At 60.2% G+C, this 56,971-nt stretch carries 51 protein-coding genes and 17 pseudogenes; 29 read left to right on the forward strand and 39 right to left on the reverse strand.

What is annotated here, in order from left to right; all coding sequences use genetic code 11:
* The 12 genes and pseudogenes from X760_RS0139685 to X760_RS68920 all read left to right on the forward strand — a co-directional run.
* Positions 1-152: pseudogene (locus tag X760_RS0139685) on the forward strand (amino acid ABC transporter ATP-binding protein); the annotation flags it as partial.
* A gap of 24 nt (positions 153-176) precedes the next feature.
* Positions 177-1,004 (forward strand): transporter substrate-binding domain-containing protein, encoded by an 828-nt coding sequence (locus X760_RS68870; protein ID WP_023722145.1) that lies wholly within the window; start codon positions 177-179, stop codon positions 1,002-1,004.
* A gap of 69 nt (positions 1,005-1,073) precedes the next feature.
* Positions 1,074-1,790, forward strand: coding sequence for an amino acid ABC transporter permease (locus tag X760_RS68875; RefSeq protein WP_031194989.1), 717 nt, complete (start codon positions 1,074-1,076; stop codon positions 1,788-1,790).
* A 19-nt stretch (positions 1,791-1,809) separates the two neighbouring features.
* Positions 1,810-2,490 carry an amino acid ABC transporter permease gene (locus tag X760_RS68880; RefSeq protein WP_023722147.1) on the forward strand — a complete coding sequence of 227 codons (681 nt, stop codon included), beginning with the start codon at positions 1,810-1,812 and terminating at the stop codon, positions 2,488-2,490.
* A gap of 859 nt (positions 2,491-3,349) precedes the next feature.
* Positions 3,350-4,261 (forward strand): sugar ABC transporter permease, encoded by a 912-nt coding sequence (locus tag X760_RS68885; RefSeq protein WP_245278732.1) that lies wholly within the window; start codon positions 3,350-3,352, stop codon positions 4,259-4,261.
* Positions 4,261-5,160, forward strand: a complete 900-nt coding sequence (locus X760_RS68890) for a carbohydrate ABC transporter permease (protein WP_023722149.1) — start codon at positions 4,261-4,263, stop codon at positions 5,158-5,160. The genes X760_RS68885 and X760_RS68890 overlap by 1 nt, the downstream gene beginning before the upstream one ends.
* A gap of 47 nt (positions 5,161-5,207) precedes the next feature.
* Positions 5,208-6,737 (forward strand): extracellular solute-binding protein, encoded by a 1,530-nt coding sequence (locus X760_RS68895; RefSeq protein WP_023722150.1) that lies wholly within the window; start codon positions 5,208-5,210, stop codon positions 6,735-6,737.
* 65 nt (positions 6,738-6,802) lie between these two features.
* The gene (locus tag X760_RS68900) at positions 6,803-8,332 is read left to right on the forward strand and encodes an FGGY-family carbohydrate kinase (protein WP_023722151.1); all 1,530 of its coding nucleotides are present in this window, start codon (positions 6,803-6,805) and stop codon (positions 8,330-8,332) included.
* On the forward strand, positions 8,325-9,650 hold the full coding sequence (locus X760_RS68905; RefSeq protein WP_023722152.1) for an iron-containing alcohol dehydrogenase: 1,326 nt from the start codon (positions 8,325-8,327) through the stop codon (positions 9,648-9,650). Before X760_RS68900 ends, X760_RS68905 begins: the two co-directional genes overlap by 8 nt.
* A gap of 80 nt (positions 9,651-9,730) precedes the next feature.
* Positions 9,731-10,813 (forward strand): sn-glycerol-3-phosphate ABC transporter ATP-binding protein UgpC, encoded by a 1,083-nt coding sequence (gene ugpC / locus X760_RS68910; protein WP_023722153.1) that lies wholly within the window; start codon positions 9,731-9,733, stop codon positions 10,811-10,813.
* Entirely contained in the window at positions 10,814-11,869 is a 1,056-nt protein-coding gene (locus X760_RS68915; RefSeq protein WP_023722154.1) for a hypothetical protein, read from the forward strand.
* A gap of 99 nt (positions 11,870-11,968) precedes the next feature.
* On the forward strand, positions 11,969-12,967 hold the full coding sequence (locus tag X760_RS68920; protein WP_023722155.1) for a sugar-binding transcriptional regulator: 999 nt from the start codon (positions 11,969-11,971) through the stop codon (positions 12,965-12,967).
* Positions 12,968-13,019: 52 nt separating this feature from the next.
* On the opposite strand, the gene X760_RS68925 is transcribed toward X760_RS68920, so the two are convergent.
* The 5 genes from X760_RS68925 to X760_RS68945 all read right to left on the reverse strand — a co-directional run bounded on the left by X760_RS68925 (position 13,020) and on the right by X760_RS68945 (position 17,902).
* On the reverse strand, positions 13,020-13,751 hold the full coding sequence (locus tag X760_RS68925; protein ID WP_031194992.1) for an ATP-binding cassette domain-containing protein: 732 nt from the start codon (positions 13,749-13,751) through the stop codon (positions 13,020-13,022).
* A 2-nt stretch (positions 13,752-13,753) separates the two neighbouring features.
* The gene (locus tag X760_RS68930) at positions 13,754-14,734 is read right to left on the reverse strand and encodes an ABC transporter permease (protein WP_031194994.1); all 981 of its coding nucleotides are present in this window, start codon (positions 14,732-14,734) and stop codon (positions 13,754-13,756) included.
* Positions 14,735-14,938: 204 nt separating this feature from the next.
* Positions 14,939-15,922: a sugar ABC transporter substrate-binding protein gene (locus X760_RS68935; RefSeq protein WP_031194996.1), complete on the reverse strand. Its 984-nt coding sequence runs from the start codon at positions 15,920-15,922 to the stop codon at positions 14,939-14,941.
* A gap of 39 nt (positions 15,923-15,961) precedes the next feature.
* Positions 15,962-17,167, reverse strand: coding sequence for a mandelate racemase/muconate lactonizing enzyme family protein (locus tag X760_RS68940; RefSeq protein ID WP_023722159.1), 1,206 nt, complete (start codon positions 17,165-17,167; stop codon positions 15,962-15,964).
* 15 nt (positions 17,168-17,182) lie between these two features.
* Complete coding sequence (locus tag X760_RS68945) at positions 17,183-17,902, reverse strand: FadR/GntR family transcriptional regulator (protein WP_023722160.1); 720 nt, start codon at positions 17,900-17,902, stop codon at positions 17,183-17,185.
* 345 nt (positions 17,903-18,247) lie between these two features.
* Here X760_RS68945 and X760_RS68955 point away from each other — a divergent pair, with 345 nt between their 5' ends.
* Entirely contained in the window at positions 18,248-19,252 is a 1,005-nt protein-coding gene (locus X760_RS68955; RefSeq protein WP_084643047.1) for a Tim44 domain-containing protein, read from the forward strand.
* Positions 19,253-19,528: 276 nt separating this feature from the next.
* Here the strand turns inward: X760_RS68955 and X760_RS68960 are convergent, their stop codons facing one another.
* On the reverse strand, positions 19,529-20,644 hold the full coding sequence (locus X760_RS68960; protein WP_023722163.1) for a Fic family protein: 1,116 nt from the start codon (positions 20,642-20,644) through the stop codon (positions 19,529-19,531).
* A 271-nt stretch (positions 20,645-20,915) separates the two neighbouring features.
* A pseudogene (locus X760_RS75505) lies at positions 20,916-21,260 on the reverse strand (MarR family transcriptional regulator); the annotation flags it as partial.
* A 42-nt stretch (positions 21,261-21,302) separates the two neighbouring features.
* On the opposite strand from X760_RS75505, the pseudogene X760_RS78360 reads away from it, so the two are divergent.
* Positions 21,303-21,543 (forward strand): annotated as a pseudogene (locus X760_RS78360) (RES domain-containing protein); the annotation flags it as partial.
* A 9-nt stretch (positions 21,544-21,552) separates the two neighbouring features.
* Here X760_RS78360 and istA read toward each other — a convergent pair.
* From istA to X760_RS77455, 7 genes and pseudogenes are all read right to left on the reverse strand, one after another.
* Positions 21,553-22,107 (reverse strand): annotated as a pseudogene (istA, locus tag X760_RS68965) (IS21 family transposase); the annotation flags it as partial.
* Positions 22,108-22,243: 136 nt separating this feature from the next.
* Positions 22,244-22,456, reverse strand: a pseudogene (locus X760_RS78365) (integrase); the annotation flags it as partial.
* A gap of 369 nt (positions 22,457-22,825) precedes the next feature.
* Complete coding sequence (locus tag X760_RS78370; RefSeq protein WP_245278733.1) at positions 22,826-22,954, reverse strand: DUF982 domain-containing protein; 129 nt, start codon at positions 22,952-22,954, stop codon at positions 22,826-22,828.
* A gap of 123 nt (positions 22,955-23,077) precedes the next feature.
* Positions 23,078-23,323: a DUF982 domain-containing protein gene (locus X760_RS68975; RefSeq protein ID WP_023722167.1), complete on the reverse strand. Its 246-nt coding sequence runs from the start codon at positions 23,321-23,323 to the stop codon at positions 23,078-23,080.
* An 8-nt stretch (positions 23,324-23,331) separates the two neighbouring features.
* Positions 23,332-23,577 (reverse strand): DUF982 domain-containing protein, encoded by a 246-nt coding sequence (locus X760_RS68980; RefSeq protein WP_023722168.1) that lies wholly within the window; start codon positions 23,575-23,577, stop codon positions 23,332-23,334.
* Between the two features lie 198 nt (positions 23,578-23,775).
* Positions 23,776-24,027, reverse strand: a complete 252-nt coding sequence (locus tag X760_RS68985; RefSeq protein ID WP_023722169.1) for a DUF982 domain-containing protein — start codon at positions 24,025-24,027, stop codon at positions 23,776-23,778.
* Positions 24,028-24,377: 350 nt separating this feature from the next.
* Positions 24,378-24,620: pseudogene (locus X760_RS77455) on the reverse strand (hypothetical protein); the annotation flags it as partial.
* A gap of 27 nt (positions 24,621-24,647) precedes the next feature.
* On the opposite strand from X760_RS77455, the pseudogene X760_RS68995 reads away from it, so the two are divergent.
* Positions 24,648-25,438: pseudogene (locus tag X760_RS68995) on the forward strand (methyltransferase domain-containing protein).
* A gap of 55 nt (positions 25,439-25,493) precedes the next feature.
* Here the strand turns inward: X760_RS68995 and X760_RS69000 are convergent.
* From X760_RS69000 to X760_RS76765, 15 genes and pseudogenes are all read right to left on the reverse strand, one after another.
* Positions 25,494-25,838, reverse strand: coding sequence for a hypothetical protein (locus X760_RS69000; protein WP_023722173.1), 345 nt, complete (start codon positions 25,836-25,838; stop codon positions 25,494-25,496).
* Positions 25,839-25,964: 126 nt separating this feature from the next.
* Positions 25,965-26,141, reverse strand: coding sequence for a hypothetical protein (locus tag X760_RS76750; protein WP_023722174.1), 177 nt, complete (start codon positions 26,139-26,141; stop codon positions 25,965-25,967).
* A 193-nt stretch (positions 26,142-26,334) separates the two neighbouring features.
* A complete protein-coding gene (locus tag X760_RS76755; RefSeq protein ID WP_156948257.1) occupies positions 26,335-26,469 on the reverse strand; it encodes a YHYH domain-containing protein in 135 nt (44 codons plus the stop codon).
* Between the two features lie 125 nt (positions 26,470-26,594).
* Positions 26,595-26,822, reverse strand: coding sequence for a hypothetical protein (locus X760_RS69005; protein WP_023722175.1), 228 nt, complete (start codon positions 26,820-26,822; stop codon positions 26,595-26,597).
* A 444-nt stretch (positions 26,823-27,266) separates the two neighbouring features.
* A pseudogene (locus tag X760_RS78375) lies at positions 27,267-27,531 on the reverse strand (hypothetical protein); the annotation flags it as partial.
* Positions 27,532-27,535: 4 nt separating this feature from the next.
* A complete protein-coding gene (locus X760_RS69015; RefSeq protein WP_023722176.1) occupies positions 27,536-27,817 on the reverse strand; it encodes a hypothetical protein in 282 nt (93 codons plus the stop codon).
* A gap of 75 nt (positions 27,818-27,892) precedes the next feature.
* Positions 27,893-28,842 (reverse strand): annotated as a pseudogene (locus X760_RS69020) (IS481 family transposase).
* 984 nt (positions 28,843-29,826) lie between these two features.
* Entirely contained in the window at positions 29,827-30,036 is a 210-nt protein-coding gene (locus tag X760_RS75535; protein ID WP_084643038.1) for a hypothetical protein, read from the reverse strand.
* A gap of 271 nt (positions 30,037-30,307) precedes the next feature.
* Positions 30,308-31,156: an ammonia-dependent NAD(+) synthetase gene (gene nadE / locus X760_RS69030; RefSeq protein WP_023722179.1), complete on the reverse strand. Its 849-nt coding sequence runs from the start codon at positions 31,154-31,156 to the stop codon at positions 30,308-30,310.
* A gap of 20 nt (positions 31,157-31,176) precedes the next feature.
* Entirely contained in the window at positions 31,177-31,800 is a 624-nt protein-coding gene (locus X760_RS69035; RefSeq protein ID WP_023722180.1) for an isochorismatase family cysteine hydrolase, read from the reverse strand.
* The gene (locus X760_RS69040) at positions 31,797-32,108 is read right to left on the reverse strand and encodes a hypothetical protein (protein WP_023722181.1); all 312 of its coding nucleotides are present in this window, start codon (positions 32,106-32,108) and stop codon (positions 31,797-31,799) included. Before X760_RS69040 ends, X760_RS69035 begins: the two co-directional genes overlap by 4 nt.
* Positions 32,105-32,335: a hypothetical protein gene (locus X760_RS69045; protein ID WP_023722182.1), complete on the reverse strand. Its 231-nt coding sequence runs from the start codon at positions 32,333-32,335 to the stop codon at positions 32,105-32,107. Before X760_RS69045 ends, X760_RS69040 begins: the two co-directional genes overlap by 4 nt.
* Before the next feature lie 16 nt (positions 32,336-32,351).
* Positions 32,352-33,128, reverse strand: a complete 777-nt coding sequence (gene xth, locus X760_RS69050; RefSeq protein WP_031195004.1) for an exodeoxyribonuclease III — start codon at positions 33,126-33,128, stop codon at positions 32,352-32,354.
* 123 nt (positions 33,129-33,251) lie between these two features.
* Positions 33,252-33,434: a DUF3606 domain-containing protein gene (locus tag X760_RS0139715; RefSeq protein ID WP_031195005.1), complete on the reverse strand. Its 183-nt coding sequence runs from the start codon at positions 33,432-33,434 to the stop codon at positions 33,252-33,254.
* A 131-nt stretch (positions 33,435-33,565) separates the two neighbouring features.
* On the reverse strand, positions 33,566-33,778 hold the full coding sequence (locus X760_RS76765; RefSeq protein WP_156948261.1) for a hypothetical protein: 213 nt from the start codon (positions 33,776-33,778) through the stop codon (positions 33,566-33,568).
* A gap of 311 nt (positions 33,779-34,089) precedes the next feature.
* On the opposite strand from X760_RS76765, the gene X760_RS69060 reads away from it, so the two are divergent.
* A complete protein-coding gene (locus X760_RS69060) occupies positions 34,090-34,350 on the forward strand; it encodes a hypothetical protein (RefSeq protein ID WP_156948263.1) in 261 nt (86 codons plus the stop codon).
* Between the two features lie 758 nt (positions 34,351-35,108).
* Here the strand turns inward: X760_RS69060 and X760_RS75540 are convergent.
* Both X760_RS75540 and ligD read right to left on the reverse strand, forming a co-directional pair.
* Positions 35,109-35,992: pseudogene (locus X760_RS75540) on the reverse strand (hypothetical protein).
* Positions 35,993-36,626: 634 nt separating this feature from the next.
* A complete protein-coding gene (gene ligD / locus X760_RS69075; RefSeq protein WP_023722190.1) occupies positions 36,627-38,405 on the reverse strand; it encodes a DNA ligase D in 1,779 nt (592 codons plus the stop codon).
* Between the two features lie 157 nt (positions 38,406-38,562).
* Here ligD and X760_RS69080 point away from each other — a divergent pair, with 157 nt between their 5' ends.
* From X760_RS69080 to X760_RS0139725, 7 genes are all read left to right on the forward strand, one after another.
* Positions 38,563-38,793, forward strand: coding sequence for a DUF982 domain-containing protein (locus tag X760_RS69080; RefSeq protein ID WP_023722191.1), 231 nt, complete (start codon positions 38,563-38,565; stop codon positions 38,791-38,793).
* Between the two features lie 372 nt (positions 38,794-39,165).
* A complete protein-coding gene (locus X760_RS0139720; protein ID WP_031195006.1) occupies positions 39,166-39,408 on the forward strand; it encodes a type II toxin-antitoxin system prevent-host-death family antitoxin in 243 nt (80 codons plus the stop codon).
* Entirely contained in the window at positions 39,408-39,824 is a 417-nt protein-coding gene (locus tag X760_RS69085) for a type II toxin-antitoxin system VapC family toxin (protein WP_023722194.1), read from the forward strand. The genes X760_RS0139720 and X760_RS69085 overlap by 1 nt, the downstream gene beginning before the upstream one ends.
* A complete protein-coding gene (locus X760_RS69090) occupies positions 39,814-40,986 on the forward strand; it encodes a site-specific integrase (protein WP_023722195.1) in 1,173 nt (390 codons plus the stop codon). The genes X760_RS69085 and X760_RS69090 overlap by 11 nt, the downstream gene beginning before the upstream one ends.
* 192 nt (positions 40,987-41,178) lie before the next feature.
* On the forward strand, positions 41,179-41,853 hold the full coding sequence (locus X760_RS69095) for a protein-L-isoaspartate(D-aspartate) O-methyltransferase (protein WP_031195007.1): 675 nt from the start codon (positions 41,179-41,181) through the stop codon (positions 41,851-41,853).
* A 462-nt stretch (positions 41,854-42,315) separates the two neighbouring features.
* Complete coding sequence (locus X760_RS69100; protein WP_023722198.1) at positions 42,316-43,020, forward strand: Crp/Fnr family transcriptional regulator; 705 nt, start codon at positions 42,316-42,318, stop codon at positions 43,018-43,020.
* Positions 43,021-44,080: 1,060 nt separating this feature from the next.
* Positions 44,081-44,743 (forward strand): response regulator transcription factor, encoded by a 663-nt coding sequence (locus X760_RS0139725; protein ID WP_245278738.1) that lies wholly within the window; start codon positions 44,081-44,083, stop codon positions 44,741-44,743.
* A gap of 927 nt (positions 44,744-45,670) precedes the next feature.
* Here the strand turns inward: X760_RS0139725 and X760_RS77460 are convergent.
* From X760_RS77460 to X760_RS76770, 5 genes and pseudogenes are all read right to left on the reverse strand, one after another.
* The gene (locus X760_RS77460; protein ID WP_023722200.1) at positions 45,671-45,967 is read right to left on the reverse strand and encodes a hypothetical protein; all 297 of its coding nucleotides are present in this window, start codon (positions 45,965-45,967) and stop codon (positions 45,671-45,673) included.
* Between the two features lie 232 nt (positions 45,968-46,199).
* Positions 46,200-46,459, reverse strand: a pseudogene (locus tag X760_RS69110) (PIG-L family deacetylase); the annotation flags it as partial.
* Between the two features lie 90 nt (positions 46,460-46,549).
* A complete protein-coding gene (locus X760_RS69115) occupies positions 46,550-47,371 on the reverse strand; it encodes a response regulator transcription factor (RefSeq protein ID WP_023722202.1) in 822 nt (273 codons plus the stop codon).
* A 411-nt stretch (positions 47,372-47,782) separates the two neighbouring features.
* Positions 47,783-47,952, reverse strand: a pseudogene (locus X760_RS78380) (IS630 family transposase); the annotation flags it as partial.
* A gap of 53 nt (positions 47,953-48,005) precedes the next feature.
* Positions 48,006-48,282 (reverse strand): annotated as a pseudogene (locus X760_RS76770) (DegT/DnrJ/EryC1/StrS family aminotransferase); the annotation flags it as partial.
* Positions 48,283-48,614: 332 nt separating this feature from the next.
* Here X760_RS76770 and X760_RS73920 point away from each other — a divergent pair.
* From X760_RS73920 to X760_RS78390, 4 genes and pseudogenes are all read left to right on the forward strand, one after another.
* Positions 48,615-50,390 carry a right-handed parallel beta-helix repeat-containing protein gene (locus X760_RS73920; protein ID WP_023722204.1) on the forward strand — a complete coding sequence of 592 codons (1,776 nt, stop codon included), beginning with the start codon at positions 48,615-48,617 and terminating at the stop codon, positions 50,388-50,390.
* A 386-nt stretch (positions 50,391-50,776) separates the two neighbouring features.
* Positions 50,777-50,965, forward strand: a pseudogene (locus tag X760_RS78970) (hypothetical protein); the annotation flags it as partial.
* Between the two features lie 998 nt (positions 50,966-51,963).
* Positions 51,964-52,374, forward strand: coding sequence for an ATP-binding cassette domain-containing protein (locus X760_RS78385; RefSeq protein ID WP_023722206.1), 411 nt, complete (start codon positions 51,964-51,966; stop codon positions 52,372-52,374).
* A 166-nt stretch (positions 52,375-52,540) separates the two neighbouring features.
* Complete coding sequence (locus X760_RS78390) at positions 52,541-52,846, forward strand: hypothetical protein (protein ID WP_245278734.1); 306 nt, start codon at positions 52,541-52,543, stop codon at positions 52,844-52,846.
* Here the strand turns inward: X760_RS78390 and X760_RS77465 are convergent.
* A pseudogene (locus tag X760_RS77465) lies at positions 52,815-52,924 on the reverse strand (IS630 family transposase); the annotation flags it as partial. The gene X760_RS78390 and the pseudogene X760_RS77465 overlap by 32 nt on opposite strands.
* A 71-nt stretch (positions 52,925-52,995) precedes the next feature.
* Here X760_RS77465 and X760_RS75555 point away from each other — a divergent pair.
* Positions 52,996-53,467: pseudogene (locus X760_RS75555) on the forward strand (ATP-binding protein); the annotation flags it as partial.
* Between the two features lie 7 nt (positions 53,468-53,474).
* Positions 53,475-54,512 (forward strand): annotated as a pseudogene (locus X760_RS75560) (IS110 family transposase); the annotation flags it as partial.
* An 841-nt stretch (positions 54,513-55,353) separates the two neighbouring features.
* On the opposite strand, the gene X760_RS69140 reads toward X760_RS75560, so the two are convergent.
* Positions 55,354-55,608, reverse strand: coding sequence for a hypothetical protein (locus tag X760_RS69140; protein WP_023722213.1), 255 nt, complete (start codon positions 55,606-55,608; stop codon positions 55,354-55,356).
* Positions 55,609-55,649: 41 nt separating this feature from the next.
* Positions 55,650-56,597, reverse strand: coding sequence for a polysaccharide biosynthesis/export family protein (locus tag X760_RS69145; protein WP_031195018.1), 948 nt, complete (start codon positions 56,595-56,597; stop codon positions 55,650-55,652).
* Between the last annotated feature and the right edge of the window lie 374 nt (positions 56,598-56,971).

Here is a 56,971-nt window from a genome sequence, read left to right on the forward strand (position 1 = left end):
ACGAGATGCAATTCGCAAAGAACATCTCGAACCGGATCGTCTTCATGGATCGTGGCGTGGTTGCCGCCGATGGCAGTCCAGCTGAGATCTTCGATGCACCATCCAGCCCACGACTTGCTCAATTCCTGCAGTCAGAACTCGCTTTTCAATAGCTCAACAAGAAGGGAACCTAAGAAATGTCTGCAATCACATCCAGTTTTTCCCGTCGCGCTGCCCTGGCTGTTGCCGGCGGCATCGCAATTGCTCTTGCAACCGCGGGGATCAGCAATGCTCAGACCGTTCGCACGATCAAGATCGCGACGTCTGCCGAATCCAAGCCGCTGGCATGGGGCGCGATCGGCGTAGAGCCGCAAGGCTATGAACCCGATCTTCTGAGAGCGATCAACGCAAAGCTGCCGCAGTATAAGTTCGAAATGGAAGGTGTTTCGGATATCGCGCAGGAAACCGGCCTCGCCACGGGCAAGTACGACATCGCCGTCGGTGGCTACTACAAATCCCCTGAGCGCGCCAAGCAGTTCTTCATTCCGGAAAACCCCATGGGCGCCAGCCTGATGAAGATCTACAGCAAAAAAGGCAGCGGCATCAAGGAAATGAAGGACCTGGTCGGCAAGAGGATCGTTCCGACCACGGCCGGCGGCGGCACCTACAAGTTCATCATGAACTGGCAAAAAGAAAATCCACAATACAAGCTTGATGTTACGGCATCGAGCGCCGGTATTCCCTATCCCAACCGATTGGACGAAGTTCAGAACGGCAAATTCGACGCGCTTGTTCTGCCTTCGAATCTCGGTGAGCAGACCGTCATCGAGGAAAAGAAGCTCGATATCGTGGCGTCCGATCCGGTCTTCAGCAACAACACCTACATGCTGATTCATAGGTCGGACGAAAACAAGGTTTTAGCCGACGATGTGAACAAGGTTCTCAAGGAATTAAAAGACGATGGCACGATCGAAAAGCTCTCGCAGAAATGGTTCGGCGAGGACATCGTCAAATACATGAAGTAACAGGACCTTTTCCCAACCATGTAGCGATAGCCAGCGGTAAGGCTGAATTGCAAGAAGGAGCGTTTCAAAGTGGATGTTTCTGCTATGATTCCCGAGTTGCTCTCGGCGTTGCCGCTGACTCTCGCCATCACCGTTACGGCCATGGTCGTCGGCTTTTGCTTGGCTCTCGTCGCGACAACACTCCGAGTTCAGAGGATACCGGTGATCAGTCACCTGACTGACCTCTACGTGTCCTATGCCCGGAGTGTTCCCGTCGTCCTGCAGTTATTCGTCGCGTTCTACGGGCTGCCCTTGTTGGTGATCCTGTTCGGCGCCGAGGATTTTATTTCTGCAACGATCGCTGCGATGGTGGGGCTGAGCCTCTATCATGGAGGGTATCTGTCGGAAGTCATGCGACCTGCATACCTGGCCGTCGATCGCGGCCAGCATGATGCGGCCGACAGTCTGGGATATACCTTCCGACAGAAGATCACCCGCGTAGTCGGCCCGCAAGCGGTGCACTTCGCATTGCCGGGCTATGGAAACGCCATCATCTACCTGATCCATAACGTTGCGCTGGTCATGTACATCGGGGCAGCGGATGTGATGGCGACCGCGCACTTGATCATGGAGCGCGACTATAACCAGTACCAGTTCGAAACGTACCTCGTGCTGGCGGTTATCTATTCGCTGATGTGCCTCGTCGCGTGGCTCATCGTGCGCTTCTTCGAGCTTCGCTCGCCAATGCAAGCGCCAGAGGCGACGACAACAGCTCAGATCAAGAACGCGGCCGTCGCGAGCGTGTGACGTAAGGGGTAATCCGACCATGTTTGATACCGATATTCTGCTCCAGGACTCGCAGGAAATTCTGGGCGCCGTACCCGTGACGCTCGGCATGGCTTTCACGATTTTCATCCTGTCCACGATCGTCGGCAGCCTTTTTGCGCTCGTCGAACATAGGCGGATCCCCGTGCTGCGACAGCTCATCATGGCCTATAAGGTCGTCTTCAAAGGCGTTCCGATGGTGATCGTGATTTTCCTCGCCTATTTCGGTCTGCCCCCGGCATTCCAGTTCCTGCTCTCGTTGCTCGCGATCAACTTCAACGCCCACGAAACGCCCAACTGGGTAATCCTTGTCATTGCAGTCACCGGCTGCGTTGCGGCGTTCCAAGCGGAAATCATCAAAGGAGCCCTGAACGCCTTCGACACCGGTCAGTCGGACGCCGCCCATTCGCTCGGTTATACAAGCGGCCAACTGTTCCGACGGATCCTATTTCCCCAGGTGGCCCTCACCGCAATTCCCGACCTGACAACCTCGATGATGGTCATCATGAAGGCGCTTTCCCTCGGGTTCGCCATCGAGGTTGTCGATATCTTCGCCCAGTCCCAATTGACCGCCGCGCTGAACTACTACTACCTAGAAGCCTTCGTGATTGCCGTCGTGATCTACATGGTGATTGCCTATATCGTCACCCAGATTGCCGACAGGCTGGNGAAGCCTTCGTGATTGCCGTCGTGATCTACATGGTGATTGCCTATATCGTCACCCAGATTGCCGACAGGCTGGAGCAGGCGCTGAGGGTGCGGACGTGATAAGGATGCGGGATAGAATCGCCAAGCTTCGGATATCGAGCCGCACCTGGGAGACAATTCTTTCGGAGATGAAAAGCTTGAGGCGAAACCCGAGTAGCCGATGTATGTACAGATGATTTTGGTGCGATTTGATTGACCGCATTGTTTGCGCTGCTGGCTGGCTTCATGCCGACTGGAGCCACCGATCGCCCCGACGCAACGTTGCGCATGTACCGACGATAGCGGCAACCCGTAGGAAGATCAGCTTCTCCTCAACTGAAACGCGCGTTCGATTATGTCTCCCATTTGCGCAGCAAATCGACCGGCGGTCCTCGGAAGCCCACCATAAATCAACAATATCAATGCGCTACTCGAAGGTTCGCCAGCTATGACTTGGCTAACTGAGCCAAAATATAGCGCTAAACCATTGATAAATAGCGACAATGATGGGCCCGGAGGGAGTCCAAAAAGCCCCGGCGTGTCCTCCCAATCTCCTGGACGCGTTCCGTAGCTTCTTGGGCCGCCAAGTTGGCGGCGGCCCTCGCGCTTTTGATGCTGATACACGGCATTGCCAGCGGCGTTCCCTACAAACGGAACTCCATATCCGGCGATGACGGCGTCCCGTGGGACCGCGAGCAATCCCTTGAGCACTGATGGAACCGACTTGACAAATCGGCGGCCGTCCGACACGTTCTTAACAAAAGGCACAACAAACTTACAAAAGTTCAAGTTGGCACAATCTGGCCGATAGGGAGAAGGCCGATGCATCTCGGTCACCGAGCGGAGACTTGCGCGTGAGCAGCGCAGCCCTCACGCGGCCGACCTCCAGGTGGGCGCTACCCCGGTTCATGACGGCCGAGCATCCTTTCCCCTGGCTCGCGCCGATCACGGTGATGCTTCTCGTTTTCGGCATCTATCCCCTCGCCTATTCGGTCTGGCTATCGTTTCACAAACGCAATGTCGTCTCCCGGCAGCTTGACTTCGCCGGGCTCCACCAATGGACGCGCGCCTTCTCGGATGCGCGTATGTGGCATTCGCTGGAAACCACGCTGATCTACACCTTCGTCGCGCTTGCGGTTCAGCTTGCGCTCGGCATCCTCATCGCGCTTCTGCTTGACACCGATCGCAAAGGTTACGGGGTGCTGCGGGCGCTGATGACACTGCCGCTGGTGGTGCCGCCTGCGGTGACCGGAATGATGTTCCTGCTGATGCAGGACGGCTCTTTCGGCGTCCTGTCGTTCTACCTCTATGGCGTCGACCTGATCTCGCCGGCGCAGCCGATCCTGACGCAGCCCGGAACCGCATTGGCGGCGATCCTGCTGGCAGACATATGGCAATGGACGCCGTTCATGGTGCTCATCATCCTGGCAGGGCTCAGGGCGCTGCCGAAGGAACCTTTCGAAGCCGCGGCGATCGACGGCGCCAGCGGCATCCAGACGTTCTTGCGGCTCACATTGCCGATGCTGCGCAAGGTGATAGCGGTCGCGGTGCTGATCCGCGGCGTCGATCTCTTTCGCATCTACGACTACGTCTACATCATCACCGCCGGCGGGCCTGGCACGGCCACCGAGACGCTTTCATTCTACGCTGGCCGTATCTATTTCACCGGAGACTTTCCCTATGCCGCGACCCTGTCGCTGATCGTGCTCGTCGTCTTGATCGTCGTGTCGAACCTGTTCGTCAGGCTGTTCAAGGTGAGGTTCTGATGGAGTCGTCGCGCGCCCAAACCATCGCCCGTGACGTGCTCGCCGTCCTGGTGGTGGCGATCTTCATGTTCCCGATCGCGTGGTGGGCGCTGTCGTCCATCAAACCCTATTCGGCGATCTTCGACCGCAGCGGACCGGTCTACGTCGATTTCACGCCGACGCCGGACAATTACCGTGTGACCTTGCTTGGCGTTTCGCGCGTCGACATCGGCATGGAACAGGGCGGCGAGGCGGCCGGGGTCATCAAGGGTGGCGCCAGCTCCTACGATTCCCGCCAGTCGCTGCTCGACAGCGCCGTCATAGCCGTCGGATCGACGGCGCTGACGCTGCTGCTGGCCACTCTGGCCGCCTATTGCCTGTCGCGAATGCAGTTCAGCGGCCAGCAGTCCTTCCTGTTCTGGATTCTCTCGCAGCGCTTCATGCCGCCAATCGCGATCGTCATTCCGATCGTTTTCATGTTCCGCGATCTCGGCTTACGCGATACTTATACGGGGCTCATCCTCGTTCACAGTTTGATCAACCTGCCGCTGGCGGTTTTGCTTTTGAAGTCGTTCTTCGACGATGTTCCGCGCGAGGTTGACGAGGCGGCGCTGATTGACGGCGCGACGCGCTGGCAGACGTTCCGACGCGTGGTCCTTCCCATGGTCAAGGGCGGCATCGCTGCGACGGCTGTGCTGTGTTTCATCTTTTCGTGGACCGAGTTCCTGCTCTCACTGTTCCTGACAACGTCGATCCGCACTGTGCCGGTGAAGATCTCCACCTTTGTCACCTCGACCGCGACCGAGTGGGGCTACATCACAGCGCTCGGCACGTCTGCGATCATACCCAGCTTCATCTTTATCCTGCTGGTTCAACGGCATCTGGTCCGCGGCCTCACCCTCGGGTCCCTGAAGGAGTGAGGCGCAGGCGAGAAGAACGACGACAAAAACGCAACGGAGGAACGATCATGAGCTTCAGAGAACACGACAAGAAGACATTCGTCGCCGATACCTGCAATGACTTTACGGCGCGCCGAATAACCAAACGCGACTTCATGAGGAAGATGGCGCTCGCTGGTGTCGGCTTTTCTGCCTTCGGATCGGCTATGCTAGGTGGTGGCCGCACCAATCGGGGGATGCTGGGCCTCGGGGTTGAAGAAGCCCGCGCCCAGGACGCCGATATGCTGAAGTGGCTGGCCGACGTCGGCAAACCATACGCCGGCACCAAAATCCGCTACACTTCGGAAGCGACGCCGCCAACGATCGTGGCCAACCAGCTTGTCGCGGGTGAATTCACCAAGGCAACCGGCATTGAGGTGGAAGTCGAGATCGTGCCGCTGGAGCAGGTTCTCGCCAAGGCCACGCAAGACGTGCAGGGCCAGCTTGGCACCTACGACGTCTACTATCTCGACCAGTCCTGGATGGCGACATTTGCACAGGATGTCGTCGATCCGCGCGAGTATTATGACCAGAACAAAGAACTGGCGATGCCCAACTTCGACTGGGACGATTTCTCCAAGCCGCTGGTCGACGGCATCGCCATGTACAACGGCAAACAGTGCGGAATTCCATTCGATATTCCGATCTTCATCCTGATGTACCGCAAGGATCTTTTCGACAAACACAATATTGCGCTGCCGACAGATCTCGACGCCTACCTCAAGGCCGTGCAGGCGCTCACAGAGGCAGAAAAAAGCAACGGCATCTTCGGCACAGCGTGCCAGGCGAAGTCCGGCCACTATTCGCTGGAATGCGACTGGACCTTCGCATTGTGGGGCCATGGCGGTTCGATCTTCAACAAGGACAAGAAGTTTGTCGGCAATGACGAGCGCGGCGTGGCCGGACTGCAATTCTATCAGGAGCTGGTCAAAAACTCGCCGCCCTCGGCGACGACTTGGACCTGGGACGGTCAGGGACAGGCGTTGACACAGGGTCAGGCCGCCATGGCAATCACCTGGGGCGAGGATTTCCCCGGCTTCGACGCCAACGATTCCAAGGTCAAAGGCCTGTTCGAGGCCCTGCCCGCGCCCAAGGAGGTTCCTGGCCGCCGCGCCGCCGCCGATTGCGGCTTCAACGAAATCCCGGCCGTCGGCCACCAAGGTGGCTCGACGATCTCGCTGTCGCAATATTCCAAGAACAAGGAAGCAGCATGGCTGTTCATGCAGTGGGTCTGCTCGAAGGATGTGATGGCGCGGGTATCGACGCTCGGCGGCGGCGCCTCGCCGATGCGCAATTCCTCTTTTACAGATCCTCGGGTCAAGGCGAAGGCTGTTGTCGGGCCCGGAACGACACGCCATTTCGAGGCGATCAAATACACTATCGACAACCAGATGGGATCGGAGCCGGACATGCCGATCTGGGCGGATCTGTCGAACAACGACATCCCGGTTGAACTCGGCAAATTGCTTACGGGCCAAGACTATGGCGGCGACGCCAAGGCATGCCTGGATGCCATTGCCGGCATTGTCGACGGCAAAGTCAAGGATGCCGGTCTTTAGCGGCTAGTCGGTGATTTGGGCGAAGGCGGCTTCGGCCGCCCTCGCCGTTTGGCAATGTGGCGGCAATGGTTCCGGATCTCGTCATCGGCATCGATTCCTCGACCTCGGCAACCAAGGCGATCGCCTGGGACCGCAATGGTCTGGCCGTGGCTGAAGGTCGTGCACCGCTTGCAATGTCCAACCCGCGTTCGGGCTATTTCGAGCAGGATCCGGCCGAATGGTGGGCCTCGACGGTCACGGCGCTTCGTTCTGTCGCGGCAACAGTTTCGCCCGCACGCATTGCCGCCCTTGCGATTGCCAACCAACGCGAGAGCTTCGGCCTTTTCGACGAGCAGGGCCAGGCCGTCGGGCCGGCAACGCTCTGGCTCGATGAGCGCGCCCGGCGGAAAGCACGCCGCTTCGGCGAGAGCTTCGGCGCGGCACGCGTCCACGCAATATCCGGCAAGCCGCTGGACGTCATTCCTTGCCTTTACCGCATGATCTGGTTTCGCGAGGAAGAGCCCGAGGTTTTTGCCCGCGTGGAGCGAATGGCCGAAGTCCACGGTTATCTGGTCTTTCGCTTGAGCGGCCGGTGGGTGACGTCCACCGCATCCGCCGACCCGATGGGCATACTCGATATGCGAGCTATGGACTGGTCGAACGAAATACTCGCCGCAGCGGGCATCGCCCGGCGCATGATGCCGGACCTGGCAAGGCCCGGCACCGTTCTGGGCCAACTGACTTCGGAAGCGGCCATTTCGACCGGCCTGCGCGAGGGCACGCCGATCGTCGCCGGCGGCGGCGACGGTCAATGCGCCGGAACGGGCGCTGGTGTGTTGCAGCCGCGATGCGCTTACATCAACCTCGGCACAGCGGTCGTCTCCGGCAGCTTCGGCACGGACTACGTCCACGACCAGGCCTTCCGCACCGAGACGGCGGTCGCCGATGACGGCTATATCTATGAGACGTGCCTTCGCGCCGGCACTTTTCTCGTCGACTGGATGGCGCGCGAAATGCTTGGCGTCGATCTGCATGGCGCAAGCGATGCTCTGGAGGCGCTCGAGGCCGAAGCCGCTGCCAGCCCGATCGGCGCAGGCGGCATAATGCTCCTGCCCTACTGGCAGGGCGTCATGGACCCGCACTGGGATAGCGCGGCCCGTGGTGTGATTGCCGGGCTATCCGGCTCCAGCCGCCGCGGCGACATCTATCGCGCCGTGCTGGAAGGCATAGCGCTGCATCAGGCCGCGACAAGTCAGCGGGCCGCTGCGGCTGCCGCCCAGACCATCGATCAGTTCATAGCCATCGGTGGAGGAGCGAAGTCCGACCTGTGGATGCAAATTCTGGCGGATGCACTCGATCGTCCCATAAAGCGTTCGACGACGGTGGAAGCCTCCTCGCTTGGCGCGGCGATGGCGGCGGCAAAGGGCGTGGGCTGGTTTTCCACCATCGCCGAAGCGTCCTTGGCAATGGCCAGCGAGCCGGCCAAAACCTTCGAACCGGACACGAGACGGGCCGAGCTCTACGCCGAACTTCTTGCGATCCATGCCGATCTTTGGCCAACGCTTTCAGCCTGGAACCAGCGCCTCGCGGCCTTCATGGAGGCCGATCATGGCTGAAACGACCAACTGGAACGCGTTGATCGAGGACGTTGTCGCGGGACGCTGGACAGATCCCAAGACCGGCGCGGCCACGATCCTGCCGTTCCAGACGATCGAATTGCTGGAGACGACGGAGGGCCGCGAGGCGGATCTCGTTGCGCCCCTGGCGCTCGGCCGTCGCATCGCTGTTGTGTCCGATGTCAACACCGTCGATGTGATGGGCCGGCGCGTCGCGAAGGCGCTGCGCGCCATCGCCGACATCAGTGAAATCGTGCTGCCTGACGGCCTCGACTGCGATGAGGCAACGATCCAAATGGTCAGGGAGAAGACGCGTCACGCCGACGGGGTCGTGGCCGTCGGGTCTGGCGTCCTCAACGACAGCTGCAAGCATGCAACCTTCCTCGACGAGCGGCCCTATGCCGTCTTCGGCACGGCCGCCTCGATGAATGGCTATGGCGCTTCGACAGCGTCGGTGACCTTGGCTTCAGGGCTCAAGATCTCGCTGCCCTCGCACGCGCCGCGGGGCATCTTCCTGGACCTTGGCGTTTCGGCCGCAGCGCCCGCCTGGCTCAGCGCCGCTGGGCTCGGTGACAGCCTGTGTCGTCCCACCGCCCAGATCGATTGGTGGGCTTCGCATCGGCTGTTCGACACCTACTATTCTGCCGTGCCCTACCTGCTGCAGGCGGGCGATGAGGGACCGATGCTGGCCCATGCGCCTGGCCTTGCCAGGCATGACGTCACCGCTGTCGGGCATCTCCAGCGCGTCTTGACGCTGTGCTCGATGGGTGTGTGCTTTGCCGGCGTTTCCCATCCTGGATCCATGGGAGAGCACCAGATTTCCCATTGGGTCGACATGTTCGCGCAAGACCATCATCCCGGCACCACGCACGGTCAGCAGGTGGGGGTTGCCTCGATGGTCATGGCGCGTCTGCAAGCGCGGCTGCTGGACATGAAAGAGCCACCGCAGGTGAAGCCGACCGCCATCGACGAGGCGGCGATGCTGGCCCGCTATGGGGCACAACTTGGACCACTTTGCATTGCCGAGATGAAGAAGACGGCACTCGACGCCCGCCAGACGGAAATCTTCAACCGCAGGCTTGCGGAAATCTGGCCGGCACTGCGCCAGGAGGTTCGGCCGATGGCGATGCCGGTTGCCCGCATGGAGGCAGCACTCAAGGCTGCCGGGGGGCCGGTCACCGGCACAGAACTAGGCCTGCCGCGCGCGCTTTGGCACGACGCCATTCGCTATTCGCGGGAAATCCGTGGCCGATGGTCCTTTGTCAATCTGGCCGCCGATGCAGGGCTGCTGGAGGAGTTTCTGGAGAGCGAATGGTGAGACCGCATCCGACCGTCGCCAATGACTCGCATGGCGAAAGTTGAACCCAACCGGCAAGGGCAATCGAAGGATAACAATTTATGGCGTCTGTCACCATCAGCAACATAAAGAAAGACTATGGCGCCCTCTCGATTATCGATGGACTCGATCTCTCGATCGAGGATGGCCAGTTCGTCGTTCTGTTGGGGCCGTCCGGGTGCGGCAAGTCCACACTGTTGCGCATGATAGCCGGGCTCGAGCCCATCACGTCCGGTGAGATCACGATAGGAGACAGGGTCGTCAACACACTTCATCCCAAAGACCGCAATATCGCGATGGTCTTCCAGAATTACGCGCTTTACGCGCATATGACCGTCTTCGACAACATGGCGTTTTCCATGCAGTTGAAGAAACGCCCCAACGAAGAAATCAAACAGAAGGTCGGATGGGCGGCATCGATCCTCAATCTGACCCCTTATCTGGAACGATATCCCCGCCAGCTTTCGGGCGGCCAGCGGCAACGCGTCGCCATGGGTCGCGCTATCGTGCGAGACCCAACTGTCTTCCTGTTCGACGAGCCGCTGTCCAACCTCGACGCCAAGCTGCGCGTGCAAATGCGCACGGAAATCAAGGAGCTCCACCAGCGGCTGAAGACCACCACCGTGTATGTCACGCATGACCAAATCGAGGCCATGACCATGGCCGATGTCATCGTCATCATGCGCGACGGCCAGATCGAGCAGATCGGGCGCCCGCTTGATGTCTACGATCGCCCGGCAAACCTCTTCGTCGCCTCCTTCATCGGCTCGCCCGCAATGAACATGTTCCATGGCGAGGTGGCTTCCGAGCGCGACGCCTGGGTGGTGCGGACCGACGAGCTATCCCTCCCGCTTCCGCCAGAGGCTGCGGTCCGGCCCGGCCAAAAGGTGATCTATGGCATTCGGCCCGAACATCTTCGACCTGTGGCAGACGGGCGCGGCATCCCGGCGAGAATTACGGTTGTCGAGCCGACTGGCCCCGAAATCCATATCTTTGCCGCCATGGGCAACATTGCGATCTGCTCGGTGCTGCATGACCGCATGGAGCTCTCTCCTGGAGCTGTGATCCACCTGGAGCCAGCGCCTGAGCGAATCCACCTGTTCGACCAAGGCAGCGGCGAGCGGCTGGACAAGGAAAGAAGCTGAATGGCGAAGATCATTATCCTCGGCGCTGGCGTCATGGGCTCTGCGATGACGCTTCCGGCCGCTCACGCGGGTAACCGCATCACTCTTGTCGGCACCCATCTCGACGAGGAGATCGTCAGCTCTGTGGCCGACACAGGTCATCACCCTCGCCTCAACATCACTCTGCCTGACGCGGTAGCCGCCTGTTCCTGGACCGAATTCGGGACGGCGATGAACGATGGAGCCGACCTGCTTGTACTCGGCGTCTCGTCGGCCGGCGTTCCTTGGGCGATCGACCGCATTGCTGAAAGCATCAAGTCGCCCATGCCGATACTTATGATTACGAAAGGACTCGCCGCGAGCGAGGAAGGCATCGAAATCCTGCCGCATCTGCTTGCCCGCGAGATTGAGCAACGTACTGGCTTGTCGATCTCGGTGATGGCCGTCGGCGGACCTTGCATTGCCGGCGAACTGGCCGCACAGCGCGATACCTCCGTGATCGTGGCTGGGCACGATCCCGACCAGCTGGCCGCGGCGTCACGCATCCTGCGCGCGCCTTTCTATCATGCGCGACCATCATCCGATCTCATTGGCGTCGAGATCTGCGCCGCTTTCAAGAACTTCTATACACTCGCCGTTGGGGCTCCCGTCGGGCTGCTTGAGCGAGACGGCAAGGCGCCCAACGGTGCGCTCATGCACAACCTTGCCTCGTCGCTTTTCTCGCAGTCCCTCGCCGAGATGGCGATTCTGGTCGAAGCTCTGGGTGGAAAAATCGAAACAGTGCTGGGGCTGGCCGGCTCCGGCGATCTTTATGTGACCTGCCAGGCGGGCCGTAACGGTCGCATGGGACGCCTGCTCGGCCGCGGCCTGCCCTATTCCGTGGCGAAGCGCGAACATATGAGTTCGGACACGGTTGAGGGGGCGCAACTGGCGCTGGACCTTGGTCAGGCTTTGAAGAATATGATGGGCCGGGGTGTACTTCCCCATGATCGCCTGCCGCTGACGACTGCCATCATCGACGCGATTTGCCATGATGCTCCGCTGGTTTTGTCCTTCGACCGCTATCATCGAGGCTAGCGGAGCCGGGGAAACTCGATTGATGCCTCATATCGATGAGCACATGGCTCGGCCGAGCCCGCTCTGAACCCGCTGCCGCGGAGTGGACAGGATGATCTGATGGAGAAACCAGCACGAAAGAAACGCGACGGCCGCCAAGCCGTAACGAGTTCCGTCACGGCCGATCGCGAGGAAGGGCTGCTCGTGCGCGCCGCCTGGCTTGCTTATGTCGGTGACCTCACCCAGGCGCAAATCGCCAAGTCTCTTGGCCTGACCCGCCTTCGCGTCAACCGGATGCTGGCGCATGCGCGCCAGCGGGGGATCGTTCAGATTCGCATCAATTCCAAGGTGGCGAACTGCATCGAGTTGGAGAACCGGCTGCGGGACGCCTATGGTGTCTCGGATCCAATCGTGGTCCCGACACCGCCGGATCCTGCTCTGGTGCCACAGGTCATCGCAGCCGCCGCCGGCGAAGCCCTGTCACTTAGAATCCGTGACGGGATATCGGTGGGCGTGGGATGGGGGCGGACGCTCCAGCTCAGTCTGCGGTCGGTGACCGTGCGCCCGGTCAAAGGAATGTCGATCGTTTCCCTGCTTGGCGGGCTTACACGTGGATCGGCGATCAACATCTACGAGATCGCTTCCCGGCTCGCGGCGCTCTTCGACGCGGAATGCTTCTACATCGCAGCACCGGTGTTCACGGATACCGAGGCCACACGCGATCTGCTTATGCGCCAGTCAATTCTGGAAGATGCTTTCACCCATGCCCGCGACGTTGACGCCGCTTTCGTTTCGGTAGGCGCGGTGCACAAGGACGCCACCATCTTTCGGATCGGACTGGTAGGGGACGATGATCTCAGATCGCTCCGCCAAGCCGGAGCTGTCGGCGATATTTGCGGCCACTGGATCGGCGCCGACGGACAACTGGTCGATCACCCGCTAAACAGTCGCGTCATCGGCCTCGCCCCCGAACATCTGCGCGACGTCGACACTGTGATCCTGCCCTCCGGCGGCCTCGACAAGGTTCCGGTGCTGCGCGCCGTGTTGCGCTTGGGTGTCGTCGATGTGCTGATCACCGACGAGAAAACCGCTGAGGCGATCCTTACGGAAAAGCCGTAGCGCAGACTGATCTCCACCAGCAGAGTGGCTCGCGAGTGATTGCTTCTTCACGTCACAGCACCTCGTGGATTTCCTCGATCGAAGTCTCGCCGATCGGCTTGTCCAGAACGATCTCTCCGCGCGCCATCGCCACGACCCGGTCACAGCATTCGAAAACATGATGCATGTTGTGGCTGATGAAGACGCTAGTGATGTTCTGGGCCTTGAGGCCACGAACGAAGCCGATCACCTTTCGCGTTTCCTTCACCGAGAGATGGTTGGTTGGCTCGTCGAGAATCATGACTTTCGACTTGAAGTGCATGGCCCGGGCGATCGCCACGCCTTGGCGCTGGCCGCCCGACAGTTCGCCGACCAGCGCGTCGGGCGACCGCAGATGCAGGTCGACGTCGGCGATCGCCTTGACGCTTTCGTCACGCATGCGCTTCTGGTCCAGGATGCCGATACCGAAAACCGAACCCTTCACCGGCTCGCGTCCGATGAAAACGTTGCGGGCGATGGTCATGGTCGGGACCATGGAATTGTACTGGTAGATCGTCTCGATGCCGCGTTCCATGGCGTCGCGCGGGTTAGAGAAGCGGACCGGTTCACCTTCGATCCTGATCTCGCCGCCATCGGGCTTTTGGGTGCCTGAGAGGATGTTGATCAGCGTCGATTTGCCGGCGCCATTGTCGCCGACGAGGCCCAGTGCCTCGTCGGGATAGATATCCAGCGTAACGTTTTTCAAGGCGTGGACGCCGGAATACCATTTCTGGAGTCCCTTGATCGCGATGATGGGCGCCGCCATGATCAGGTCTCCACCTTCATTGCCCTGCCCCGCTTTCGAAGCCATGCGTTCATGACGACCGCGAAGATAGTCAGAAAGCCGATCGCCATCTTGAACCAGTTGGCGTCAACCTGGCTCAGCACCAGTCCGTTGTCGATGACGCGGATAAGGGCAGCCCCGATGATGCCGCCGAAGATGGTGCCGATGCCACCAGCCAACGAGGCGCCACCGATGACGGCAGCCGACACGGCCTGCAGCTCCAGCCCCTCGCCGATCGACGGCAGCGGGGCGCCGAGCCGCATCACCTGAATGGTACCGGCAAAGCCGGCGAGCACCGAACAGATCATGAAGCAGGCGACCTTCACCCGGGCCGTCGGGATGCCCATCGATTGCGCGGCGGGCAGAAAGCCGCCGGTGGCGCGCACCCAGTTGCCGAAATTCGTGTGCGACAGGAGCACGGTCACCAGGATTGCCACGGCGAGAAACCAGAAGAACGACATGCGAAAGAGGTCGCCCGGTCCCACATAGACCGTAAACAGCCATTTGGGCAGAGCGTTAGCTGGTATGACAGGAGGGAAGCCGCCGGAGATTACCACCGTCAGCGAACGCGCGATGAACAGCATACCAAGCGTGGTGATGAAGCTTGGTATCGCGAAACGAATCGTTATGAACCCGTTGAAGAAGCCGATGAGGGCAGCGATCGCGAGGCCGGCGGCAAAGGCCGGCGCGAACGGAACGCCTGCCGCGAGCATCACCGCCATGGTCATCGGGGTCAGCGCAAAGACCGAGCCCACCGAAAGATCAAACTCACCGCATATCATCAGCAGGGTCACGCCGATCGCGACCAGCCCCATTTCGGGCAGCAGCCCAAGCATTCCGCGAAGGTTCTGTGTGTTCAAAAATACGCCGTTCGAGCGAATCTGAAAGACAATGAGGAGCAGGAGCAGGAACACGACCGCCGCAAGCTCCGGCTTCTCCAGATAAATCTTCATCAAACGCTTCATCATTCGCTCCGGCTCGGGATCGTTTCCGCTGGTTATCGCATCGGCAAAGGGGATGGCGGCAGTCTGTCTTCTACCGCCCTTGACGGGGGAGATGCCGCTGGAGGATGGGGACGGAGCCAACGCCCAAGACCGTGTTGCCTGGCCCTCCCCCTTGTCCAGCCGACCTCTCCCCGTAAGAACGAGGAGAGGACGCCGGCTTCGTGCCTACCGCACGCCCTTTGCGGCCAGTTCCTTGAGCTTTGGCACGTCTTCCTTGACGATGATGCCCTTGCCGGTGTCGATGTCTGCCGGCAGCAGACCGACGTTCTTGGCGAGATAGGCTTCCATCACCGGCATGAAGCCCTGCATGTAGGGCTGCTGGTCGACCTGGACCTGGATATAACCCGCTTCCATCTGTTGCAGGACTTCCGAGACGATATCAAAGCCGCCCATCAGCACCTTGCCCGGCTCGATGCCGCGATCGATCAGTACCTGGGCGACGTAGGCATGCCAAAGGCCGGTGTCGAAATACACCGTGGTGTCCGGGTGGGCAGACAGATAGGCGCCAACACGATCGGCGACGACGGCGCCGTCTGTGCCGGTGTCGAGCCGTTCAATGACCACTTCGCGTCCGCCATTCGCGGCCTTGTATTCCTCAAGGAACTTCATGACGCCGGCAGCGCGCTGTTCCGACCAGTTCTGACCGGGCGCGGAGACGCCGACGAGGGCCCTGATCTTGCCTTCCTTGGGGAAGAACTCGGACATCTTCTTGCCGAGTTCGTAGCCGGCGGGAATGAAGCCCTGGCCGATGAAAGCCTGGCGGGCATTGCCGGCTGCTCCCTCGGTGTCGTCGACATTGGATGCGATGACCGTGACGCCGGCAGCGCGGGCGTCGCCGATGATCTGGTCGAAGGCATTGTTGTCGACGATCGAGGTGATCAGCGCGTCCGGGTTTGCCGCGAGCGCCGCCTGCATGTTGGCCGATTGTTGCTCGATCGAGCCTTCGGTCTGCGTGAAGACCATCTGGCAATTGGCCTGGATCTTGGCGCAGGCGTCGTCAAACCCCTTCTTCACAGCTTGCCAGAACGGGTTTGACGCCGACGAATGATGTGTGAAGACGATTTTCATCGGCTCCTGCGCGCGTGAGCCGATTGCCGAGCCTCCAGCCAGTACTGCTCCCAAGGCTGCCGAGATAAGTAGCTTCTTCATGGTTCTCCTCCTCCGTAGAAAGCTGCTTCAGGTTCATTTTCAGAGAGTCGATGCGTCGGTCACCCGTCGAAGCGCGGTGAAGGCGCGATCGATCTCCGGGTTCAGTTCCATGCCGAGGCCCGGTCCGGAAGGCACGGTGATCTTGCCGTTCTTCACCTGCGGCAAAGCGGTCACAAGGTCGCGGTACCAGGTCTTGTAGAAGGCCCTGACACTCTCCTGGACGAGCGCGTTCGGCGCATTGAGCGCCAGGTGGGTCGATGCGCCGAGCACAACTGGACCGGTGCAGTCGTGTGGCGCGACCGGCAGGTGCCATGCTTCAGCCATGGCAGCGATCTTGCGCGCCTCCGAGAGCCCGCCGCACCAGCTGATATCGAGCATAATGACGCCGGCCGCCCCGGTCTCGAGAAGGTCACGGAAGGCCCACCGGGAACCGAGCGTCTCCGAAGCCGATATCGGCGCCAGCGAAGCCTCGGCATAGCGTTTCAGGCTGGACAGGCTGTCCATCCTGATCGGATCTTCGTGCCAGAAGGTCTTGTAGGGGGCAAGCTCGCGGGCGATCTGCATGGCCGGCAGCAGCTGCCACATTGAATGGAATTCAACCATGATGTCCATCTTGTCGCCGACCGCATTGCGGATTTTCTCGAATGGCGCCAGCGCGGAATTCAAATCAGGCTGCGAAATATACAAGCCGCGCGTTTTCTCGGCGGCCATGTCGAAGGGCCAGATCTTCATGGCCGTGATGCCTTCCTCCAACAACGAATGCGCCAGTTCGTCGGCGCGGTGAAGGAAGCCGTTCAGATCATCATAGGCGTCGCCGGGCTTATCGAGCCCGTAATTGGCCGTCGTCTGGCCGGTGGTCTTCTTGATGTATTCGGTACCGGCACAGGTGTTGTAGGTCCTGATCTCGTGCCGGGTGAAACCGCCGAGGAGTTGTGCGATCGGCTGACCCGTCGCCTTTCCGAACAGATCCCACAGTGCGATATCGAAAGCGGAGTTGCCCCTGACTTCCGCGCCCGTCGATCGGAAACCGAGATAGCCGACGAGATCGGCGGCAAGCAGGTCGATCTGCAAGGGGTTGCGCCCGATCACGCACGGCGCGACATATTCGTGCAGATAGGTCTCGACGGTTTCGGCCATGAAGAAGGTCTCGCCCAGCCCAACGAGGCCTTCGTCCGTGTGAACCAGGACCCAGAGAAGGTTCGGCCGCTCCTTGAGCCGCAGCGTTTCCAGTTTCGTGATCTTCATCGCGCACCCCGCTCCTCAGGCGATGCCAGCCGCCAGCAGGGCCTTGACGCTCTCGTCAAAATGCCTCGCCATCAGGTCGCGAGCGGACTGAGGATCACCGGTCTCGATTGCTTCGGCGAGATCGATATGGATTTGGATCATCTCCAACTGCTCGGCATCCGAAGGGCGGCTCCGCCAGCCGATCGGCCAGGTCTGGCGCGATACGCGCTCGAACGCGCCGACGATGAGGCTGAAAACCGGATTCTTTGCAGCCTTGGCGAGTTCGAGGTGAAAGGCGAGATCGTGCTCCATGACCTGTTCCGGCCGCTGGAAATTCTCGCGCATGGCGAGCGCGTGCGTCCTGATCCTTTCCACTTCGTCGGCTGTTCTGCGCAAGGCCGCCAGCATGGCGGTGCGGGTCTCAATCGTGCGGCGCACGTCGTAGATTTGCTGCACCGTGATCTGTTCCGTGTGGACGCCATGCTCGATCACCAGCGACATGGCGCCATAATCCAGCTCGGCGACGGTAGCCCGTCTGCCTGCCCTCAGGTCGATAAGCCGCATGGCAGCGAGCGAGCTGAAGGCCTCGCGAACCACGGTGCGCGAGACGCTCAATTGTCTCGAAAGCGCGGCCTCGCTGGGCAGCCGGTCGCCGGGCCCGAGCTCATGCGCGCGGATATGGCGTGTGATCTCGCCGATCGTATTGCTGACCAGGCTCGCTGCGTCGGAATGTTTTGCGGATACGGCCGTGCTCACGCGATCACCAGTTCAGGAGGGCAAACCTGTATGGCAGGTTTTTCCAGATGTGTTGATAGTATGCGAGAAAGATGTATGTCAAGATCAGGCGGGCCGGCGTCGTCGCCAGGAGACCGATGGCAAGAGGCTTGCACGAAAGATGCTCTTGACGCGCCGTTCGGCCGGGTGCAGGAGCCCGCGCGGTCGAGCAGGCGATCGTCTGCTTGGCGCGCTCGACATTCTCGTCGTGAACAGCGGCGGGCCGCCGACCATGTCGTTCGAATTTTCTCGGCGGACGATTCGCTGATATTTCGATCGACGCACCCCATATGAGCGGAAAGAGTGTCACTTGAGGACTTGCCTATGCTGATTTCGCGTTCAGGACGGTTTGCAATTTTGATTGCGGGATTGTTTCTGGCATTTTCCATGGTCGCTGTGGATCACGCCGATGCGCGCCGTGGCGGCAGCTTCGGCAGTCGCGGCATGCGCACTTTCCAGCCGGTCCCGCCGACCAGGACGGCGCCACAGCCTTCCGCACCGGTCGAGCGCTCGATGACGCCCAATGCGGCAACGAACAATGCGGCCCGCCAGCCGCAGGCATTCCAGCGCCCAGGCTTCTTCAACGGCCTCGGTGGATCGATGATGCGGGGGCTGCTGCTCGGCGGCTTGATCGGCGTTCTTTTGGGCCATGGGTTCGGCGGCTTGGCCGGCATGTTCGGCCTTCTCCTTCAAGTGCTGCTGATCGGCGGCGTGGTCATGCTGGCCATTCGCTTTTTCCGCTCGCAATCGGCGCAAAACCCAGAGCCCGCTACGGCCGGTGCCTCGCGGGGCACCGGGACCTTTGGGCGAAGCGCTGCAGCCCGGCCCGAGTCGAGCAACGCCACAGCTTTCGCCATGCCAGGCATTGGGTCAGGATTTGGCGGAACGAGCCAAGCCAATCCTTCCCAAGCCAATGCTGCCGATGAGATCACCCTCACCCAAACCGACCTCGACACGTTCCAGCAAAGGCTGACGGAAGTTCAGGACGCATTCGGGCGCGAAGATCATGTTGCTTTGCGCCGGTTGGTGACGCCCGAGATGGTGTCCTATCTGTCCGAGGAACTTGCCGACAATGCCAAAAAGGGCGTCAGGAACGACGTGTCGGACGTCAGCCTGTTGGAGGCCGATATTGCGGAAAGTTGGCAGGAGGGTGATCGCGACTACGCGACGGCTGCTTTGCGCTATGAGTCTCGCGACGTGACCCGCGATCGTATCAGCGACAAGATCATTGAGGGCCAGGCCGATCGGCCGACGGAGACGACCGAACTGTGGACCTTTACGCGCCAGAACGGCGGTGACTGGAAGCTTGCCGCAATACAGCAGCCGAGCTGATGTGCCCGGCCTTGATGTCTGCCAAGAGTTTTGTTCAGGTTTCTCGCTACCACTCGAAGGCCAGCGCGCCCCTTCCGCGCGCTTCTTTCCCCCAACGCGCGTTGAGGTAACACTAAACCACCGGCTTCAACCGGGACCGGACAATCAGCATCGCACCGCGCGACTTTTTGCGTTTCCGGTCTCGTGTAACCCAATCGACGACCTCCTGCCGGGTTGCAGCCCGCCACCCCTCGATGCTCAGGCAGGCAGGCTCTTTGACAGCCTGCCTCTTCTGGTTTACGTGCGGCCATCAAGAATGTTCAACGCGTAACGTGTGTGTCGCCGTTCGCCGGTTCTTATCAGTGCACCGTTGGCAACGAGGTCCTGCAAATCTCTTGTTGCCGTCGCGCGCGATGCCTGCGTGATGGCGATATAATTCTCGGCGCTGAGCCCCCCTTTGAACCCGTCGATGCCCGCGCGGAACATCCGGGCGATGACCTTTTCCTGGCGCTCGTTGAAGTGATCCCGGTAGCGTTCGTGAAACTTGGCCTTGACGACGGAGAATTCGACACGAGCGAGCGTTACGCGCTGCGCTTCGAGGATCGTGTTGGCGAAGTAGAGCAGCCAATCTGTTACCGCGTTGCTCGTGTTGCTGGCCTCCAGATGGTCGTAGTAGGCCTTGCGGCGGCGCTCTATCGTATAGGCCAACGCGATGAGGCTGGGCTCACCCAGATTTTGCGCCAGCGCCTTTTCGCAGAGGGCACGGCCTATGCGACCGTTGCCATCCTCGAACGGGTGAATGCTCTCGAAATAAAGGTGCGCGATAGCGGCACGCGTCAACGCTGGCAGCGGTGTCTTGCCTTTGGATGAGGTATCGTTGAACCAAGTAGTGAAGGCATCCATTTCGGGTTTCACCCGCGCGGAGGGCGGCGTTTCGAAATGAACTTTGGGCTTATCCAGCCGATTGGAAACGATCTGCATGGCATCGGCATGCTGGCGGTAGTTGCCGATGGTCTCGATACGACGCTCACCCGACATCACCATCGTATGCCAAGCGTAAAGAGTGCGATGCGTCAGCGCATCGGCAAAATGCAAGTAGCCATCCGCCATCATTTCAGCGATGCCCCGCTCGGCAGGCGGAATGCGCCTGGTCTCCCCGCCCAGACCAAGTTGCTGGCGCAGGGATGATTGCAGGCTCTCGCGGTCGAGGTACTCCCCCTCAATCGCGGATGTCTTCAAGGCCTCTTCGCTGATAAGATCGATGCGGATCTGGTCGCGATCGTCGGAACCGACATGACGAAAGACGCCTAGGAACTCGCCCGATCGCAACAGGAACTCGCTTTCCAGCGGTTCCAACGCCTTCTTATCGTAGGTAAAATGCGGCCAGTCCGCCTGCTCCCAATTCCATACCATGAGTTATAGGGCACCCTTCTATAACTCACGATAGCAACAATTGTGAGCTATAGCAATCTTCTCTATGCCTCAGAAGTCGCGGCTTTGCCCCGGCGCGATCCAACGGCTAACCATCCAGATCAATTTAATCATGCTTGTAGGGCCGCCGCATTGCGGGCCGCGCTCATTCGTTGCTCGAACGTTTCGGTTTTTTCTCCCAGCTCAATGAGCGGCTTAAGTTCTTCATACCCCGCACGTGCAGCGACACGCGACGTGGTGCGACGGGATGACAACGGCGTGTGACCAGGCCGCATGCTTCCAGCCGCTTGAGCAACGGCGTCAGCGTCGCCGAATCAAGCCCAAGCACTTCGCCAAGCTCGCCCACCGTGCTTGGCGCTCGCTCCCATAGCGCGAGCATCGCCAGATATTGCGGGTAGGTCAGCCCCAGCGGATCGAGCAGCGGCCGGTAAAGCCGGGTCATCAGCCCGCTTGCCGAATAGAGCGCAAAGCAGAGCTGCTGATCAGGCCGCCGAATCCCGCCGGAAGCCGCCGGGAGGTCCTCGGGTCTGGTTGTGATCTCTAAGGGGGCATGCTGCCTTTGCCGGAAGTAGCGCCGCCGAAAGCGCCACTTCGACATTGCCCCTGATGGCATTGGAGGGGCACATCCGATGCGCCGCCGATACAAGCGATCTATGCGCGACATCCGCTGTCGGGCCGCGGCGCCGAGGACGATTCGATCCAAAGGGCGTACCAGCGCTCTATTCTTCGCTATCGGGGGTGGCGGCGCTGAGGGAAGCCAATCAGGCGGCAGCCTTCAGCCGACCACCCTGCTTGCCTATGACGCCGAGATTGAGGGCATATTTGATAGCCGGGATGAGGACGCCCTGAAAGCTGAAGGGATGGATCCCGCCGCCCTTGCCCACATGACTTGCAAAGGCCCTGTCATGGGCGTCGAACACCATCTCCTGCGTCTCGCGCGGATAGGCCCTGACGAACATCATGCGGCTGTGGCAGAGCCGGACATGGGCGACCTTCACGGTCACCGTCACGTCGTTGATCAGGACGATCTCGTGGCTCCAGTCGAACTGGTAGGCCTCGCCCGGCGCGAAGAACAGCGGCACATAGGCGTCCGCCGTCGCCGACCCCTGCGCCTTCGCCCAGCTCTTCGCGTAGCGGCGGACGGCGTCATAGCCACCCTCGTAGCCGAGACTGCAAAGCTCTTCGTAAATCCGGATCAGTGTCAGTTGCTCGCGCGCCGCCTTGCCACGGTTGCCATTCAAAAACCCGTCAAGCTGATCCTGCCACGGACCGATCTTCGGCTTGGGCTGCCGCTCGCGTTCGTAGGAGAACGATGTCTCATTGGATCTGAGAATCTTGCGGACGGTGTTCCGCGACACAGGCAGCTCGCGGCAAATCCGCTTGAGCGACCATCCCTGCACATGGAAGGCGCGCCGAACCCGGGCAATCGTATCCACCGACTTCATCCCCACACCATCCGCTCGCCACGACGAGCCGATGGTCGCAAATCAAAGCATCAGGGGGGGCAAAATTGGACGCCGATTCCCCGGCTTATGGGGTCAATTTTGCACGCCGATTCACAGCTAAAGTCTTCGACTGTCCCCCCCCATGCCGCTCAAGCCCTGCGAGCAGGCTCGCTCGGGCGTCAGCCATCAACTCAAATTGAACGGGACGACCTGTCTTCTGCTGAAACACTATCGCGCGAGTCCGAATTTCGGGACCTGCGACTAACGTGCCGATCCTAAGCTTCACAAGATCACAGCCACGCAGCTTGCTGTCGATGGCTAGATCAAAAAGTGCGCGATCACGCAGCCGAGGGGCACAGGGACACGGGAGACCCCTTCCTGATGCTTAGCCAGTATGACGGATAAAGTCGCGTTGCCGTGAGCGCATCTCAGCGAGCAAGGCCGCTTCGTCAGTCATTCCGTCTTGGAACAATTGCAATAGCGTAGACGCGATTATCTCAGCGTCGCCCGAGCTTGCATCGTGGTTGCCGTCTGCGCATATCTCGTCGAACACTCGTTGGAGTAGCGCAAGATCATTCGGATAAAATGCGCTTGTGCCGACGTAACGCTTAAACATCTCACCTCACGAGGCGAGAGTACGACACCCTCTCAATCGCCGGCTGCCTAACAGTTGGCTGGCGACTTCATGACTGTAGGCTAACGCACCGAAATAGCGAATCTATTCGCCAACGTTTCGCACGAACATCCCCTCCTCCTTAGCAGCAGCCCCGAAGGCCTTACGGGCCTCCTCCGGAGTCGCCCGATCCTCGACGGCGCGTCGATGTATAGTTGTGCAGCCTTCCGCCACTTAGGTCCCATCTTGGTCCACTTCAGGAGTTCCTCGGCGGCACCCTCGACATTGTTAGACCCGTAGGTCGGTCGGTCTTGACGTACACTGGAGGGGAGAACCAATGGGTTGCCACGACACCTCCTACTCAGGGGAGAGATACATCTTGGCCTCCTTTGCGGCAGCCTCAAAGGCCTTTCGCACCACCTGAGGGTCAATCGAATCGCCCTCCAGATCTGACAGGGACAGCGTCACCGCCTTATGCCAGCAGGGTCCTCTCCGGGTCCACGTTTTGAGCTGCTCAAGGGCTGCCCTCGCATTGTTGCAGCCATGCCTGACACCGGTTTCAGTCTTCACGAACACCGGAGGGACGAACCAATGGGTTGCCATGATACCTCCTANTCAGGGGAGAGATACACGTTGGCCTCCTTGGCAGCCGCCTCGAAGGCTTCACGGACCTCTTGGGGGGAGGATTTGCCCTCGAGTGCATCGACGCAGGATTGGACAGCCTTGGTCCACCTCGGGCCCTTTGTGTCCCACGCCATGAGTTCCTCGGCGGCTCCCTCGACGTGGCTGACCCCATGGCGAATGCCTGGACGTTTCGTCTTCACGTAGATCGGTGGAGAGAACCAGAAGGGACCCATGAGGATGAACTTAGAGCGGCAAGAGGCTGCTGACCAACCCAGTTGCAGCCTCCGCTGATAAGGGAACAACGCAGGCCTTCGCGGGTTTAGAACTCGCAGCGGTCGATTCTTCGTGGATGCACCCGCTGTCGGGTCCGTCGCTTTTCTCACGGGCGGCGGGCCCTCGTGGCTAGAGACTGACTTTGCAATCGAATTTAGCTATTTGCCGTTGGGGGGAAGTAACGTCCCCTCCTCCTTAGCGGCAGCCAGGAATGCCTTACGGGCCTCCTCAGCTCCCATCTCGTCGAATATCACGGCCATGCAAACGCGCACCGCGAGGTCCCAGCAAGGCCCACGCTTGGTCCACTTCATCAGCTCCTCGCCGGCTTTCTCGGCGTTGTTGACGTTGCGGATGATCCCGGGACGCTCGGTCCTGACAGGGACCGGAGGGTTGAACCAGTGGAGAGCCATACGTCACTCTTTGTCGGCCCTATCAAGTTCCTCCAGCAAATACCTTTGCTCAGCCGGCAGCTCCCGTTCTACAGGCAGATTTAGCATGTTGCGAAGGTAATTGCGGATTACCTCTGAGGTGATCCACCGCCGCACAACTTCGGCAATAACCTTCTGTTTGGCTTTATCGATTTCAACCAGATTCGGGCCTACATCTTAAAAGGACCGAACTGCACCTCGAGCGGATTTGTTCCTTAAGGGGGCCAGAATGTTTGATACAAAAATCTGGGCGGGTGATCGGATAACTGGCTCGCGCGAGGCCCCCCGCGCGCGCCCTGGGTTTCCCACTGGCGAGGCCCTAACAATCCCCGTCAGAGAAGTTGGAACCGCCAAGCTGCTGCCGTTTCGTCCGCGACGCCATCCACCATTACATGACCGATGCCCCGCGAGCAGCGCTCGATCCGCGCCTCGACGCGGTACACATCACGCAAGAGCGCCGGCGTGACGACATCTTCCGGCGTGCCGCAGGCGAACATCCGGCCCTCGGCGATAACGATGCATTTGTCGGCGAACCGGAGGTGTAATCAAGAATTATCTTTTAGAGCAATTCCAATGTACCGCTTTGGGGGAGAGCATTTCGGGTGATGACGGCTCACGCAAACTATTCGCTGCGCGACGAAATTCGGGACTATTGGTCCGATCGCGCCGAGACCTTCGACCTGCAGGTCGGTCACGAGATTTTTTCCGAGCAGGAGCGCGCCGCATCGGATGCGCTCATAAGCAAACACCTCGGACCCGGCGCCGGACGGGTGGCGTTGGATCTCGCCTGTGGGACGGGCGTGATTTCGCATTAGATTCACGATCTGGGGTTTGTGCTGACGGGCCTCGACCTGCTCAGAAGCCATGCTCGCCAAGGCACGCGCCAAGGCACAAAACCGCGGCGCCGGTATACGCTTCATCATAGGGGACGCCGAGCGGACGCTCGAGGACAAGGCGAGCTACGATGTCATCGCCACTCGTCACCTGGTCTGGACGCTGGTGGAGCCGAAGGCCGCGTTTGCCGAATGGTTCGCTGCTGAAGCCCGGCGGCAAGCTGCTGGTCATCGACGGCGATTTTGTCAGCCGCAACTGGGCGACGAGTTTGCGGGAACTTTGGGAGAAGCTCACAACCGGCAAGTCGCGGGTCGTGGACAATGACCTCGCCTCCATGGCCAGACGCCACCAGAGCATTCTTGCCCGTGTCTATTTCTCGGGCGGCGCACGGGCGGAAGAGATAGGGCGCCTGCTGGCCGAAGCCGGGCTCGATCAGCCCGTCGTCGTCTGGAAACTGGTTGCGATCCATCGCGCCCAAGCTCAACAGATGAGTTGGCCCAAGGCGCTCGAACGCGCCACCCAGCACCGCTTCGCGATCTGCGCGACAAAGCCAAAGTAAACTCCTCGGCGCGCCGGCGTCGGTCGCTCTAGTCAGGGTGGAACTTTAGGGATTTCTAATAATTGCCTGTGACCATTAGGCACGCTCCCTCCACTGCCCGCTGCAGATCGGGCCGCAACCCGATCGGGCCCGCGCTCCCCGCCAGAGGCGCGGGCTTCTTGGTTGCCTCGCGCTTTGCTAGCGTGTGGTGAAAGCAGGCTTCGCTACTGAAGCGTGAACTGCGGGACGCGCAGTTGGCATCCTTCGGTCCGAGCGTGAACAGCCAGACCTTGCCTGCGACCTCCGCCGCAAGCGAGGTCGGGCTTGCAGCGCCCTGGGCCTGCGCAAGCGTCGGGAAACTCTCCAGCCGCCAGTCATTGGCCGTGTGAAGCATCTGCGCGGCGAGGACGACTTGCGGCACGCGTCGTTGCAGGATTTCAGGGACGAAGGAACTACGGAATGAGCACCCGCGGTACGAACTTCTTGCACAAAAGGCTGAGCACGGCCTGCCTGAGAGCCATCTGCCTGCACAAAAGGTAGCATTGTCTTAGCTCCAGATGAACGTGAGGAAGAAACCGGCAATAGCAATTGCCGAGATGACATTGGGCCACCATACGGCATCGTGGGCCGGTTTGGCTGGCTTGTACCTGTGCCCCGTGCGGGGCAGCAGGTCCGGATCGTAGCGCACGTGGCGCTTGGGGTCGTATTTGATTGGCCGTTTCATCGCGGGCCTTGACCACCAGCAAGCTTAAGAGGAGGCGCTGTGCTGGCTGATCAAAAACTTGCGCTCAAGGCAACGGAATAGCATCATTCGAACGAACACTGTTCGTCATGACGAGGAGGGAAGTGAATGCGGTCGGCGGCGCTTTCAAAGCTCTTCCGCAACAGATAGGCGGGTCATTCAGAGGGCCGCATAGTCAGTGGCAGTGGTAGTCGCCTGTCTTGTGGTTCTTGTGACAACCATTGCTGTCGGTGCCGCCGCTGTGTGCATAGGCGCTGGTCGCAAAAGCCAAGGTCAAAGCCGCCAATACGGCCAGAATTGCACATTTCATTTTAGCCCTCCCTCAATTAATCTGCACCAAAGTATCTTTGCAGGAGAGGTCCAAGCAACTTGCCGGAGGCGCGCTAGATCGGGGGCCGGCGCCAAGATCGAAGAGATCACGCCGAAGGTGAAGAGCTAGCCGGTCAGCTTAGTGAAGTCGTGGCGGCGCGCGCGAACATGTGCCAGCAAATTCGTTTCATTGACGACCCCGGATTGAAAGAGAGTCAGCGTCGTCGAGGCCAGAATCTGACCGTCTATCGAGGTGCTGTACCATTTAGCGTCGGCGGTTATTTGGTCGACCACCCGCTGGCAGATCGCCCGATCTTCAGGTCTCAGGAACTGGCTTTGCGGTGCTCGTAGCATCTCGACGCCTTTAAAAGGGGAGTTACTGTGCCTCCCACGCGACACCCATGCTGGTCGCAGACAATGGACCGTAAACGCATTCAGACGGAAAATTGCCATTCATTTGAGCGGTGCAAGCAAGGTCTTAGCGCTTCGCCCTAACGGGGACGGCCCAGCGGCTTGGTTGCGGGGGGACTGGCAGCTGGAGGCCGCTGGGCCTGACCAGCGAGCCTTCGGGGGTGCTCGCCTGGCTGGCGAATACATGCGCTCAAGCTAATAGAATCGAAACATGCGAACGACGTACGTGGTGGAAATTCCGCTGTGTAGAAGCCATAAGGTGCCCCGGAATGGGTCAATGCGTCTGGCACCGCACTTGCAAGGTCAGGTATGGGGGAATGGGGCGGAGGCCCGTCGCTTCGCAAATGTAGCGGCGGGTCTTCTGCATAGAGGTCCCGTACCAGCCTGCGCGCTGCCGTCCGTCTCGCTTTCCTCATCGATCGCCCGGACCGGCAGATAGGCGTTGGTTTCCAGCACGATCTGAATGCGGTCGGATCTACTGATTTTCATTTCAGCCGCGATGGAGTTGAGAGCGTCCTCCGTTGCGGGCGCCGGAGACGTTTCTAAGCATTAATGCGGCGCGGCGCAGGATGACCTGCAGATCCGCGCGTGAGATGTCCGCGATGCGGTCGGCGGCGCTTTCAAGCTCTTCAGCGATAGATTGGCGGGGCATTCGACTAGCGCTGTTCAAGTTCGCTGACTCTAATCTCCAACGCTGCAATCTGCTGCGCCAACTCGCGGAGCAATTCCTGCTGACTATTATGGTTCTCGACCTCTCTGTCGTTAATGTAGTTGACACAGGCGGCCAAGCGCTCGCTGACGCCATTGAAATGGTCAGCTAAATCGCGCGCGATTCTGCTCGCACCTTGCATGCATGTGCTCTTGTCAAAGAGGCTGCTTCCTGCCGGAACTGCGGACAGAACCAGAATTGCCAAAGAGAATATCACCCGACTGCGCATCCCAAATCTCCCGCCTTCATTTCGCGCGAGACTTTCCCTTCCGAAAGAAAAACGCAAGCTCCGCCCGCCGGTGACCTAAGGGTTTAGTCCCGGCATTTGATGGAGAGGATCGAGCCTGAATCGTTTTGGCTCTTTTGTCCAGATTTTGCAGATGAATTCGTATGGTGTGAGTCCCTTCAGGGTCTTTAGCCTGCGTCCGAAGTTGTAGGCGCTGACGAAGTCTGCGAGATGGGCTTCGAGCTGCTGGTGACTGTCCTAGTGGAAGCGTCTGACGGTGGCTTCCTTGATGGTTCGGTTCATCCTTTCGACCAGTCCGTTGGTCCAGGGATGCTTCACCTTGGTCGTGCGATGCTCGATGCCGCTGTCCCGGCAGGTGCGCCCGAAGATGTGCTCCATGGCGGTGCGGTCCTGCTCGCGGTTTTTGAACTGGATACCGTTGTCGGTGAGGATCGTGTGGATTTTGTAGGGAACCGCCGGGGTGAGATGGCGCAGGAACTCGGCCGCGATCATTTTTGTGGCCCGCTTGTGCAGCTCGACATAGGCGAACTTGCTGGTCCGATCGATGGCCACGAAGAGGTACAGCTTGCCTTCGGCCGTCTGCACCTCGGCGATGTCGACGTGGAAATAGCCGATCGGATAGGTCTTGAACTTGATCTTGGCCGGCTTGTCGCCTTCGACTTCCGGCAGGCGACTGATCCCATGTCGCTGCAGGCAGCGATGCAGGGATGAACGCGTCAGGGTCGGAATCGTTGGCTGCAGTGCGTAGAGGCAATCATCGAGCGGCAGCAAGGTGTGCCGCCGGAAGGCGACGATCATTGCCTCTTCGTCGATCGTAAGCACCGTCGAGGAGGGGTTCCTCGGCCCCGTCGGCACATCGGCGACCGACGTCCGCCCCTTCCACTTGATGACCGTCTTCTGGTTGATCCCGTAGCGCTTCGCCAGCGCTCTCAGGCTCTCTTGACTATTTTGATTGCTCGACGGACTGCCTCTGTCGTCGTGGCGCTGCCGTGAAGAACCTGGCCCATAGTGCCTCCTTCGATTCGGAAGAAAAGAATGCACCATCAAAGCTCGGGATCAAACACTTAGGCCACCTTAAAGGCGACCACCCGCTGCCGGCCCTCTCCCGGGCTTTCAAGGGGGTGAGGCATGGTCAGCATCGTAGCTATACGCCCACTCGCATTTCCGGCAATTCCCGCTTCTTGAAATGGCAAAAGGACTTCGCTCCTTTCGACAAACCTGTGCTTCGCTACAAAGTATCGCGCATAGGCGAAGCGCGTCATGGATCGCGGTGTGCACGTTGCGGCTAGCAGCAGCGTCGCCGACCCCATCAGGGCCAGCAGCTTCAAATGGCTGCATGAACAGGCACCCAACCAATGCGCCAGAACAACGAATTGCCTCTTTCAACGGGAGCCATCCACAGAACACATCGCCAGTGAGCACGCTATAGGTCGCGGTTGCCAACGGCCTTATGGCTCGCATTGGTTGATTGGACCAGACGCCAACAGGTTGCCGGACCCTTCAAGCGCCATGCCTGATCTGACCGAACCCGCAAGTGTCAGGATGCTGTGAGCCAATCGCGGAGAGTGGTGGCACTTGCCGTAAGCTTCCTCTTCTGAATGAAGAGTACACGCTGCTGACATGACCGGCGATGCAGTGTCAGAAACCCGCAAACTCGGCTGCCTTCCTTCTGAAGGCGGCCGGCGCCTCTGGGGGCGTGGGGTAAGAACGCTTGGCGGCGCCGGCCTGGCGGGTTGGGGTCCGCCACGTGAATAGTAGCGAGCTTGGCGTTTCAGGTAATTCCGCGATCGCGGAAGACGCGTCTACGCGTCCCCATCCGTTTTCGTCGATCTCCCGCCTTGGCAGCTAGGCGTTAGTTTCCAGCCACTCGCGCAGCACGATCGTAATGAGACCCGATCCGCCGATTTCCATTTCGGCCGCTATGCACTGCAAAGCGCCGCCCCCCGCAGGGGCGCGCTTGACGATAGCAGGACGAAGTGACTGGCGTTGATTCAATAACCGCGCGGTTTGGCCTTCGGCTCTGGCGAGCTTTCCGACGGGTTTGCAGCCAATTTTGCAGATCGCCGATCTTTTACCCACAGCGACTTTCTTCTTGCCAGTAAATCGTGGCGATCGCCTTCAGCAGTCGCTCGGCTATGCGTCGCAGCAATGGCATAGTCGGCTCTGTTGGTTCGATAGTCCTCTTCTTTTTGCACAGTCATCGTTTGCTCCCAGTTCGTGGCCCCTCTTTTGCCCTACCGGGGAAATTAACTGCCGGTGCATTCCGCGAGTCAATCGATTAAATAATGCACTCTGCAGTCGCGCCTACATCTCATTGTTTTCGATGATGCCGGCTAGCCGTCGGGCAGTTTGGGCGCGGGCGAAGGGGGACGTCTTGAGCCTCGCGCAGGCCCTACCATTCTCGCGTGGAATGGCTCTGGCTCGGCTTCGCGGTGGCTGCGGCGAGCACGTCGGCCGTGTATCGTGAGGCAGTTATTGGCGATGCGGCAATGGCGAATTAGTCATGGCAATGGCTGTGACCGGAAGCGCTCGCTTATGCGCTGTGCTGGAATGCACATGAAGTATGCGCGTGCGCGCCGCTTCGTCGATCTCTCGGCCTTCGAGGAAGTCGTCGATCTGATCGTACGAGACACCATATGCATCTTCGTCCGGCCGAAGCGGAACGAGGTTCTCCAGATCGGCGGTCGGGATCTTGTCAACAAGTTCACACGGAGCGCCCAGATGCGCTGCCAAAGCGCGAACCCTGCGCTTGTTCAACCCGGAAAGCGGAAGAATGTCGGCGGCACCATCGCCGAACTTGGTGAAGAAGCCCATCAATGCCTCAGCCGCATGGTCGGTGCCGATGACCAGCCCTCGGGTGGCGCCGGCGAGCGCGAACTGGGCGATCATGCGCTGACGCGCCTTAATGTTGCCAAGCAAGAAATCCTCGCGGCCGGCATCGCCGAGCTCGACACTGGCCAGCTTGATCGAATCCAGCATCGCGTCGGCAGCCGGCTTGATGTCGACCCGGTGCACTTCATCCGCTCCTATGGTGTCCAAAGCTCGCTGGGCGTCCTTCTCGTCCGCCTGAGTGCCGTACGGGAGACGAACCGCCACGAATCTTGCCTCGTATCCCGCCTTTCGCAGTTCCTCGACGGCCTGTTGAGCCAGAAGGGCCGCGGCGAGTGAATCCACTCCGCCGCTGATCCCCAGCACATACGCACTGAGGCCCGATGCACGAAGATAGGTGACGAGAAAGTCCACGCGCCGGCGCGCTTCCAGCGCGACATCGAAACTCGGAGTGACGCCCAACCCGTCGATGATCATTTCCTGTTCCGTCATGCGCAGTGGTGCTCCTGATATCACAACATTCCGTCCAGCCGCGCGGCCAGGAGGTCGGCGGTGGTCACCGTCTCGACCTGCATGCCGTAGCGGCTCTCATAGATCGCGAGCATGGCATCGTGGGTCGAGTCAGCTCCGGAACATACCGCATCAGCCACGATGACCACCCGGTAGCCGAGATCGATCGCCCCCATCACAGTGGCGAGCACGCAAACCTCCGTCTCCGCGCCTGACACGATGAGTGAATCAATGCCCGCAGACCGCAGGCGAGCATGCAGTGACCCGTGCCAAGCGGACATGACGGGTTTGTCCTCCAGCAAAGCGGGCGGCACGAACCGCGCCAGTTCCGGAACAAGATCAATCAGCTGAGGATCGAGCCGATCGCGGGTCATCGTCCCCCACTTGTGATAGTACCGCCGCCAGGCGCCGACTGCGTCGTCGGGAGATTGAGGGGGAATAAACCGGGTGAAGATCGTCCGCGCCGGATCAAGTTCGACGAGGGCGACGACATTGGGCAATACACGCTCCATCCACGGCGTGTGCCATTCAGTCGCCTCGGCAAACATCCGTTGCATGTCGACGCAGAGGTGAACCCAGCGCTCACGAAGCGGTCCAAACCGCAGGGCTTGGTCCAATTTCGTCAAGGCCCGACCGCCTCCCTGACAATGCTCTGCGCCTCGGACTTGTCCTGATGACCCACGATCTTCGCTTCCTTGCCTTCGGCGACTTGGCAGCCGACGAAGTAGTCCTCGATATTCTTGAGCTTGTTCAGTGGCATGTAGGCGAACTCATATGGTGGATGATCCTGGTGCAGCAGGAGCGGTGCCGCCAGGCGGTTGTTGCGTTTGGCGGTTCCCCGCTCGACACATCCGCCGCGATTCCTCCGAGGACGCGGCACCGCAGCAGTGAGCCCATCGGAAGATTGGGATCCGTAAGCAGCGACATTTTTCATTGGATCACCTTCGTCAGCTTGCGTCGAACCGAGAAGCCGAACGAAAAAGGCAACGCGAAACCCAAAGTGAGCAGTTTCTTGGCTCGCAACATCCTGGTCTCAGCATCGTGGGCGTTCTGCGTCCGGCCTTCTTGGGGCGTCTCAACCGCAAAGCTGTAGCCGCCGGCCGCGTAGAGAGAGATATTGTCGATTGACTCGTTCATTTCGGGATAATCCGGTTCGACCATCCGTGTTCCTCGTGGTTCAATTGAGCTCGATCCAGGCCGGCGCATGGTCGCTTGGCTTCTCCCACCCGCGAAGCTCGACATCCACGCCGGCATTACGCAGCCGGTCGGAAAGAGAGGGGCTCACCAGGAGATGGTCCATGCGCAGCCCGGAACTCCGATCGAAGCCGCCCCGGTAGGAGAAATTCCAATAGGTGTAGATGCCCTTCTCCGGATGGGTGCGCCGGACGGCATCGATCCAGCCACCTTTGAGCATTTTGGCATATTCCTGCCGGCTCTCCGGGAAATAGACCGCATCGCCCAGCCATCGCCTCGGCACCACGGCGTCGATTGGGGTTGGAACGACATTATAGTCGCCGCAGAGAACGCTTGGTGCCCCGTCGTCGAGCAAATGCTGGCCGTAGCTGATGAGACGATCGAACCAGCGCAGCTTGTAGTCGAACTTTGGGCCAGGCGCTGGATTGCCATTGGGCAGGTAGAGGCAGCCTACGACTATCCCATCTACCTCGGCCTCGATATAGCGGCTGTGGGTATCGTCTGGATCGCCCGGTAGGCCGCGTCGAGGTTCCACCGGCTCGATTCGGCGAGCGAGGATTGCCACACCGTTATAGGATTTCTGGCCGTGCCAGATGGCGCCGTAACCCGCCTCTCTGATCGCATCGACAGGGAACTTGTCGTCCGACGTCTTCAATTCCTGCAGGCAAATGATGTCGTAGTCGGTTTCGCCCAACCACTTCAGGAGCACAGGCAGCCGGCCGTTGACGCCGTTCACATTGAAGGTGGCGATGCGGGTCATGTGCATGCCCCCTCATGAGATACTGGCGGCGACCGGCGCGCAGGGGGGCGTGGCCTATCCCGTTGCGCTGAACCCCCAGCTCTTGGTATCGCCAACTTCGCCGGCATCCTGTGCGGCCGAGGTTCACTTCTTGCCCAGCTCGTCTTCGACCTTCTTGCGACTGTTGCCGAGCGACTTCACCGCCGATTTGACGTCAGCTTTGCTGGCGCCGGTTTTGCCCGCCTCGTACTTCATTTCATGATCCTGCCCACCAGCGACCCTGGCACGGTCCTGATTGCGTCCACGTGTTGTTCCAGTGCTTGCCATTTCTTCCTCCGAGGATTGCCGTTCCAGTCCCAACAACGCAGCCGGACTCTTCCGGTTCAATCCTTCGACGCGCGGGCCATGGAACCGAATCCAGGCCAGGTTTGTTGAATCAGCCCATGTATTCGAGGCCCTCAGTCGACCAGGCGCTCACCGACGACGCCCCCGAGCTCGCCGCCAGCCTGCACGACTTGGCCGACCAGCTGCACACCCCCTGCCCGCCAGCCTGAGCGACCGCGTCGTGCGGCGCAGGCCACCGACCTCGGCCGGGTCGCCAGGGATACCTGGCACGGCGCCGCCACCGGCGACGCGACAATCCCCGCTGGCCTGGCTGGCGCCCTGGTCACCGATGCATCCGGCATCGGCGACGTGCGCGACCTGATCCACGAAGGCTGCGCCTATCTCGACGGCGCCGCCTATGACCCGGTCATCCTCGGCCTCGCCGCCGTCGGGCTCACCATCGCGGTCGTCACGGTGACCATCCTCGGCGCCACCACGCCGGCACGCGTCGGGGCCACGGTTCTCAAGGCCGCCAGCAAGGGCGGCCGGCTGTCGAAGCCGCTGCGTGGCGAATTGGTGCGGCTCGCCGGCGACGCCGTCGATGGCGAGGCGCTGCGCGCCACGGTGACTCTCGCCAGGGCCGGCGATCTCGCCNACGGTGACTCTCGCCAGGGCCGGCGATCTCGCCGCCGCCTGCGCCACGCTTAGGGGCGTGCTGCGCCCTGCCCCGTTGGCCACCCTGCGCACAGCCGCCGCCGACCTCCTCGGCATCGTCGCCAAGGCGCAAGGCTACCGCGCCACGGCGGATGTTCTGAAGCTGTGGACATCCGCGGCGGACATGGGCCGGTTCACGCGCCTGTCGGCGCGGTTCGGCAGGGGTTCCGGGGCCTCCTCGCCGTGCTCGGCGCCTCGGCGCTGACGCTCGCCGGCCTGACCGTCACGCTCACCAGTTAGCTGGCTGGCCTCGGCCGTGCTGTGGGCCCTGCTCTACTTCAGCTGGCGGCTCCTGCGCCGGCTGGGGCGGTGAGCTACCCCGTGGGGGCTGTCTGCCTGGCTGTCTGCCCCCACACCCCCGAGGATATTGTAGGACGGTTAGGATCCTGTTTTCGGAGGTGTCATGGCGCGGAGACGGGCTGGCAGGCGGGCGATCAGCTCGCCGATCGGCACGCCCGGCCGGGGGTCGCTAAGACTGGCACGCTGCATGGCCTCAAGGACGGGTGTGGGTCTCCGCATCGTCGACGCTCGAGCCGCCTTCAGCGGCCGGCACCTGACCACGCGCGCTGTCAGTCGGCTTCGCCGGCATGGAACAGGGCTGCACCAGGCGTAACCCCAAGCCCCCGCCCAGCCTGGCGAGACGCGTGACCGCCCGCCGCGCCTCGCGCTCGGCGGGTTTGTCATTTCCGCCGCGGTGCCCTTTCCGCCTTGTAAGGGGCGGTATCCAGCGACGAACATTTTCTCCACGCTGCTAAGGAGCGATATGACAATTCTTGCGGTTAACTTCCAAGCGATACCCGACTCCCCTCTCTGATCTGGGAATCACTTTACCAAATCAATGCGTTTCCACACAGGCTGGACCCAAGGCGTTCGCCATCAGTCAGCAGTAGACCTGCCCAAGCTCCGCCCGACCGAAGAATCCGTGTGTTGCGGCCGCCTTAACGCCGGATGTGAGCGCCGCATCTACCGCTCGCGACTTCGCCTACTACGCTCACTGCCGCAGGCTTTTCGACGGGCAACTCTAAGTTCGGCGAGCGTTGGCCTCCACCAGCCTCTGAAGCGTTCGGTCGGCCCGGCGGATAGCCGAGCGGGCCATGTGCTCACAAGTTCGGCCAGCGTAGCCGAACGCCACCCGCCCCAAACGAAGTCGCCGTTCGCAGGCATTGCGCGGGGGTAGAAGGCGGCTGCGTCGGATAGCTCAACCAGTTCACCGGAAATTTCAGTGAAGACGACAATCCCGTACTGCTCGGTTGCGACAGCGCGGCCCAGAGTAGGTAGATCTTGAGCTGGCAGCGGATAGCGATGGCGCCGGCGTTCAGCAGCCCGCTTTTGTGCGGCTTTATATGCTTCGGTGTTCCTGGCGGCTGCTCGTCGCCGTTTCCTCTCCTCCGGTTCGGCATGCTGCGCAGCTTTTTCGATGCTTGGCCATCGGCGCCGTAGCTCTTCATATGAGCGGAACGGAACTCTCCAAGCCCGCAACTCATCGTCCCAACTCGCCCACGGAACAGCGCGCAATTCTTCAAGCACGGTCCTCGAATAAGAGGTGCGAATGCGGAGGTCGTCCGCGATCTCCAGATACTGGCTCGATATTGGGTCGAAGGCGAAGGCATCGCGTCCCTTGCTATGTCATGGGGCGCCCGTAGCGCTGCCTCTTGCGCCAGCCAGCGGTCGATCCGCCGGGCCGCCGTCTTGCCGGGTACGAACCAGCTGCTGCGCTCGTCGCTCCATCTGGCACGCGGAAAGGTTTGCTGAAACCGCTCGATCGCCATTCGATCGAACGAAAAGCGGGCTTCGGCACCACGTGCATCCTTTTTCTGCGGCGCGGGACGAGCGTTGGATTCCGTCATTGTGCATCAACCGAGTTCGCTGCACGGAACGCAGCGCCGGCCCTAAAAGTTCACCAGCCTGACGGACTCCGCGGAATATGGCGCCTGAAGTGATCCCCGATGCTCGAGACCGGCGAAGTGAATCTTTTCCCACGCTCGGCGGTTAGGAAGAGCCGAGAGGATGACCAATGTCTAAACCAGATGGGAGAGCGGCTTGCGGCCGTGCGGCCGATAAAAGCTCGTTCGTGGCAACCGTGGTGCCGAGACGTTGGCTAGGCGGACGCAGTCACCTTTCCGGAGAGCCGGCAAGCCTACGCCGAAATGCTGGGTAACGGCTGGATTGATGCCGTCCGCCGCATCCATCCACAGAAAGGCATCTACACGTATTGGAACTTCTCCTACCGGGGCGGTTATGATCGGAGTTCCGGCCTCCGGATGGATCATCTCCTCGTGAGCCCATCACTTTCGAACAGGGTACGTGATGCCGGCGTGGACGCTGATTTGCGAGGTTGGGAAAAGCCGAGTGAGCATGCGCTCGCCTGGATAGAGCTCGACCTCTGCGGCAAATAGTTGAGTGATCCATTGTTCGGCTAGGCGTCTTCGCCGACTGCTGACAAAAATCCCTGCCGGGAATTTCGTTTCCTGCCCTTGATCCTCACGCTGCCTTTCTGACGGCCGCCCTGAACGGACGGTCGATGGTGAAGGCATCTGGACGGATGGCTGCCTCAACCTGGCTCCAGGTCACGGGATGAGCGATTGGGAAGCCAGGTCGCGCTCGTGGGGAGAAGGCGCCGACCGCCGTGTTGCCGCGCCCATTGCGGAGGTAATCAATGAAGATGCGGCCCTTTCGGGCTGCCGGTGCGGCGGAGAGCAGATAGCGATCAGGATGAGCTTCAGCGAGGCCCTTGGCGAACGACCGGGCAAGGAGCCGGGCATTGTCGTGCGTGATCTTCGTCGCACTTGGGGCCATCAGGTGAATTCCCTTGCCGCCCGTCACCTTCGGCCAGCTCTCCAGACCTTCTGGTTCCATGATGTCGCGGAGCGCTAGCGCGGTCCGGATGACCTCATCCCACTCGACCCCCTCACCCGGGTCGAGGTCCAGAACGATGCGGTCGGCATGCTCGATGTCATCAACGGTGGCATTCCAAGGATGCAGCTCTACAGCATCCATCTCGACCAGCCCTAGCAGGCCGGCAAGGTCGTCCACCCACACGCGCACACCTTCGCCACCCTCGCGCTTCTGAACGCGCAACTGATGCACTGCTGGCGGGATCTTCGGCAGCGCGCCCTTGTGGTAAAAGGTTGCGCCGAGAGCATGGCGGACCAGCTTCAGCGGTCGGTGGCCGAGATGGACGAGTGCGTGATCGGCAACCCTCTGCCAATAGCGCGCAAGCTCTTCTTTGGACGGCGAGACCGCCTCGGGCAGCAGTTGCAGGATGTTCTCGCTGGGAACGCCATATTCCCGGGCTGGCCCACGTCGCTTTGATGGCGCAGGAGGCTTGGCCGGGATCGCCACGAGGTCTTCTCGCAGACCCTTGAACACGGCTTCACGCAGCACGCCGCGATCTGTTACGCCACTGAATTGCACCTCGGCCAGCACGTCTGGTCTGACCCATGTCGCCTTCGGTTTCACAATGGGCTCTGACAGAGGCGACTTGCTGATGATCAGCGGGTCAAGCCGCTCTCGAACCAGTCGCGCAGCGCTCAAGGTGTAGCCGCTGCGAGCCTTCCCGGCATAGAGCAGTCGGTCGCCCTCGCGACGGCCTATGTAGAGCGATGCGATCCGGCGCGGGTGAGCGCCGAGCTTTTCCACGAAAGCGACAATGGGGAAGGTGTCGCTCTTGATGCACTTCACTTTGAGCCAACTCGTCTGGATACCCGAGCGGTACGTGGCATCGGTGCGCTTGGAGACAATCCCCTCCAAGCCCATTCGGCAGGCATGTTCAAACACGTCCGTGCCGCTCACCTCCAGATGCTCGGCATAGGTCAGTGTCGGCGCTGAGTTCTTAAGCAGCTTCTCTAGGGCTGCCTTGCGCCTCACCAGCGGCTGCTGTCGTAGATCGCGCCCGTTGAGGTGCAGCAGGTCGAACGCGTAGAAGATGAGCCTCGCCGAGTCTGGATTGCCCAACTCCCGTTCCAAGGCTTGGTAATCCGGCAGGCCGCTGTCGCCGAGAACGACAGCCTCCCCGTCGATGATCGCCGCCTTCACCGGCAAGCCCGCCGCTGTTTGAACAATTCGTCGGTATCGATGCGACCAGTCGTAGCCACGACGCGTGAAGGCCCGCGCTTTACCGCCCTCAATGATCAGCTCGGTGCGGTAGCCGTCGTATTTGATCTCGTGAAGCCATTCGCCGCCCTCGGGCGCATTCTCGACCAGCGTGGGCGACTGGAACTCATTGAAAGAGAGCTGGCCATCCCCAGCTTTGGAACTCATGGCACACTCCTGACCTTCCACCCAAACCTTGCGGCCAGTGAATAGGTTCCGCAACAGGGCTGGCCGGAGGAGTAAGGCCCCGAGCCGGTTTACCTGATCCTTGCTCGAACCGGGCGTGGTTGAGGGAACTCTTAGCTAAGCCGTCGCTTATGTACGAATGTCGCTCCATTGGTTCTCTCCGCCGGTCTCCGTAAGGACCACCCGTCCTGGCATTGCTTATCAGTGCAACAACGTCGAGGGAGCCGCCGAGCAACTGTTGCAGTGGACCAAGCGTGGCCCCAAGTGGCACAGCGCAGTGCAGCTCTGCATGGATGCCATGATCGATCAGGTGAAACCCGAAGTGGTCCGCAGGGCGTTCTCGAAGCGGCCAAGGAAGAGGGAAACCTAGTGCCTCCTTAGCATCTGCTACCGAAAGCCCTACTCTTGGTTGGGCACGAACCTAACAAAGAGCATCGTCGGCTCTGCAGCGAGGCGGCGGTCGTAGAACTGGCAAGCGAGGACCATTGACTTGCCGACTACCGCTGCGCCTTCAGCGATAGTCAAGCTATCCGGCATTTAAGCTGACTTGAAGGAGATTTTCTCGGGCCTTTTCACTATCGATAATTACCTCTTATCGATAGCGATCAGACCAAGGCTTGACCAATCTGCGGAATCGGCGCTATCGTGGTGCAGAACCGTGTTTGTCGTGCATGGCTGGGCTCAGCGCGACGCGAGTCGCATAGCGCGCTACAGCACAGCAAGCTCCTACGAGGACAAAACAATGACCATCACGGTGAAAATTGGCGAGGCCAAAACCCACCTTTCGGAACTGCTCGCTAAGGTCGAGGCCGGTGAGGAGGTGATCATTTCGCGCGGCAACGATCCCATTGCCAAGCTGTCCCGCCTTCCCCAAAACCAGGATCTGGGCGCCTTGATCGAAGAGGTCCGCGCCGCGCGGGCCCACGCAAAACCTGTCACCACCGAGGAAATTCTGGCCTGGAAGCATGAAGGCCACCGTTACTGATGCGTCTCGTCCTGGACGCGTCCATAGCCGCGGCCTGGCTGCTGCCGGAGGAGCACAGCGCGGTCGCCGAGACCCTGGTTGCCGGCCTGACGGGGCGATCGCCGGTGCCCCCGCTGTTCTGGCACGAGGCGCGCAGTGTCGTGCTGATGGCCGAGCGGCGTAGCCGCATCGCCGCAGGCGAAGCGGCCACCGCCATGGCACGGCTGCGCCGATTGCCGCTGGAGGACGCCGGCGGCGGGTCGGACGGCGCGGTGCTGGCGCTAGCGGCCGCGCACGGTCTCAGTGCCTATGACGCCGCCTACCTTGCGCTGGCCATCGAAACCGAGTTGCCGCTGGCGACCCTCGATCGCAAGTTCGCCGTTGCCGCGCGCGGCAAGGGAGTCCACATTTTCGGACCGCTCGCCAATGGCAACTGACCTCGTCGCTCGGCCACCTGGCAATGGTGTTCGACGCGCCGAGGCGCTCGACGCATTGGATTCGGTGCTGCCCTTCGACCGGCGCGATCTTTTGGCCGAAATCCTGACCGACGACGATGTCGCAACGCTGCGCCACCTGGCCAAAGAAGGCATCGGCGCAAACTCTCTCCGCGCGCTGGCCTCCGACCTTGGCTATCTCGAGGCATGGTCTTTTGCCGCCACCGGTTCTCCGCTGCCCTGGCCGGCGCCGGAAACGCTTTTGATCAAATTCGTCGCCCACCACCTGTGGGATTCTTCCCGGCGCGAGAGTGATCCGACCCATGGCATGCCGGCTGACATAGCGGCGTCGCTGGTAGCCCAGGGCCTGTTACGGGTGACAAAAAGACCGCATGCGCCGTCCACCGTGCGCCGGCGCCTGTCGAGCTGGTCCACCTTGACCAGATGGCGCGGACTTGTCGGAAACTTCAACGCGTCGGGGCTGCAGAGCGCCATCAGACTAGCGGTGCGCGCCGGCGCCCGGCCGCGGAACCGCAAGAGCAAGAAAGCGGTGACCGCTGACATTTTGACCGCCCTCCTGAAGGCCTGCGCCGGCGACCGCCTCGTCGACATGCGCGATCGCGCGCTGCTCATCACCGCCTTCGCCTCGGGCGGTCGCCGCCGCAGCGAGGTTTCTGACCTCCGCGTCGAACAGCTCATCGAAGAAGAGCCGGTGCCCGCGGATCCCAAGGATTCAGAGGGGCAAAAAATTCCCTGCCTAAAAATCCGGCTCGGCCGGACCAAGACGACACAGGCCGATGGCGACGCTTTCGTGCTGCTCGTCGGCCGGCCGGTGACGGTGCTGCGAGCGTGGCTCGAGCGCGCCGGCGTCACTGAAGGCGCCGTGTTTCGCGGCATCGACCGCTGGGGCAATCTCGAAGCGCGCGCCCTGACGCCGCAGGCCGTCAATCTGATCCTGAAGCGCCGCATCGCCGAGGCCGGGTTCGATCCGCAAGCCTTCTCCGCCCACGGCCTGCGCTCCGGCTATCTCACCGAAACCGCACGCCGCGGCATTCCGTTGCCCGAAGCCATGCAGCAGTCGCAGCATCGCTCTGTGCAGCAGGCCTCGAACTACTACAATGACGCGGAACGCACGCTCGGGCGGGCGGCGCGGATAATCGTCTGAGTCGCAGATCGATCCGACCCTTGCGGCGCGCCCAGAATCTCAAGAGTCGCCGCCGGCGATAGCCTGCCAAGACTGTGACTGTCACCCACGCTTGCCCTGGGCACCCGTAATGGAAATGATCGCGGGCGCTACCGTGACGAACAGGATATAAGGCTCTCTGGCAGCAAGCTGGTTGAGGAGCGCCCCACCGTCATGAAGCCAATGAACGAAGAGCACCTCGCGGTCCTACGCAGGCACATGGTCGAGATGATTGCAATCCATACCGACCTTGCAAGCGAAGAACTCGGCAAGGCGGCGCTCGATGAGCAGGTGATGGCAGCGATGCGGCGAGTGCCGCGGCATCTCTTCGTGCCAGCCTCGGTTGCACCTTATGCCTACCAGGACATGCCGCTGCCGATCGGCTTCGATAAAACCGTCTCGCAGCCTTTCATCGTCGCTCTCATGACCGATCTCCTCGCGCTGCAACGGCACGAGGCGGTGCTCGAGATCGGCACCGGCCTGGGCTATCAAACCGCAATTCTCGCGGAGCTCGCCGGGCAAGTTTGGAGCGTCGAAATCATCGAGGAATTCGCAAGCCATGCCGAGGCTCTGCTGCAGGGCCTCGGCTTATCCAATGTCGGCATTCGTGTCGGAGACGGGTCGCGCGGCTGGCCTGAGCACGCCCCATTCGACAAGATCCTGGTCACCGTGGCGGCTGGGCGGGCGCCGCCGGCCTTGCTTGAGCAGCTCAAGCCGGGGGGACGCCTGGTTCTGCCTGTGGGACCTGAAGATGTGCAGTTGCTGACGGTCATCGACAAGGATTCGGCAGGGCAACTGAAGACTCGCAAACTCATCCCGGTTCGGTTCAGCCGGCTCGAAACGGTCTAATGAGGTGCGACAACTGGCGCGACCGCGCGTTTCCGACCGTCAATCAGATGCCAGCCTTCCGCGTTTCTTCGCCCCCCGCTCATCGAACCGGACCTGCAGATCTCCCGCATCCGGCTCTCGGACAAGTACTCACGCCTTCAGCCACGACACGCCACGTCCAAGTCGGGTCAGACGTACGAGCCCGAAGTGCTCGTAAAGATGCGAGTCTGGATAGGCTCCGCCCTTGCTTCGTGCAGGCTAGCTGCTGCTGAGCAATGATCTCACCACACTTCTGCAGGGCTTGGCGTAGATCGTCTCGCCGAAGCCGGAAGACTTCTGATGCTTGCAACCCCTTGATCTAAACGCAGTCTACCTCATTCGAACAGACGAGGACAGTAGGCCATGCTGCCTCTACCGTGGGTGGTCCTTCTGTCAAACTCGTGCGGGAGAAATTATTGTAGATTGTGCGGGAATTGAAGCAACATGCAGACACTGTTGCAGTTCATACGCTCGTATCCCGTGGGGGGGACATTGTCGAACAACGATTGGGGGAACAACGATTTTCTCGGTGTTACCGCAAAAATTTACAAACCCCATTCCGTGATATGCCGCCAGGATGACCACAACGATGGGATATTCATCGTAAAATCGGGTTGGGCCCTCCTTTATCGCGGACTACTGGACGGAGAACGGCTGATCATCGACACTCCTCTGCGGGGGGACATTGTCGGTTTCCGTTCCGTGGACGGACCCTGTTTAGCGTCCCTCGCGTCCATAACCGAACTTGCTGTTTATGAAATTTCCAGCAAGGAACTGACAGAGGCCATTTTGTCGGAAGGCAGCCTCGGGAAGAAGATCGCCTGCTCCCTGGCCCGACTGAACGCCATCCTTGCCGAACATCTCATGAATGCCGGGCGGCGGAACGCGATGAGCCGCACCGCCCATTTCCTGCTCGAGTTGGAGGAGAGGCTCTCGATCGTTGGCCTGTCGGCCGATGGAAGATATGATTGTCCCCTTACCCAGCATGAATTGGCCGACATCCTCGGAATGACCACCGTTCACCTCAACCGAACGTTGAGGGAACTACGCAAGGCTGATCTCGTCGCTTTTAAGGCAGGGCATGTAGAGGTGATCAACCGCAAGAAGCTGGTCAAAACAGCCGGATTTGACAGCGAGTACCTCAGGTAAGGTTATTCCCTCTAGCTCGGGTGCAACTGTCTCTAGCGGGTCGTTCGCGTCGCCCCTGCGGCGCGGTGCTGGGCGGCAGCGCCCATCAGCAAATTTCTGTTGGAAGACGACAGCCCGCCGTCGCTGGAGCAGTTCCAGACGATGTTTCCGGCCGACTGGTAGTGCGCGGCTTACCTGGCGGGGTCGCAGTATATCTTGACGATGGCAGCCGCAAAGGCCCGATTATGACCGACGGCAACCATGGCCTGTCACATGAGGAGACCGTGCTGCCGAACTACGTGCAAGCTGCCCATACACTACGGCAGATACCGACGGGTGTTCTCGGACCTCCGCTGGGGCACCGATGCCTCGAGCTGCGTCCTGATCATGCCAATATCCACCTTCAAGAATTCTCGTCTACAATCGCGATGAACTACCGATCCCCCCTCGAATGGCTGCTGGGGCTGGGGTCGGCTAAGCGGTCCCATTCCTGAGAGTGTCATCATCGCCAACCCAGTTAATCAGCCTCGTAGACGTATCCCACTGCTTGGCATTCCTTGAGCGGTCGGAAATCGTTTCAACGGTTGGCGCATGGCCAAAGAGATTGAATCTCGCCGTTCCCGCGCGTCACGATCGAACTCGCGGGACCTTCAAGGCAGGGTGACGCAGTCTCGACACGTGCCCTCTCAGGCGAGACCGTCGACGAGGAATCTACCAAAAATTAACTTATGTTAGAGAACGCTTATGAATAGAGGATACGCTGCACAAGCTGTTCTCGCTAGGAGCGAAGAACTGCTGAAGACTCCCGAGCTGGGGTGGGCCTCACGCTTCACGAGGCTGGGTATTGATACACAGGTATTGATACACAAGGGCATTCAAACATGGGGCTGGGTATTCAAACTTTCAGATTGCGAGAGAATGGGCCGTTTTGGCAGCCGCAAAGCGGCTTGTGTGCGAAAGATCGGGGATTGATATGGGTTCCACAGCAGGACAGCACCATTACACTTCGGCCAATCGGTCAGGAGTCCCGTCCAGCGGAACGGAAAGCGTCCACGGCCAAGCAGGCAGGGGATGCCTCCTTATCCTGGACGGAAGGGCCCTGGACCGCGAGTGTCTCGCATCGGCCCTCGCGGACCACGAACTCGGCATGGAAATCGCCGCCATGGGTTCGATCGATCAATGGCGCGTGAAGAAGGGCTCGGCCCCTTCCCTTGCAGCCATTCTCTTCAACCTTGGCGGCCGGAAGGTCACCGATCATGGCATCGCAGATGAGATTAAGCATATATCGTCCGAATTCAAATCGGTCCCGGTGGTTATCCTGGCCGACACCGAAGATCTTGCACACATACTGACCGCTCTCGAATGCGGCGCACGCGGCTACATTCCGACCTCGGTCGGAATCGATGTCTGTGTAGAGGCTATCAACCTTGCGGCAGCGGGAGGCATCTTCGTCCCGGCGAGCAGTGTCCTTTGCATGCGCCACCTGATAGGTTCAGACAGCCGCGACACGCAGCCTTTGAAAGGCATGTTCACGCTCAGGCAGGCCGAGGTCGCCCAAGCGCTCCGGCGCGGAAAGGCGAACAAGATCATCGCTTACGAACTGAACCTGCGCGAAAGCACCGTGAAGGTCCACATCCGAAATATCATGAAGAAGTTGAAGGCGACCAATCGCACGGAAGTCGCCTACAAGGTCAACGATCTCTTCGCGGAAGGAACTCTTGCTGAAGCGTATCCCAAGCAATAAGACTGCCCGCCTCCGGTGAATCCTGGCGGGCCCGTGTTTGTGAAAGTCGGGGGATCTCCGTTGCAGTGAATGGCATCCGGGAGCCGCCCGAGACACAGCGGCCCCTGCCCGGGTGCGGTTGGTTGCCCCGAGCCTCCTGATAGTATGCTGTAGGGGGATTTGGCGGGGTGCTCCGAAACGCGCGGCTTCGTTACGATGATCTTGTTCTGCAGTCCTCTGGAAAGCTGTTCCAAGGGCGCGGTGTCACAGGCAGTGGTCCGCCTCCTCGGGCTTCCACCACAAGGGCTAACCGAGACCTTATAGAGAACGCGTAAATCCTCAGCCGAGCATGTAGACCTTGCTGCCGGAATGGAGGTCCGCATGTCTGAGCAAAGCCTTCGTTTTCGCAAATCCGTCCCTGCACGAACGCGGCCGTGAACTGATCCCGGGCGGCAGCCACACGTCGGCGAAAGGCGAGGACCAGTATCCCGTCCTCGCGCCGGGCTTCCTCGAGCCCGTTGGGGTGCAACAGTACGTCGAATACGAGATGCCGCAGAAGCTCTCCACGCTCGACCCCACCGGCAAGCCGGCGCAGACATACCGTCCCCTGTTCCCTGCAAGACATTCAGGCGTGGAGTGCCCATGCCGTCTCTCGTCGTGGCTACACCCGCGACGAGGCGGCTGTCATGAAGACGATAGAGCGCCGACGGTGCACTGGCGGTGATGGGCACGACCTCACTTCGGTTGCGGACCAATAAGATGACGGCCGTCTGACAAACGGGTGTAGGTCCCGCCGGTGAGGGTATGCATCAGACACCGGGCCGAAAGGCTTCGCTGGGACCTGCATCGGCACGCAAAGCCAAAAAGTTCGCGCCGACAGGAGACTGGCCTCGCGGTCGACGGCTTGAAATGCACTTCCGCCAGGTCGGAAGCTGACAGCAAATCGGGTTAACTTCCTGCCACTGAATCCGCCGATCCATCTGCAGTGTCGGGGAAAGTGTGTCTGGCCACCCATCTTATGGCTTCTTCGATCGTATCGAAATTCTTGTGCTGCCCGCTTAGCAGCCCGAACCCTGTCTCGAGGAACCATTTGCCCTTCGTGGAGTAGGCTTCCTCGTCGATCTGAGTAAGGACCGCGACGAGTTGGTCCCATTTCCACACCAGAACGCCGGATTCTCCACCCTCGACCGTTCCGATCCGGGCTTTCTTGAACGAAAATCCAGGAGCAATGTTTTCTTTGCCCACTTTGATGAATCCCTCAACTTCAAAATGGATAGTAAAAACGGTCGGCTCGAAAGGCTAGTTCTGTACTGTCTTTCCTTGTAGATGTCTTTGTGCCGAACCGCTGTAGACGAATTAGTTAGCACATCGCCCGGTGAGTTCAAGTCCCACTCGATTTTTCGATGGTCTCCCGGTGAGTTTTTTCCGAGAGAATGTGTGAAACTGCTTCGGACCGTGAAAGCCTCGGCGAAATGCTCGGTGCCTGGCATTCCATGTCACGCAACCTCGCAAGCCCAGCGAGTGTCTCGCGGTCGAACCAGTCCTTGGAGCGCTGCGTTCCGAAGTGCTTGTCGAGGAACTCGATCTTGCGTTCCAGCACGTCGGCCGCGAGCGGCACGTAAGGCATTGGGCTGGCAAAGGTCGCCGTCCCATTTCGGGATCGTATTCGAGCACCAGATGATCGCGGAAGACGTTCCAGGTCAGTTGGTTGACCTCCCGGTGGTCCTGATGGACGTCGAACCTGGCCGGGTCAACACCACGTCGCGTGCGGCAGCACAATGCAGGTATCAGCAGCCCGAAGGACGATACGTCAAGACGGGGTGGCGGTCACACCGGATGAATGGTCTTGAGAAGGTGATACTCCTTTTGTGCTTCAAGTAGCTCTTGCGGATGGTGAGAAGGCTGAGTTGCCGTCCTTTCGGTCCCCGACGGGCCATTGCCGGACGCTGGAGTAAGCATGCCATGGTTCATCGCCCAAACTGCAGCCTGTGTACGGTTGCGGACCCGAATCTTTCGAAGGATGGCCTTGACGTGTACCTTCACTGTAGCTTCGGCAATGTTAATTTCGCGCGCGATAGCTTTGTTAGACTCCCCTTCGATTAGGCGACGTAGAATGCAGTTTTCCCGATTTGACAAAATTGATAGTTCTTGATCATCATGCTCCACTTTAACAACCACCTTTGCTAACTCATCAGCTACCACGTCATGTTTTAGACCATGCCTTATATCTTGAATAAACGTCGAAGTTTCCGCAGGTAACACCGTTTGCCCAAGCATAACCAATTCGAGAGCTTTGATGAAGGTATCGTAAGCATCGATCTTTGTCAGATACCCGTCAGCCCCCGCACGAAAAGCTGAGACTATGTCGGCCGTGCGACAGTGATTAGCTAGCGCAACGACATGGCTGGCTGGGTAAATCGCCTTAAACTCAACAATTTGCGCGAATTCAGCTTCCGCATCAGCACCGCCGATATCTATGATTAGCAAGATCGACCGGTGACGCGGCAGCGGCTTCTGCAAAAGATCGTTAACAGAAGCCGAAGAGAAAAGAATACAAAAATCTTCTTCATTCAGGATTCGACTTAGACCTTCTCGAAGTAACTCGCTCGGTCCGACAAGCACGGTTATGAAAGATTGCCTTGTCATCATCGCTTCTCACCCGGCGTGATTGGGATACACGCGTCGATTAGGCGCTCCAACCGCACAGTTTCTTTTAACTTTACGCCAGGAAAACCGTACACCAAAATACCCTCTTTAGGCGTAGGGCAGCATCATCGAGGCGTATCCCGGATCTTCAGCCTGGGGCTTTTTGGTCAAGAACCCGAGCTCGTGGTTTCACCGACTCAGCCCATCGTGGCAAAGGATTGCGCGGCCGCGAGGATTACCGGGGCTTGGTTTCCGGCGGGCCGATGAAAGGAAAACATGGGACGGCCCGTCCGCTATGGTTACCTCGATATGATTGCCAAGATTGACGGCTTGATCGATTCTCGCCTTAATTCATCTGACGCGTCAAGCTGTGCATCAGGTCATCCACGTAGCAGGGCGCAGAACCACGGCGCCGGGGGAGCGCGGCGGCAGGAGCGTCAGGGTGATGTTGTCCGGCACCTTGAGTTTCGGCGTCACATGCCATCCGGCCTGATCAAGAGGAGCACCGCATGCGCGCCGTCGTCGACGCTCCGGCTGATCTCGGCGAGGTGCTCCCGCATCGCCTCGGTATCACAATAGGGCAAAGGCCCGCGCCCTTCCCTTCCGGGGGCAGATGGCCCCGCAGGTCGAACCAGTAGGGGAGTTTCACACAGTAGCTTTTTTGCCAGTTGCTGCGAGTCCAGCAAGGCTCGGCAGGCGTTTCCAGTTCGGCGATGTCGCGAAGGCGCTCTCACCATATTGCGCTGCAAGCTGCCCCCGCCGCGTGACGAATGCGGGAAGCCGTTGCAGTTGCTCACGCCGATGGCAGCGTGCAGGTCGGTCAGGCGGTAATTGTAGCCGAATTCAGGATAGCCCTCGTAGATCACCTGATTCGAGCCGTGCCTGACCGCATCGGTAACGCTCATGCTGTGTTGGCCGACGAGCATGCATGACCTTGCCTCCTGCTCCTCGGGGGTAAGTTCACGCGTGATCCGAGATACTAGACGACGTTTGCAATTCGACGTAGGCACAAGCTTGAACGCAGCGCCAATCGCCCGGGAGAGTCTCAGTATAGCCTTATCCACGCCGTATTATGGTCATGAAGGTTAACATTATATGTCCAGATGCGAATTTCTGGTTGTATTGGCAGAATTTCGGATAGATTGTCGATGAGCGTCCTGAGAGATACTTATGATGATTAAATCTAACTGGAGAAACACATGAGATCGATGAATTCCGACAAGGAAATACTGTTGACACACTCGGAATGGTTGAACAACTCACGCGCGACGACGGAGGCCGCCGAGTGACGACCGAGGCTCCCATTTCCACCGCTTCCGCATCGACGGCAACCACGCAGCCGGCGCAGGGTCTTACCTATACCACCACACCGATCCAATCGGAGTACGACGGCCAGGTGATTGAAAATCTTGACATCTACGTCACCAACGGGGACGCGGTCACGATTACGCACGACAATGTCATCCTGCGCAATTGTCTTATTCATCACGTCGAGGGCGACGGGGTGATGGTATCGGGCGCAAACGGTGTCACGATCGAGAACACCGAGATCATCAACGCCGCCCCCCCGGCGGGAATCGACCCCGAGACGAGCCCAGACATCAACAACATCAAGGCAGAAAACGCTTCGAACCTGACCGTTCATAACACGACGGTGCGGGAAGGCTCGACTGGCATCTATCTCGTGAACTCGCCCGGCGCGAGTCTTTCACACGTCGATGGCTACGACTTCCATGGCCCAATGCCGCGCGGTCAGTTCGTCCAGTTCAACAACTCGGGCAATAGTTCGCTAACCGACTTCTATGCCGTCAACGACGCCGGCAGTTCGCATCCTGAGGACATCGTCTCGGTATACGGCAGCCCGAATACGACGATCTCAAATGGGGTGATCGACGGTAACAACTCTCAGACCGGCGTGGCCGTCATGTTCGAGAACGGATCGACCGGCGGGAGGGTGGATCACGTTGACGCCATCCATCAGGGCAATGGCGCGTTCTCTTCCTACGCGAGCGATGTGACCTTCGATCACACGAGGTCGTTCGACGGTATCGATGAGGATCAAGGCCGCGGGGTTCCCTCGTCGAATGGACTGATCTGGAATGTAAGCTCCGGTGGGGTCAGCATCCTGAACTCGACCTACACCAACCCTGGCAATCCCAACAACATCATTTGGGACGCGTCAAAGGCGGTCGTGGCCGACGTGCACGAGGATCCCACGGCCACCCCAGTGGCACACGTCGATAACCAGTTCACCTGGGACTACGCAGCGGATAGCTCGACCGACACTGTCACGGACGCGAGCGTCACTCCCCCAACCACTAGCACGACGGAGACCGGGTCTGGGACCGGGACTGTCGCTCCTTCCGGCAGCACCAGCGATGGCACGTTGTACGGCACCAGCGGCACCGATATACTCCACGGAACCAGCGGCCACACCATGATCGGCTATGGCGGCAACGACACCTACTATGTCGACAATGCCAACGAGAAGGTCGTTGAGGCAGTGGGCGGCGGCAACGACAGTGTGATCGCCTCGGTGAGCTATGCGCTTTCGGCCAGCTCGGAGATCGAGCATCTGGCCACCAACAACCCGTCCGGCACGAAGGCGATTTCCCTCACCGGCAACGAGTTCGCCCAGACCATCCAGGGCAATGCCGGCAACAATGTCATCAATGGCGGGCTCGGCCCCGACGTCTTGACCGGTTACGGAGGCCACGATGCCTTCTCGTTCAATACTGCTCTTGGAGCCGGCAATGTCGATAAGATCACCGACTTCAAACGCTCCCAGGACACGTTCCATCTCAGCGATACCGTTTTTACCGGGCTTCAGCCGGGAGGGCTTCCATCCAAAGCTTTCTTTGTTGGTACAGCCGCGCATGACAGTTCCGATCATATCATCTACGACAGTGCAACCGGGGCGCTCTCTTTCGACAGCGACGGAGCCGGCGGCGCATCTCAAACCCAGTTCGCCACCCTTTCCCCACATCTCTCGCTCGCCGCAGCCTCATTTTATGTGACCTGAAGGAACGCGGGGCTGCCGTGGCCAGATAAGGACTGGATAAACAGCACCTCAAAGCCATGATCCCGAACCGAAGTCAGCTTACCAAAGGCGGGAGTCCGGTTTTCGGAGAAGATCACGCTCAATGGAGTTCCATCCCGATGTCATCGGGATGGAACGGACTCGACTTGTGAGTTTTCCGTAGTTGTCCATGCGGACCGAACCGAGGAGACTGGAGTTACCAAGCTTGCTCTCACCGGAGGGTACTAAATGAACATCCACAAGAATGCCCGTCTGACGCCGTGGCGTCGAGAGGAACTGGCTCTTTCGGTCATCGAGCGACGTCTTTCCTAAGCCTTGCGGCGCAGGCCTATGCTGTGTCGAAGCGAGCTGGCCTGTGATGCTGCTGTGGCATCGATGTGCCGGTGGTCGACCCCAACCTGGCTTCGACGTGAGATCGGCGTCGTCTTGCAACAGAACGTGCTCTTCAACCGGTCCATTCGCGAGAACATCGCGCTCGCCGATCCGGCTATGCCATGAAGCGGGCATCGCTCGCCGGCGTTCACGATTTCATCCTGGAGCTGCCCGAGGGCTATGACGTGCGACTGCGTCATTGCCGGCGCCTGGGTCGCCGGCGTCGCGATTGCGCGACATGGCTTCTCGTCGAACGGATACTCTGATCCTTGAAGGAGCGAACGCCTCGGCACTGAGACAAGTTCGTGCAATTCCGAGTTATTCAGGCGGGCATTACGATCCGGTCGGACCGCTAAAGGCCCAGATCTGCGTAGCGGGTCGGGAACAGCTCTATCGTCACTGGAGGAGCCGCCGATTCCGCATATGCGCTGCGGCAAGCTTTATAGTCGCAGGAGACCGGTGCTTGCTTCTCTCCAGTCAAACGCGTCCGCTTGCGGTGCGGGAGCACCCGTCTGTCGGCCAATTAACCGCCTGGCCGGCTGTTTCCTCTCCTAACCAGCAGGAAGGCAGATGCGCGGGCATCCAGAGCCCATAGCCCCGCCTTTTCCACGCCAGCCTACCCGATCGTACGATCGTACTTCGGCTCTCGTCGACATCTTGCGCCATCGCGAGCCGTTCGTAGCACGCCGTCAGGCCGCTTTGGGAACGGCCGCACGGTAGCGGCCGGGGGCTGGGAATGGAGCCGCTATCCGGTCATGGTGCACCGGTATCCGCTGTCCGCGGGCAGCGCCCATGCGCGCCTGGAGCGCATATTCCAGGAGAACCGCCCATTGCCGGACTCGTGCGTCTGCCTGACGTCAGGGGTACGGTTTCCGTCGAGAACCTTTTCGTCCTCGCCCCGGCACGAACACGCCGGTCGTCATGGGCGCGACGTTCACGCTGAAGACTTCGCTTGTGGGTGCATGGCCGCCGGCGCAAGGGTGCGTGCGACTCGATGGCGACGATCTGCGCCATTATGGTCCGGACCAACTCGGCACCGCGCTCCAGGATATCGAGCTGTTCTCCGGTTGCGTGCGCGACAACATTGCGCGCTTCCGAGCGGACGCGGCCGATGCGCAGGTGATCGAGGCGGCAACACACGCCTCTGCGCACGAGATGATTCCAGCGCCTCCCCAACGGATATATGACCGAGATCGGGGAGGATGGAGTCGGACTGTCGGGAGGGCAGCGGCAACGGGTCGGTCTCGCGCGAGCCCTGTTCGGCAAGCCGAGCTTTGTCGTGCTCGATGAGCCTGATGCCAATTTGGACGGCGATGGCAATCGAGCACTGGTCCAGGCCATCGAAAGGCTGCGGAGAGACGGAAAGACCGTTGTAATCGTGACCCACAGGCCGAACCTCCTGTCCGCGGTGGATCGAATGATCATTCTGCAAGACGGACGGGTAGCACAGATGGGCCGTCGGGAGCAGTTGCTGCCATCGCTCGTTGGCCCGAATGTAGCGTCGACACCGCGGCGGCCTGTATGGGACGGCGGGCGCGCCGGACCGCCGGCAGCAGCCGCGACATCTCTCATGCGGCCACGCGCCGATGCGTAGCCAGCCGAGTTCAACGATGACGCCTGACAACTCAAAAATTGCCCCAACGATAGCGCGCGGTCGCGAGCTCCTGCGGACTGCCCGCTCGACGGCTGCCTCAGTTCGTATAAGCACAGTGGGGCTATCGGCGCTCCTGCATGCAGGACGAGTGGCGCGAGCCCCCTCCGTGCGGATTTCCGAACAGCCGGGTTTTGCCGGCACAACCCACGAGCCATCTCACGCAAACCTCTCCGGCGACTGGCACAAGCCCGCGCGGATCGGCCTTGGCGTCGTCGTGCTGACCTTCGGTATCCTCGGCGGATGGGCCTGTCTGGCCAGCCTCGACAGCGCGGTTGTCGCTTCGGGTACAGTTGTGGTCGAAACCGACCGCAAGGCAGTTCAGCACCTTGCGGGCGGCATCGTGGGTGATGTTCTCGTCTCGTCCCGCTTGCCCCTCGCCCCCAGCCGCGCAGCGGAGCCATGTTGGTCTTGATCCAGGTCTCGTCGATGAAGACGAGCCGTCTGGATCGAGGCCGCCCTGCCACGACCGCCAGCGCTGGCGTCTGCGGGCTGTCAAGCGTCTCAGCGGCGAGATCAAGCGCAGGACCGGTCGTCGGCATCTTCCCCAATGACGATGCCATCGTCCGCCTCGTCGGCGGCGATTGGATCGACCGCCACGAGAATTTGCAACCGGCCTGGGCAAGAGTTGGCTCGCCTGCGCCCTTGGCCACAAAGCCTGCCGCGACAATCGATCGGTGCTCTATCATCGCGTCCCGCGTCTCTTCGAGGCGCTAGCGCTGGCGCGGGGCGACGGGCGCTATGGCCGCCTGCTCAAGACGCTCAGGCGCGTTCAACTCCTCATTCCCGACGATTGGGCCTGTCGGTCCTCAACCCCGCCGAGCGTCGCGACCTCCTGGAAATCCTCGAGAATCGCCATGGCCGCGCTTCCACAATCGTCACCAGCCAAATCCCCGTGCAGCACTGGCACGACGTCATCGGCGATCCCACGCTCGGTGATGCGATTCTGGATCGCCTCGTTCACAGATCCCACGGGATGGATGCCGGCCAGCGTTTTTGCAGAATGATTGGCCGTACGACCAACCACTCATTCTGAGGCCCCGATGCTCAAGACCGAAAGACCCGCTGCCGCCATCCAGATCAATCTTGCGGCAATTTTCGTTTCGATGGAACTGTCCCGTTCAACCTGGCTGATTACAGCGGTGTTGCCGGGGAACGGCGAGAAGATGTCGAAGTATCCCATAGCAACCGGCAACATTGCCGGGCTGTTTGATTTGTTTTCGAAGCTGCGGGAGAGAAGCCGCGCCAAGACCGGGCAGAGCTATACGATCATTACGATCCAGGAGGCTGGTCTCGATGGCTTCTGGATACACCGGGGCTCTCGTGAAAGAGGGCATCGAGAGCCACGTTGTGGACCCGGCGTCGATCGCCACGCCACGTTGTCATCGGCGTGTGAAAACTGATCGCATCGATGGCGAGGCGCTACTGCGTCTTGCTGGCCTTTAAGAGGGGAGAGCCGCGCGTATGCTCAATGGTAAGAACGATATCCCGTGAAGATGAGGACCGGCGGCGAATTGCCCGGGAACGCAAGGCGCTGATGGTCGAACGCGTCGCGCATGTCAATCGCATCAAGGGCCTGCTGTTCTCGCAAGGCATCACCGACTACGAACCAGTTTACAAAAATCGCCGCCAGCGACTCGAAGAGTTGCGGACGGGAGATGGAAATACACTGCCACGGCACATGAAGGCCCAGATCAGCCGGGAGCTGGACCGGTTGGAACTGGTCATCAATCAGATCAAGATCATCGAGGATGAACGCGATACGCTCATCGCGGCGCAGACCGCTGACAGCACGAAGCCGGAAGCCTGCGCCGGTCACGATGCTGCTTGAGATCAAAGGACTCGGTGCGGAATTCGCCAACACCCTTTGGTCGGAGGGGCTGTTCCGGCATTTTGACAACCGCCGTCAAGTCGCCGCCTATGCCGGCCTCGCGCCGACGCCCTGGCAAAGCGGCTCGATCGACCGGGAGCAAGGCGTATCAAAGGCGGGCAATCCAAGATTCCGAACAACGCTGATCCAACTGGCCTGGCTATGGTTGCGGCACCAACCGGACTCGGCANCATTGGCAAAATGGTCCCGTCATCCTGGGCTCAGCCCGCCGAACGCGGAATATTGGTGCGACCGGAATAAACGGCGACCGAATGTGAGTTGGATCAGGCTCGGCAAAGCGAGCCGTGTCAGGTAGTTTGGGCCCAAGCCTGGAACCGTATGCAATGAGGGAGATCGACTTTGCTTCAATCGACTTGACACCTACTCCCCATGTGAACGCTCACCGCCTTCAACTCACCGGAGAAAGATGCGAAAAACACAACGCTCGCGCCCATGCTCTTGACGCAGCCGCAAACACCTGAATCAATGAACAGGTCGGGCGAAGCGGCCGCTCATGATCGCGTGAAATACCTACTCACGATCAAATGAAATGAGCGCTCACCGCGTGAAATGGCTGCTCAAAATCAGCGAAATGCGCGATCTGACCAGCACCGGCCAAGGGAAAAGCTCCGGTTCCATAGGTCGTCGAACGTTGGATTCCCGCTGCAGTTCCGGATTTCGAACAACGGGACGTTGGGGCCTTCACGCAGTCAAAGGCTCGAACGAGCGTAGCCTGGGGTAACAACTTTGTCCACTGCATGATCGATTTATGGTGGGCAATATACCCGCTGCTTTTGCAGGTGCTTGAAACGCCATCTGAGGCTCGCCGACTTCATCACTCCCTTCCAGGGCGGCCGCGATGCACACCATACGCGTATCAAGTCTTCGTTGCGGTGATCGGGCCAGAAAACACTCAACAGGCATTCGGCCGCCTCATCAATCGCTTCAGACCAGCCGAATGCTGAAATTATTTCGCCGCCGCCTGCAACGTGATCGGATTCCGCTGTAGACATGACAGCCGATCGGAGGCGAGTCGTCCCAGTCGAGGTATTCTATTCGGTGAATGTGGCCTTCAATTCCTTCGGTGCAAGGTCGACCCGCACAATATCCCCGCGCTCCAGCTGCGTAAGCTCGGCGGCGACACTGGAAACGTATTGGTCATCGATAAAGCGTATCAGATGATATTGTGGAACCCGTCCCAGGGCATTCTGGGCAGCGGTCTGGTCTGCCTCAAATTGGGCGAGTTTGGATTTCGCCATGGCAAGTGAATTTTCGTTCTGAACGAGCGCCAGCTCGACATCGCGCAATCCCTTGACATTTTCTTCTTCGATGCGCGTTTCCGCTTCGGCTAACGCTTGGTCGACAGCAATTCTATTCTGCTTTGCGCGAAAGAGTGCAGTCCGAAACTCAAGGCCTCGCGTCGCGTCGCGGCAAGCTGGCGCTGGGCATCCCTTCGAGCAGAATGCGCGGTCAGTCCCCTGTCGGCAAGACCTTGTTGAACGCCGACCTGTTCTTCCATCAGGCGGACCTCCTCGTCATGCAGAATGATGCTCTTCTCTATCGATGAGATCTCCTGCTCATAACCCTCTCGTTGTGCGGCGTAGGTACGTCTGCGCGATTCTTTCGCTCGCTGACGGAGCGCGAATATTGATGCCTCGGCAGATACGATACTGGCTACTTCCGCGGCGGGGGGAGGGGCAAGCGCGCCATCGTCGAAATCGGCGCCATCCAGTTCGGCCACAAGGCGCGCTCTCTGCAATCTGAAAGAGAAGTCGCTTAGCTCAAGCGTAAAAACTTCCTGCAGCAGCGAAAGTCTGGCGGCTTCCGAGCCGCCCTCCCGTGAGATGCCACCCGCCTGCAGCACCAGTTGGAAGACAGTCATATTCGGCTGAAACTGAAAAGGTCCGCTCCTCATCACATCTCCAACGAGATAGACCGGCGCGAATTCGACGACCGATACCGTTGGGGGGTTCACGCTCACCTGTGTTGACAGTGAATCTCCCAGGAGCTTTGCAACTTCAACCGCGCTCAATCCAGCCACGGTGATCTTCCCAAGCAAGGGATAGTAAATCGAGCCATCCTGCTCAATACGAAAGCGACCAGAAAGTACAGATGACGTATTTTCCTCGCCAAATACGACCACTTGAAGCTGATCGCCCGGTCCGGCCGGATACTCCCTCGCATCTTGGGCAAAAACGCTATGGACTTGTAAGGCCGAGAGGCCTGCAAATGCAGCGATTGCAAGGAACCGCGAGCGCGCCGGCGCGCCAAAGCTGCTCCAGTTGGATTGATACATCTCCTTCTCCCGTGTTTTGCGCCGAAGTGCGTATGGTTCTTCGATGCCAGGCTTTGAGGGTGGCATCCCTGTCATGAAGGGGATGCGCGTCATTGGAACGCCAAGGCGTGCGGCGCGGCAATCAAGGTGAGAGCGCCGACGATGCGCTTTGTCGCCGTAAAGCGTGAGGAACAGCAGGCGCGCGGTCGTCTTTCGGGCTCGAGATCTCCTGGTACGGCAGCGAACACAGACGATCAACGCCTTGCGGGGCCATCTGGCGGAATACGGTATGGTTGCCGCCCAAGCCCCGCTCACACCGCCAAGCTCATTGGAACTGGTGGAGGATCCTACGAGCGATCTGTCGGAGCGGCCCGCCTGGCACTCGCCCTGGTGGT

Source organism: Mesorhizobium sp. LSHC420B00, assembly GCF_000503055.1.
Classification (GTDB): Bacteria; Pseudomonadota; Alphaproteobacteria; order Rhizobiales; family Rhizobiaceae; genus Mesorhizobium.

Excerpts from the sequence above, each read along its gene's own strand:
- nadE (WP_023722179.1), bottom strand. The coding sequence starts at position 31,156 with ATGACGGAACAGGAAATGATCATCGACGGGTTGGGCGTCACTCCGAGT.
- X760_RS68940 (WP_023722159.1), bottom strand. The coding sequence starts at position 17,167 with ATGAAGATCACGAAACTGGAAACGCTGCGGCTCAAGGAGCGGCCGAAC.
- X760_RS68895 (WP_023722150.1), top strand. The coding sequence starts at position 5,208 with ATGAGCTTCAGAGAACACGACAAGAAGACATTCGTCGCCGATACCTGC.
- X760_RS69045 (WP_023722182.1), bottom strand. The coding sequence starts at position 32,335 with ATGGTCGAACCGGATTATCCCGAAATGAACGAGTCAATCGACAATATC.
- X760_RS68905 (WP_023722152.1), top strand. The coding sequence starts at position 8,325 with ATGGCTGAAACGACCAACTGGAACGCGTTGATCGAGGACGTTGTCGCG.
- X760_RS75535 (WP_084643038.1), bottom strand. The coding sequence starts at position 30,036 with ATGACTGTGCAAAAAGAAGAGGACTATCGAACCAACAGAGCCGACTAT.
- xth (WP_031195004.1), bottom strand. The coding sequence starts at position 33,128 with ATGACCCGCATCGCCACCTTCAATGTGAACGGCGTCAACGGCCGGCTG.
- X760_RS68930 (WP_031194994.1), bottom strand. The coding sequence starts at position 14,734 with ATGAAGCGTTTGATGAAGATTTATCTGGAGAAGCCGGAGCTTGCGGCG.
- X760_RS78385 (WP_023722206.1), top strand. The coding sequence starts at position 51,964 with ATGACCGAGATCGGGGAGGATGGAGTCGGACTGTCGGGAGGGCAGCGG.
- X760_RS69085 (WP_023722194.1), top strand. The coding sequence starts at position 39,408 with ATGCGTCTCGTCCTGGACGCGTCCATAGCCGCGGCCTGGCTGCTGCCG.
- ugpC (WP_023722153.1), top strand. The coding sequence starts at position 9,731 with ATGGCGTCTGTCACCATCAGCAACATAAAGAAAGACTATGGCGCCCTC.
- X760_RS76755 (WP_156948257.1), bottom strand. The coding sequence starts at position 26,469 with ATGAAATGTGCAATTCTGGCCGTATTGGCGGCTTTGACCTTGGCTTTT.
- X760_RS69040 (WP_023722181.1), bottom strand. The coding sequence starts at position 32,108 with ATGAAAAATGTCGCTGCTTACGGATCCCAATCTTCCGATGGGCTCACT.
- X760_RS69005 (WP_023722175.1), bottom strand. The coding sequence starts at position 26,822 with ATGCTACGAGCACCGCAAAGCCAGTTCCTGAGACCTGAAGATCGGGCG.
- X760_RS68985 (WP_023722169.1), bottom strand. The coding sequence starts at position 24,027 with ATGGCTCTCCACTGGTTCAACCCTCCGGTCCCTGTCAGGACCGAGCGT.
- X760_RS73920 (WP_023722204.1), top strand. The coding sequence starts at position 48,615 with ATGGTTGAACAACTCACGCGCGACGACGGAGGCCGCCGAGTGACGACC.
- X760_RS68870 (WP_023722145.1), top strand. The coding sequence starts at position 177 with ATGTCTGCAATCACATCCAGTTTTTCCCGTCGCGCTGCCCTGGCTGTT.
- X760_RS69090 (WP_023722195.1), top strand. The coding sequence starts at position 39,814 with ATGGCAACTGACCTCGTCGCTCGGCCACCTGGCAATGGTGTTCGACGC.
- X760_RS68960 (WP_023722163.1), bottom strand. The coding sequence starts at position 20,644 with ATGGTATGGAATTGGGAGCAGGCGGACTGGCCGCATTTTACCTACGAT.
- X760_RS68935 (WP_031194996.1), bottom strand. The coding sequence starts at position 15,922 with ATGAAGAAGCTACTTATCTCGGCAGCCTTGGGAGCAGTACTGGCTGGA.
- X760_RS68920 (WP_023722155.1), top strand. The coding sequence starts at position 11,969 with ATGGAGAAACCAGCACGAAAGAAACGCGACGGCCGCCAAGCCGTAACG.
- X760_RS68925 (WP_031194992.1), bottom strand. The coding sequence starts at position 13,751 with ATGGCGGCGCCCATCATCGCGATCAAGGGACTCCAGAAATGGTATTCC.
- X760_RS69015 (WP_023722176.1), bottom strand. The coding sequence starts at position 27,817 with ATGCGCAGTCGGGTGATATTCTCTTTGGCAATTCTGGTTCTGTCCGCA.
- X760_RS69115 (WP_023722202.1), bottom strand. The coding sequence starts at position 47,371 with ATGATGACAAGGCAATCTTTCATAACCGTGCTTGTCGGACCGAGCGAG.
- X760_RS68900 (WP_023722151.1), top strand. The coding sequence starts at position 6,803 with ATGGTTCCGGATCTCGTCATCGGCATCGATTCCTCGACCTCGGCAACC.
- X760_RS68915 (WP_023722154.1), top strand. The coding sequence starts at position 10,814 with ATGGCGAAGATCATTATCCTCGGCGCTGGCGTCATGGGCTCTGCGATG.
- X760_RS76750 (WP_023722174.1), bottom strand. The coding sequence starts at position 26,141 with ATGAAACGGCCAATCAAATACGACCCCAAGCGCCACGTGCGCTACGAT.
- X760_RS68890 (WP_023722149.1), top strand. The coding sequence starts at position 4,261 with ATGGAGTCGTCGCGCGCCCAAACCATCGCCCGTGACGTGCTCGCCGTC.
- X760_RS69100 (WP_023722198.1), top strand. The coding sequence starts at position 42,316 with ATGCAGACACTGTTGCAGTTCATACGCTCGTATCCCGTGGGGGGGACA.
- X760_RS0139720 (WP_031195006.1), top strand. The coding sequence starts at position 39,166 with ATGACCATCACGGTGAAAATTGGCGAGGCCAAAACCCACCTTTCGGAA.
- X760_RS69095 (WP_031195007.1), top strand. The coding sequence starts at position 41,179 with ATGAAGCCAATGAACGAAGAGCACCTCGCGGTCCTACGCAGGCACATG.
- ligD (WP_023722190.1), bottom strand. The coding sequence starts at position 38,405 with ATGAGTTCCAAAGCTGGGGATGGCCAGCTCTCTTTCAATGAGTTCCAG.
- X760_RS69080 (WP_023722191.1), top strand. The coding sequence starts at position 38,563 with ATGTCGCTCCATTGGTTCTCTCCGCCGGTCTCCGTAAGGACCACCCGT.
- X760_RS68975 (WP_023722167.1), bottom strand. The coding sequence starts at position 23,323 with ATGGCAACCCATTGGTTCGTCCCTCCGGTGTTCGTGAAGACTGAAACC.
- X760_RS69145 (WP_031195018.1), bottom strand. The coding sequence starts at position 56,597 with ATGTATCAATCCAACTGGAGCAGCTTTGGCGCGCCGGCGCGCTCGCGG.
- X760_RS0139715 (WP_031195005.1), bottom strand. The coding sequence starts at position 33,434 with ATGGCAAGCACTGGAACAACACGTGGACGCAATCAGGACCGTGCCAGG.